The 47,699-nt window shown below is 63.6% G+C and carries 51 protein-coding genes; 31 read left to right on the top strand and 20 right to left on the bottom strand.

Going from position 1 to position 47,699, the window contains the following annotated elements:
* Nucleotides 1-250: hypothetical protein (locus AC1DVW_RS28190; RefSeq protein WP_477327502.1), on the bottom strand; the 250-nt coding region annotated here is incomplete at its 3' end.
* Nucleotides 251-389: 139 nt separating this feature from the next.
* A complete protein-coding gene (locus tag AC1DVW_RS28185; protein WP_477327510.1) occupies nt 390-596 on the bottom strand; it encodes a helix-turn-helix domain-containing protein in 207 nt (68 codons plus the stop codon).
* Here AC1DVW_RS28185 and AC1DVW_RS28180 point away from each other — a divergent pair.
* Both AC1DVW_RS28180 and AC1DVW_RS28175 read left to right on the top strand, forming a co-directional pair.
* Nucleotides 507-1,166: a hypothetical protein gene (locus tag AC1DVW_RS28180; protein WP_477327512.1), complete on the top strand. Its 660-nt coding sequence runs from the start codon at nt 507-509 to the stop codon at nt 1,164-1,166. The genes AC1DVW_RS28185 and AC1DVW_RS28180 overlap by 90 nt on opposite strands.
* Nucleotides 1,167-1,455: 289 nt before the next feature.
* Nucleotides 1,456-2,106, top strand: coding sequence for a glutathione S-transferase family protein (locus AC1DVW_RS28175; RefSeq protein WP_477327500.1), 651 nt, complete (start codon nt 1,456-1,458; stop codon nt 2,104-2,106).
* 13 nt (nt 2,107-2,119) lie between these two features.
* Here the strand turns inward: AC1DVW_RS28175 and AC1DVW_RS28170 are convergent, their stop codons facing one another.
* From AC1DVW_RS28170 to AC1DVW_RS28150, 5 genes are all read right to left on the bottom strand, one after another.
* Nucleotides 2,120-2,485, bottom strand: a complete 366-nt coding sequence (locus tag AC1DVW_RS28170) for a hypothetical protein (protein WP_477327498.1) — start codon at nt 2,483-2,485, stop codon at nt 2,120-2,122.
* Between the two features lie 260 nt (nt 2,486-2,745).
* Complete coding sequence (locus AC1DVW_RS28165) at nt 2,746-4,479, bottom strand: SulP family inorganic anion transporter (protein ID WP_477327496.1); 1,734 nt, start codon at nt 4,477-4,479, stop codon at nt 2,746-2,748.
* 96 nt (nt 4,480-4,575) lie between these two features.
* Entirely contained in the window at nt 4,576-4,833 is a 258-nt protein-coding gene (locus AC1DVW_RS28160) for a helix-turn-helix domain-containing protein (RefSeq protein WP_477240335.1), read from the bottom strand.
* Nucleotides 4,834-5,190: 357 nt separating this feature from the next.
* Nucleotides 5,191-5,892: a phosphatase PAP2 family protein gene (locus AC1DVW_RS28155; RefSeq protein ID WP_477327494.1), complete on the bottom strand. Its 702-nt coding sequence runs from the start codon at nt 5,890-5,892 to the stop codon at nt 5,191-5,193.
* Nucleotides 5,893-5,907: 15 nt separating this feature from the next.
* Nucleotides 5,908-6,249 carry a hypothetical protein gene (locus tag AC1DVW_RS28150; RefSeq protein ID WP_477240339.1) on the bottom strand — a complete coding sequence of 114 codons (342 nt, stop codon included), beginning with the start codon at nt 6,247-6,249 and terminating at the stop codon, nt 5,908-5,910.
* A 275-nt stretch (nt 6,250-6,524) separates the two neighbouring features.
* On the opposite strand from AC1DVW_RS28150, the gene AC1DVW_RS28145 reads away from it, so the two are divergent.
* Nucleotides 6,525-6,749, top strand: a complete 225-nt coding sequence (locus tag AC1DVW_RS28145) for a hypothetical protein (protein WP_477240341.1) — start codon at nt 6,525-6,527, stop codon at nt 6,747-6,749.
* Between the two features lie 21 nt (nt 6,750-6,770).
* Here the strand turns inward: AC1DVW_RS28145 and AC1DVW_RS28140 are convergent, their stop codons facing one another.
* From AC1DVW_RS28140 to AC1DVW_RS28130, 3 genes are all read right to left on the bottom strand, one after another.
* The gene (locus AC1DVW_RS28140; RefSeq protein ID WP_477327492.1) at nt 6,771-7,451 is read right to left on the bottom strand and encodes a GNAT family N-acetyltransferase; all 681 of its coding nucleotides are present in this window, start codon (nt 7,449-7,451) and stop codon (nt 6,771-6,773) included.
* On the bottom strand, nt 7,448-7,927 hold the full coding sequence (locus tag AC1DVW_RS28135; RefSeq protein ID WP_477240345.1) for a MarR family winged helix-turn-helix transcriptional regulator: 480 nt from the start codon (nt 7,925-7,927) through the stop codon (nt 7,448-7,450). The genes AC1DVW_RS28140 and AC1DVW_RS28135 overlap by 4 nt, the downstream gene beginning before the upstream one ends.
* 342 nt (nt 7,928-8,269) lie before the next feature.
* Nucleotides 8,270-9,418 (bottom strand): flavin-containing monooxygenase, encoded by a 1,149-nt coding sequence (locus AC1DVW_RS28130; protein ID WP_477327490.1) that lies wholly within the window; start codon nt 9,416-9,418, stop codon nt 8,270-8,272.
* A gap of 152 nt (nt 9,419-9,570) precedes the next feature.
* On the opposite strand from AC1DVW_RS28130, the gene AC1DVW_RS28125 reads away from it, so the two are divergent.
* A complete protein-coding gene (locus AC1DVW_RS28125) occupies nt 9,571-10,608 on the top strand; it encodes a phosphatidylglycerol lysyltransferase domain-containing protein (RefSeq protein WP_477327508.1) in 1,038 nt (345 codons plus the stop codon).
* 2 nt (nt 10,609-10,610) lie between these two features.
* Here the strand turns inward: AC1DVW_RS28125 and AC1DVW_RS28120 are convergent, their stop codons facing one another.
* Both AC1DVW_RS28120 and AC1DVW_RS28115 read right to left on the bottom strand, forming a co-directional pair.
* A complete protein-coding gene (locus AC1DVW_RS28120) occupies nt 10,611-11,372 on the bottom strand; it encodes an ABC transporter permease (protein ID WP_477240349.1) in 762 nt (253 codons plus the stop codon).
* Nucleotides 11,369-12,295: an ABC transporter ATP-binding protein gene (locus AC1DVW_RS28115; RefSeq protein WP_477274037.1), complete on the bottom strand. Its 927-nt coding sequence runs from the start codon at nt 12,293-12,295 to the stop codon at nt 11,369-11,371. The genes AC1DVW_RS28120 and AC1DVW_RS28115 overlap by 4 nt, the downstream gene beginning before the upstream one ends.
* Nucleotides 12,296-12,538: 243 nt before the next feature.
* Here AC1DVW_RS28115 and AC1DVW_RS28110 point away from each other — a divergent pair, with 243 nt between their 5' ends.
* Together AC1DVW_RS28110 and AC1DVW_RS28105 are read left to right on the top strand one after the other, a co-directional pair.
* Nucleotides 12,539-13,900, top strand: coding sequence for a cytochrome ubiquinol oxidase subunit I (locus AC1DVW_RS28110; RefSeq protein WP_477327488.1), 1,362 nt, complete (start codon nt 12,539-12,541; stop codon nt 13,898-13,900).
* Between the two features lie 11 nt (nt 13,901-13,911).
* Complete coding sequence (locus AC1DVW_RS28105; RefSeq protein ID WP_477327486.1) at nt 13,912-14,916, top strand: cytochrome d ubiquinol oxidase subunit II; 1,005 nt, start codon at nt 13,912-13,914, stop codon at nt 14,914-14,916.
* 153 nt (nt 14,917-15,069) lie between these two features.
* Here AC1DVW_RS28105 and AC1DVW_RS28100 read toward each other — a convergent pair whose 3' ends face one another.
* From AC1DVW_RS28100 to AC1DVW_RS28080, 5 genes are all read right to left on the bottom strand, one after another.
* Nucleotides 15,070-15,357 (bottom strand): GIY-YIG nuclease family protein, encoded by a 288-nt coding sequence (locus AC1DVW_RS28100; RefSeq protein WP_477327506.1) that lies wholly within the window; start codon nt 15,355-15,357, stop codon nt 15,070-15,072.
* Between the two features lie 183 nt (nt 15,358-15,540).
* Nucleotides 15,541-16,272 carry a peptide-methionine (S)-S-oxide reductase MsrA gene (gene msrA / locus AC1DVW_RS28095; RefSeq protein WP_477327484.1) on the bottom strand — a complete coding sequence of 244 codons (732 nt, stop codon included), beginning with the start codon at nt 16,270-16,272 and terminating at the stop codon, nt 15,541-15,543.
* A 160-nt stretch (nt 16,273-16,432) separates the two neighbouring features.
* Entirely contained in the window at nt 16,433-16,786 is a 354-nt protein-coding gene (locus AC1DVW_RS28090) for a hypothetical protein (protein ID WP_477327482.1), read from the bottom strand.
* Between the two features lie 81 nt (nt 16,787-16,867).
* Complete coding sequence (locus AC1DVW_RS28085; protein ID WP_477327480.1) at nt 16,868-17,563, bottom strand: DUF1223 domain-containing protein; 696 nt, start codon at nt 17,561-17,563, stop codon at nt 16,868-16,870.
* Nucleotides 17,564-17,818: 255 nt separating this feature from the next.
* Nucleotides 17,819-18,190, bottom strand: coding sequence for an endonuclease domain-containing protein (locus tag AC1DVW_RS28080; RefSeq protein WP_477327478.1), 372 nt, complete (start codon nt 18,188-18,190; stop codon nt 17,819-17,821).
* 158 nt (nt 18,191-18,348) lie between these two features.
* Between AC1DVW_RS28080 and lepA the strand changes: the two genes are divergently transcribed.
* From lepA to AC1DVW_RS28020, 12 genes are all read left to right on the top strand, one after another.
* Complete coding sequence (gene lepA, locus AC1DVW_RS28075; protein ID WP_477274050.1) at nt 18,349-20,154, top strand: translation elongation factor 4; 1,806 nt, start codon at nt 18,349-18,351, stop codon at nt 20,152-20,154.
* Nucleotides 20,155-20,414: 260 nt separating this feature from the next.
* Nucleotides 20,415-20,909 (top strand): hypothetical protein, encoded by a 495-nt coding sequence (locus AC1DVW_RS28070; RefSeq protein ID WP_477327476.1) that lies wholly within the window; start codon nt 20,415-20,417, stop codon nt 20,907-20,909.
* Nucleotides 20,906-21,679, top strand: a complete 774-nt coding sequence (locus AC1DVW_RS28065; RefSeq protein ID WP_477327474.1) for a DUF1828 domain-containing protein — start codon at nt 20,906-20,908, stop codon at nt 21,677-21,679. Before AC1DVW_RS28070 ends, AC1DVW_RS28065 begins: the two co-directional genes overlap by 4 nt.
* A 62-nt stretch (nt 21,680-21,741) precedes the next feature.
* Nucleotides 21,742-22,254, top strand: a complete 513-nt coding sequence (locus tag AC1DVW_RS28060) for a hypothetical protein (RefSeq protein ID WP_477327472.1) — start codon at nt 21,742-21,744, stop codon at nt 22,252-22,254.
* A gap of 10 nt (nt 22,255-22,264) precedes the next feature.
* Entirely contained in the window at nt 22,265-22,774 is a 510-nt protein-coding gene (locus AC1DVW_RS28055; RefSeq protein ID WP_477327471.1) for a hypothetical protein, read from the top strand.
* Nucleotides 22,775-22,980: 206 nt separating this feature from the next.
* Nucleotides 22,981-23,328, top strand: coding sequence for a hypothetical protein (locus tag AC1DVW_RS28050; RefSeq protein ID WP_477327469.1), 348 nt, complete (start codon nt 22,981-22,983; stop codon nt 23,326-23,328).
* Between the two features lie 363 nt (nt 23,329-23,691).
* Nucleotides 23,692-24,063, top strand: a complete 372-nt coding sequence (locus AC1DVW_RS28045) for a hypothetical protein (protein ID WP_477327467.1) — start codon at nt 23,692-23,694, stop codon at nt 24,061-24,063.
* 305 nt (nt 24,064-24,368) lie between these two features.
* Nucleotides 24,369-24,992 (top strand): CDGSH iron-sulfur domain-containing protein, encoded by a 624-nt coding sequence (locus AC1DVW_RS28040; protein WP_477327465.1) that lies wholly within the window; start codon nt 24,369-24,371, stop codon nt 24,990-24,992.
* A gap of 59 nt (nt 24,993-25,051) precedes the next feature.
* On the top strand, nt 25,052-25,354 hold the full coding sequence (locus tag AC1DVW_RS28035) for a cupredoxin domain-containing protein (protein ID WP_477240382.1): 303 nt from the start codon (nt 25,052-25,054) through the stop codon (nt 25,352-25,354).
* A 115-nt stretch (nt 25,355-25,469) separates the two neighbouring features.
* Nucleotides 25,470-25,835: an endonuclease domain-containing protein gene (locus AC1DVW_RS28030; protein WP_477327463.1), complete on the top strand. Its 366-nt coding sequence runs from the start codon at nt 25,470-25,472 to the stop codon at nt 25,833-25,835.
* 171 nt (nt 25,836-26,006) lie between these two features.
* The gene (locus AC1DVW_RS28025; RefSeq protein ID WP_477327461.1) at nt 26,007-28,034 is read left to right on the top strand and encodes a hydantoinase/oxoprolinase N-terminal domain-containing protein; all 2,028 of its coding nucleotides are present in this window, start codon (nt 26,007-26,009) and stop codon (nt 28,032-28,034) included.
* A gap of 277 nt (nt 28,035-28,311) precedes the next feature.
* Nucleotides 28,312-30,486 (top strand): malate synthase G, encoded by a 2,175-nt coding sequence (locus tag AC1DVW_RS28020; RefSeq protein ID WP_477327460.1) that lies wholly within the window; start codon nt 28,312-28,314, stop codon nt 30,484-30,486.
* A 51-nt stretch (nt 30,487-30,537) separates the two neighbouring features.
* Here the strand turns inward: AC1DVW_RS28020 and AC1DVW_RS28015 are convergent, their stop codons facing one another.
* Both AC1DVW_RS28015 and AC1DVW_RS28010 read right to left on the bottom strand, forming a co-directional pair.
* Nucleotides 30,538-31,053, bottom strand: a complete 516-nt coding sequence (locus tag AC1DVW_RS28015; protein ID WP_477327458.1) for a GNAT family N-acetyltransferase — start codon at nt 31,051-31,053, stop codon at nt 30,538-30,540.
* A 93-nt stretch (nt 31,054-31,146) separates the two neighbouring features.
* Entirely contained in the window at nt 31,147-32,679 is a 1,533-nt protein-coding gene (locus AC1DVW_RS28010) for a YifB family Mg chelatase-like AAA ATPase (protein WP_477327456.1), read from the bottom strand.
* A gap of 275 nt (nt 32,680-32,954) precedes the next feature.
* On the opposite strand from AC1DVW_RS28010, the gene AC1DVW_RS28005 reads away from it, so the two are divergent.
* Together AC1DVW_RS28005 and AC1DVW_RS28000 are read left to right on the top strand one after the other, a co-directional pair.
* Entirely contained in the window at nt 32,955-34,460 is a 1,506-nt protein-coding gene (locus AC1DVW_RS28005) for an Ig-like domain-containing protein (protein ID WP_477327454.1), read from the top strand.
* Nucleotides 34,461-34,787: 327 nt separating this feature from the next.
* Complete coding sequence (locus AC1DVW_RS28000; RefSeq protein WP_477327452.1) at nt 34,788-35,168, top strand: cupin domain-containing protein; 381 nt, start codon at nt 34,788-34,790, stop codon at nt 35,166-35,168.
* Nucleotides 35,169-35,179: 11 nt separating this feature from the next.
* Here the strand turns inward: AC1DVW_RS28000 and gshB are convergent, their stop codons facing one another.
* The gene (gene gshB, locus AC1DVW_RS27995; RefSeq protein WP_477327450.1) at nt 35,180-36,124 is read right to left on the bottom strand and encodes a glutathione synthase; all 945 of its coding nucleotides are present in this window, start codon (nt 36,122-36,124) and stop codon (nt 35,180-35,182) included.
* A gap of 226 nt (nt 36,125-36,350) precedes the next feature.
* On the opposite strand from gshB, the gene AC1DVW_RS27990 reads away from it, so the two are divergent.
* The 11 genes from AC1DVW_RS27990 to AC1DVW_RS27940 form a co-directional block, all read left to right on the top strand.
* On the top strand, nt 36,351-37,598 hold the full coding sequence (locus AC1DVW_RS27990) for a glycosyltransferase family 2 protein (protein ID WP_477327448.1): 1,248 nt from the start codon (nt 36,351-36,353) through the stop codon (nt 37,596-37,598).
* The gene (locus AC1DVW_RS27985; RefSeq protein ID WP_477327446.1) at nt 37,595-37,993 is read left to right on the top strand and encodes a GtrA family protein; all 399 of its coding nucleotides are present in this window, start codon (nt 37,595-37,597) and stop codon (nt 37,991-37,993) included. The genes AC1DVW_RS27990 and AC1DVW_RS27985 overlap by 4 nt, the downstream gene beginning before the upstream one ends.
* 129 nt (nt 37,994-38,122) lie before the next feature.
* A complete protein-coding gene (locus AC1DVW_RS27980; protein ID WP_477327444.1) occupies nt 38,123-39,940 on the top strand; it encodes a GtrA family protein in 1,818 nt (605 codons plus the stop codon).
* Between the two features lie 141 nt (nt 39,941-40,081).
* The gene (locus tag AC1DVW_RS27975) at nt 40,082-41,431 is read left to right on the top strand and encodes a putative bifunctional diguanylate cyclase/phosphodiesterase (protein WP_477240406.1); all 1,350 of its coding nucleotides are present in this window, start codon (nt 40,082-40,084) and stop codon (nt 41,429-41,431) included.
* A gap of 154 nt (nt 41,432-41,585) precedes the next feature.
* Entirely contained in the window at nt 41,586-42,353 is a 768-nt protein-coding gene (locus AC1DVW_RS27970; RefSeq protein WP_477327442.1) for an SDR family NAD(P)-dependent oxidoreductase, read from the top strand.
* On the top strand, nt 42,350-43,297 hold the full coding sequence (locus AC1DVW_RS27965) for a 2-dehydro-3-deoxygalactonokinase (RefSeq protein WP_477327440.1): 948 nt from the start codon (nt 42,350-42,352) through the stop codon (nt 43,295-43,297). The genes AC1DVW_RS27970 and AC1DVW_RS27965 overlap by 4 nt, the downstream gene beginning before the upstream one ends.
* A 40-nt stretch (nt 43,298-43,337) precedes the next feature.
* Complete coding sequence (locus AC1DVW_RS27960) at nt 43,338-43,979, top strand: 2-dehydro-3-deoxy-6-phosphogalactonate aldolase (protein ID WP_477327438.1); 642 nt, start codon at nt 43,338-43,340, stop codon at nt 43,977-43,979.
* A complete protein-coding gene (locus AC1DVW_RS27955) occupies nt 43,976-44,857 on the top strand; it encodes an SMP-30/gluconolactonase/LRE family protein (protein WP_477327436.1) in 882 nt (293 codons plus the stop codon). Before AC1DVW_RS27960 ends, AC1DVW_RS27955 begins: the two co-directional genes overlap by 4 nt.
* A gap of 124 nt (nt 44,858-44,981) precedes the next feature.
* Nucleotides 44,982-46,055, top strand: a complete 1,074-nt coding sequence (locus tag AC1DVW_RS27950; protein WP_477327434.1) for a D-alanine--D-alanine ligase family protein — start codon at nt 44,982-44,984, stop codon at nt 46,053-46,055.
* 115 nt (nt 46,056-46,170) lie between these two features.
* The gene (locus AC1DVW_RS27945) at nt 46,171-47,439 is read left to right on the top strand and encodes a low temperature requirement protein A (RefSeq protein WP_477327432.1); all 1,269 of its coding nucleotides are present in this window, start codon (nt 46,171-46,173) and stop codon (nt 47,437-47,439) included.
* Nucleotides 47,440-47,530: 91 nt separating this feature from the next.
* Nucleotides 47,531-47,699, top strand: a 169-nt coding sequence (locus AC1DVW_RS27940) for a helix-turn-helix domain-containing protein (RefSeq protein ID WP_477327504.1), incomplete at its 3' end; no start/stop codon positions are given.

The raw sequence follows: 47,699 nt of genomic DNA, 5'->3' as shown, positions 1-47,699 counted from the left end.
CGGCAATGAAGCGGGCAATGAGCAGCGCTAGCCACGCCGCGACCGACATCGGGAGCAGTGCGATCGATGCTCCGATCAAGAGGTCTTGCACGGTAAGCACGGAGATGAGGCTCCACTCAACCGGCGCAAAGAAACCGAGATTGTAGAGCGTCGCGCCGACCATCGCAGTGACCGACAGGCCGGTAGCGATCTCGGTCAGACTCCGCTGCTCGAGCGACAGATGCTGGCGAAGCGCCGCTATTTCAATCATCGCGCCTGCTCCACGCCGAATAGTCATTGGCGTTCAGCAGATGGCGTCGGGAGAGTTTGGCAAACATGGCGATGTTCCTCGAGTTGCGATTGCACGAACTCGATAGACCTGTCGCCKGAACTAGACTTGAATGAAGGGGCTAAGCCGTCATCGGACGGGATGCCGGAGGAAGTTGCTGGCGCAACGAACTTGGAGCGAGCCCATACATCCTACGGGTCGTTCGGCTCAGATGGGCAGAATCCGCGAAGTTCGTCGCATGAGCCGCATCGGTCCAGGATGTTCCCCCGAAGCCGAGTTCGAGCGCACAATTGAGCCTTGTCCAAAGAAGATAGGCTCGAAACGAGATGCCTGTTTGCTCGACGAAAAGGTGTCTGAAGCGCCCTGCGGAGAGCCCAACATGATGGGCCACCGCTTCGAGGGTGAGCTGCTCTCCCAATTTTGCGGCAATAAAGGCGGTGGCACGAATAATCCGCTGATCGACCAGGCTTGCTGGAACACCTCCGCAAAGAGCGTAAAGCGTCTCCAGCGCGATATCCTCGAGCTCTTCGTCGAGGTTACCATTGTCGAACGCAGAACGAAGAGCCTTGGCGTGTGGCGCTATGTCGGCTGGGGGGAGGCCCAAGATATGGTCGCCTCCAAAGCGGGCCAAAAGGGCACGGCCCAGCGCAGACTCGGGCTCGCAGAAGAGGTTGGCAGCCGTCTTGCCGGGTGCCTGGAACGAGTGCGCAAGGTCGGGCGGAATGAAAGCCGCGCCGTACGATACCCAGGCTGCCGTGTCACCCGTTCGGAACTGCACGCGATCGGACAGACCCACGCTGACCTGAATGGCATGGTGGGAGTGAAGCTCAACCGGGCCAACTGCCTGCCCAATCCAAAGGCTTCCGCCAGACCAGAAAATGATCCTGCCAATGCCTGAAATCTGCATGCGGCTTTTATGCCATAGATCTCGCAAAGATTGGAGACGGTTGACGTTCGGGCCCTTGTCGTCATGGCGTCAGTGACATTCAGCTAGTCGGCAATGGCTGGCCCGTGTCACCAACTAGAGGTCATAGATGTGAGTTCGCCCAGGTCAGGCGAACGGAAGGTTCGGACCGCGAAATCCCACGGCGAAGAAAACAAGGTAGGGTGTCGGGAGCGAAGCCGGTCGTTCGTCCTTTGGATGCCCATCAACACAACTGGACACCTGACCAAACCCCGGAGTTCCAATGACCCCAACCATCACAGCTTTTGAGCGCTCACCCGACCGCGGCAAGGGACTGTCACGTGACATGCGTGTTCGCTGGGCGCTCGAAGAGGTGGGCCAACCCTACCATGTTCGGCTTGTTTCGTTCAGCGGGATGAAGGAGCCCGCGCATCGTGCGCTGCACCCATTCGGCCAGATACCGACCTATGAGGAAGGCGATCTCGCTCTGTTCGAGTCCGGCGCCATCGTGTTCCATATCGCGCAGCGCCATGCGGGCCTGCTGCCGGACGATCCGAATGCCCGGGCGCGCGCGATCACCTGGATGTTTGCCGCGCTGAGCACGATCGAGCCGCCGATCCTGGAACGGACGATGCCCATGATCGTGGAGCGCGACAAGCCCTGGTACGCGGAGCGCATGCCCATGCTCGACGGCCGCGTCCGTCAGCGGCTGGACGACCTTTCCACCTGGCTCGGCGATGCCGACTGGCTCGAAGGCGCGTTCAGCGCCGGCGACCTGCTGATGGTGACGGTGCTGCTTAGATTGCGCACATCGGGCATATTGGAGGACTATCCGACCCTCTCCGCCTATATCGCCCGCGGCGAAGCGCGGCCGGCCTACAAGCGTGCCTTCGACGCTCAATTGGCGGTGTTCACCGCCGCATCGACGGGTTGAGGCAGCGTGCTGTCTATGGATATTTCGTCTGGTTTGCGATCGCGTCCTGGAGGCTTGTATCGCCCTGCAACTCCTTTGGCAGAGGCAGACTGGAACATTGCAAATGCACCTCGCGGGAAAACAGCTTTCGTTGCTTCTGCTCATGTTCCTTGATGGCTGCCACGAGCCCCAATGAGTACGGGCCAAGCACGACGCCGAAGCCCCACCCCGGATGCTCCTTTTCGCGCGCGTCGTAGTTCGAAGCCGCCATGCGCGCTTGCTGGCATTCCGGCGACAGCCATTTGGGGTCCTGCTGCGAAAGCGACGCTTCATAGTCGACTGGCGAGGTCACGCATCCAGCCAATGTCGCGGCCAACGCGACCAACACTGCAAGTCTCATCCCGAGCCTTTCCCAAAGCATTGCGGAGAGAGCACTCAGAACCGTCCACAAGCTGATGGCTGCGATGAGGCAGTCCAGGGCACGGTTATCGCTCTCAATTGGTTTTCACAACTCAGAACCAGACAATCCCGAATGACTGATCTTGACCCCAAACGGTGATTCGCGAACGCCTCTTTGAATGTCCGTTGTGGTCAAAAGTTGACGTTCAACCGGCGGACAATCTGTGCCGCCAAAGGGCCATCGGCCGGCATCTCTGGTTGCTACTGCGTCTCCAGCTTCCCATTCAGCTGCGCACGGGCATCCCCGATCGAAGCGGCATACGTCACCAGCGGGCGCTTGACGCCGTGGTTGATCAGCGTGCGCCGTATCTGCGGCGAGGCGCCTGAGATAATGAAGCGCACGCCGGCGCGCTTTGCCTTGTGGGCGGCCCCCTCAATGACATTGGCGGCCGTCGAATCGAAGAATGGCACGGCCGAGCAGTCGAGGATGAAGTTCTTGCGCTGGTCTGCGATGCGGTCGAGCACGGTGCCGACCGTGGAGGCAGCGCCGAAGAAGAAGGCGCCCGAGATGCGGTAGACCACGGTCTCGGCGTCGGTCGCCTCGCTGGAATCATAGACGCTGGCGCTGTCGGCGACATCGTCCTGCACCAGCGACTGGTCGGCTTCGACCGCGATCGACTTGGCCATACGGTCGATGAACAGGATCGAGCCCAGCGCGAAGCCGACGACAATGCCTTCGGTCAGGTCGCGGAAGACGACGATCAGGAAGGTCGCCAACAGCACCAGCGCGTCGCCGCGCGAGGCGCGCAGGAGCGTGGCAAAAGCCTGTTTTTCGAACATGTTCCAGCAGACCACCGCCAGCACCCCGGCAAGGGCGGCAAGCGGGATGTAGCTGGCCAGGGGTGCGGCCACCAGCATGAAGACGAGCAGGAACAGCGAATGCAGCATGCCCGAAACCGGTCCGTGCGCGCCGGCCCGCACATTGGTGGCAGTGCGGGCGATGGTGCCGGTAGTGCAGATGCCGCCGAACAAGGCGGAGGCGATGTTGGCAAAACCTTGCGCCACCAACTCGCAATTGGAGCGGTGCCGGCGTCCGGTCATGCCGTCGGCGACCACGGCCGACAGCAGCGATTCGATGGCGCCGAGCAGGGCAAAGGCCACCGCATCCGGCAGCACGGCGACCACCTTGTCGAGGCTGAACACCGGCAGCGCCGGAAACGGCAGGCTGCGCGGAATGCCGCCATAACGCGTGCCGATCGTTTCCGCAGGCAGTGCCAGCAGCGCCACCACCAGCGAGGCCAGGCCGACGGCAATCAGCATGCCTGGCCAGCCAGGCCGCCAGCGTTTCACGCCAACGATGGTGGCGATGGTCAGCACCGCGACGAGCGTCGCCGAGATGTTGACCGTGCTCGCAGCCTCGCCGATCGCCATCAGCTTCGGCACCAGCGGCCCGGGCTCCTTGCCCGCCAGTTTCAGCCCGAACAGTTCGACGATCTGGCCGGAAAAGATGATGATCGCGATGCCGGCGGTGAAGCCGACCGTCACCGGGTAAGGAATGAACTTGATGTAGGTGCCAAGCCGTAGATAGCCGATCCCGAGCAGGAAGACGCCGGACATCATCGTTGCCAGCAGCAGCCCGTCGACGCCTTCGCGCTGTACCGTCGCCGCCACCAGCACGATGAAGGCGCCGGCCGGGCCGCCGATCTGGAAGCGGCTGCCGCCGAGCGCCGAGATGATGAAGCCACCGACGATGGCGGTGAACAGGCCGCGCTCCGGCGTCACCCCCGAAGCGATCGCGATCGCCATCGACAGCGGCAGCGCGACGATGGCGACGGTCAGTCCGGCCATGAAGTCGGCCTTGAATTGCGGCAGGTGATAACCCTCGCGCCAGACCGTCACCAGCTTGGGCGTGAACAGTTCGGAAAATGTCGGCTTTGCCGACTTCGTGGCCGACTTCTGGGCCTGATGCTGGCTTGCCTGATGGGCCTGGTCCATGAACGTGCCTTCCGCTCCGTGAAGGCGGCGGGATCGTCGGCAGCAAATGTCGGCGGTCGCGTCGCGACTTATCTGTGCCGACCCGGTTGCGGGAGGTTACCGCGGCGCGGCCGGCTTGAGGCGCACGCCCCGGCCACCGCGCTCGCTGGCCTGGTTCTCGCCGATCAGTTCCACCCCGGCCTCGTCGAGGGCCTGGATGACCTTCATCAGCGTATCGACCACGCCCCTGACCACGCCATCGCTCGCTTCCATGCGCTGGATGGTCGGAAGCGAAACCCCGGCGCGCTCGGCGAGCGTCTTCTGATCGATGCCGGCCAGCGCCCTCGCGGCGCGCATCTGCGCGGCAGTAATCATCGGCCAAAACTCCCGTCTGAGTCTGCGGGATCAACGTATAATACAATCATGATGATGTTTCAACCATCAGTATGCATATATGAAACATGGGCTTTGCTCTTATCGGCGCGATGGTGGCGAGTATGACATCCATGCTAGCCTATCGCATTGTCGTCGTTTGCAGAAAATCGACGGCGATCCCGTTTCATCGACAAACATCGAGGGGATAAGCCGTTGAAAATCTTGAAGGCTTTGATGACATCAGCATGCTTGCTGTCGACGGTTTTCCTGCTGGCGGGCTGCGGCCACGTGATCCACAGGATGATCTGACGCAGCACTTGCGGGTACGATTTGGCTCAGACCCGGACTCGCGCGGCGTCAACTGACGTCGGGCTGTCCGCGCCATCGCTGCCACGCCCGCGCCGTCAGCCAGCACAGCATCGCCCAGGTGAAGCCGGCACACCAGCCGGCCAGCACGTCCGACGGCCAGTGGACACCGAGATAGATACGGCTGATGCCGACCAGCAGCGTCGTCAGAACCGCCAGGCCAAGCACATAGATCTTCGTCGTTCGTCCCGGCAGGAAGCGCGCCGCCAGCGCGCCGAGCGTCAGGTAGGTTACCGCCGACAGCATGGCGTGGCCGCTCGGAAAGGACAGCGACGTCTCGTCGACGAGATGCGAGACGAGCTCGGGACGCGGCCGGTCGATGCCGGCTTTCAGCAGGCTGGATAGCGCTTGGCCACCCGCCACCGCCACGAAGATCAGCAGCGCTGTCGCCGGCCGGCGGATCAGCAGCAAATAGACGATCACCGCCGTTACGATCAGCACCAGCACGCTGGAGCTGCCGAGGCTGGTGATGTCGCGCATCGCGCCCTCCAGCCAGGGCGGACCGATAGGGAGTCCCGGTTGACCCGGCTGACGGAAAGCGAGCAGGATTTCGGTGTCGAAAGCGTGCGGCGTGGTGGCGCGCGCCACCTCCATCAGCTCCTCGAACCCCCACAGCCCGCCGGCGATGACCAGCCCGGCCAGCAGCACCGGGAATTCGATCCAGTTGAGCAGAGCATTCGCGGCGGTTTTCATCGGCAATTCGCCCCGTTACATCCGCCCCTGCAGATAGGGCCCGAGCGTGATCAGCGCCACGGCGGCGATCGCCAGCACGATGCCAACCGCCTGCAGCGCGTTGACGCGCTCGCCGAAGAACACCAGCGCCACCACATTGACCGACACCAGCTGGATCACCGCCGACAGGCTGAACGACACCGACATGCCGAATTCGCGGATCAGCCGCAGCATGATCAGATTGCCGAGCGAATAGAGCGCCAGCGTCAGCACGATCTTGCCCAGGCTTGGCGCCAGCCCCCATTGCTTCGCCGCCGTCGCGGCCAGCAGAAAAATCACCGTCGAAAAGCCGAGCTGCAGCAATCCCGAAAAACTCAATTTCTGCTCCTTGACCATGGCCTTTGTCGCGGGTGTCGCAATCCTTGTTCCCGAACCGCTGGTCGCGGTCAAGCGGGAGCGATCAAGGACAGGAAATCGGGTCGGATTGGCCGGCTGTCGTTGCCCATGACAAAGCAGGGCGGAGGCAGGATCGCGGCCCGGGACGATCGGTCGGCAAGAATCCGCAATCCTCCCTTTCGCGTTGAAACCATTCAAGCCTCGGGAAAGATTGGCAATTTAAACGTGGCGCCCTAGGTCAGTATCAGGAGACCGCCATGACAAAATCCGTTTATGACCGTGGCCTGCTCAAACCTGCCGACATCGCCCGGCTGCAGCGCGTGTTCGATGAAGCCTGCAAGCGGCGCGAAGCGCATCCCGATTCGGCCGACGCGCGGGAACTCGCGCTCACCTTGCTTGCCCTGCACAATGCCGGCATGGTCGAAGAGGAGATGCTGATGGAAGCCGTCGGTTTCCGGCGGCTCGAACCGAAATCGGCCTGAGACCGGCGCGACGGATTGCGCCTATCCGGCGCGCTGAACGACGGCCACATGCATCGGACTGCGCAATTTGAAGCCGATGGACTCGTACAGGCTTATGGCAGCGGCGTTTGTGGCATAGGCGTGGAGGTAGGGAACCTCACCGCGCGCCACGATCTGATTGGCCACAAACACGGACAGCAGCCGGCCGAGGCCGCCGCCGCGAAACTCCGGGTGCGAGCACACGCCGCTGAGTTCCGTATAGCCGGGCTGCTTCATGCGCTCGCCGGCCATCGCCGCCAGCCTGCCGTCGACCTTTATGCCCCAGAAGTCACCGAGGCTGAGAGCCCTGAGCGTGAACGGGCCGGGCTTGGTCAGCGAGGCCAAAGCGAGCATCTCGGCCGCGTCGTCCTGAGTCAGCTGCTGCACCCGCTCGTCCGACACGGCCTGCAAGGGCACCTCGAGAACCATCTGGACGCCGGAGGCGGTCGAGATCGCGGCCAGTTCAGCGGGAAGCGCAATGGCGTCCGCCTGCAGCAGGATGACACTCTCGCCAGCGGCAACAAGCGCCTGAAGCGCTTGCAGGCTTTCGGCGTCGTTAGCGGCGCTGGCTGCGAAGGGAACGATCGACGAGGGATAGCGCCGGGCGAGGGCGTCACCTTGCGCGAAGGCCTGATGGCGTGTCTCCAGCGCGCTCCAGACAGGGCGATCGAGCACGTGCCTCATAGCGCTTTTCCCACACGGCGATCGAGCGGAGCCGCAGCCAAGCCATCCTCGATGGCGGCCAGCTGATCGAGAAGCGGCCCTGAAAGATCCCTGCACAAATCGGCGACGGCGTTCTCGATGCGCGGCCACACATCGCGCTTGCCAGTATCGACCAGGCGCTGCCCCTTCTTCGTCAGCGAGACGATCCTGCGCCGCTGGTCACCGTCCGACTGAATCACTTCGACCAGCTCCAGCTCAGACAGCAGTGACACGCTCCGCGTCACGCCCGGCTGCGTGATCCCGAGCGACTGCGCCAGTTCGCCGACGGGCAGCGGCCCCAGCCTGTCGAGCGCGGCCAGCAGTGGGTACTGGCTCGACTGCACCGGAACCTCCAGGCGATCGAGCAGACGCTGCGTATCCGCCTGCAATTGCTCGCCGATGCGCTTCAGCCGGCTGCCCAGGGCGAGGTAGCCAAGAGATCGAATGATGTCTTCCATTGTCAGCTCGCTCATAATAATCAATAACATGTTATATAACAAAGCAAGGAAGAGAATCAAGACCTCCCCGTTAGGAGGCCGGCGTCTCTCAGCTTCGTCATCCCAGGGCGGAGCAGCCGCGTAGCGGCGTCGCGAAGACCTGGGATCCATGCCACGACCTTGGCCCACGGGCGCAGCGGAGCAGAATTCTGCACCGCCTTGTAGCTTAGAAGTCGCGGCATGGATCCTCGGGTCTGCGCCGCGTCGCTGCGCTCCTTGCTCCGCCCGTGGATGACGAAGCTGAGAGGCTCCAGCCAATCGCCAGGGCTAAGTGCGCTGCGGTTTTCCCCCAGAAGGGAGGGTCTACGACCCCCTGGCAATCTGCCTCGCAATCTCGCGGGCCTGCAGGCCGGCGCTGTGGAAGTAGCTGGTCAGGCTCGGCCGCATGCCGATGAACCACAGGCCGGGCTGGCCGCTCGGCGTGCCGCCATTGGCTTTCGGCACGCCTTTTTGGTCGAGCACACCGAGATCGCCGACCATGGTTTCGAGCCCGGTGCGGTAGCCGGTCGCCGCGATCACCACGTCCGGCTCGATGATCGCGCCGTCACTCAGCCGGACAGCCGCGCCATCGAAGCTCGCCACCGGCGCCGCCACTGTGATACGGCCGGCCTTGAGCGCGGCGACGGCGCCGTCATCGACGGCAATGGCGATCTGCTCGGCGCCGAGCCGGCTGGCGCCGCCCTTTGGCGCCGGCGGCAGGCCGAAGCGCGAGAGATCGCCGAAGACCAGCCGCTGCGTCGCCGAGATCATCCTGTCGACGATGGGCGTCGGCAGCTGCGCCATGAAGCCGGCGAAGCGGTGCACGGCGACGCTGCCGATCCGCTTCGGCAGCAGCGACGGGCCGTGCCTCGCCGACAGCCAGACATGTTTGGTGTCGACGCCTGAGAGATGGTTGAGCACGTCGAAGCCGGAATTTCCGGCCCCGATCACCAGCACGCTTTTGCCCGAATGGTCTTCCGCCGTGCCGAAATCGGCGGCGTGGATGAGTTTGCCCCGGAAAGCTGCAGCCCCCGGCCAGTCCGGCATCCAAGGCAGGCGGTCGCGGCCGGTGGCGACGATCACATGCTCAGTGCTGCGCGGACCCGCGCTGGTGTGCACCAGCCAGCCTTGGCCATCGCCGGCGATCCGTTCGACCGCCACGCCGAATTCGATCGCAAGGCCGCGCTCGCGGGCAAAGTCCTCGAGATGGTCAACGATGACATCCTTGTGCGGGAAGGCGCCGGTGCGCGGCGGATAGGAAAGCCCCGGCAGCGCCGACAGCGCCCGGTGCGTGTTCAGATGCAGTCGCTCGTGCCGCCGCCGCCACGGTTCGGCGAGCCGCATCTCTTTCTCCAGCACGATTGCAGGCACGCCGAGCCTGCCCAGCGCGTCGGCCGCAGCCAGCCCGGCCGCACCGGCGCCGATGACGATCACCGGTCCATCGGGCACCGCTTCGCTTGTCGTTGCCGCCATTCCGCCGAGATTCCCTTCCAGGTGCGCCGTGGGGCGCAGAGTGCGTCCTATATGGCACTTGCGCGATATGATCGATAATCAGGTCGCGTCAATACGACTGATTCGAGGCCGTGGGCTGGCCTCCATACCCCAAGGCACGCGAAAGCTCGACCATGCCCTCGTTGCGCATCTATTTCGACAGACTGCTTGAAGGCGCCGCGCCCAGGGTTCCGCGCCAGGAGCTGAGCCATGTCGAGCGCCTGGCACTGGTTCGCCGGCACGGCGATTTTTCGCTCGCCTATTCCACCGCCGTACAACAAAAACTGTCCTATTTCGGCGATGCCGACGGCTACATCGCCTTCGGCACCAAGATGAAGCACCACTTCGCTCTCGGCGATCCGGTGGCGCATCCGGCCGACCGACCCGACTACATCAAGCGCTTTGTCGAAGCCGCCGGTGGCCCCTGGTTCGTGCAGATCGGCGCGGAAACCGCCCGCGTGCTCGCAGGGCTCGGCTATCAGGTCAATCGCTTCGGCATCGACTCCAGGCTCGTCCTGCCCGATCACGATTTTTCCGGAAAGCGCAACGAAACCGTCCGCTACTCCGAACGCTGGCTCTCGAAAAAGGGCTTTTCCTTTGCCGAGGACAAGCGGACCATTTTCCTCGATGAGATCGCGCGGCTTTCCGAGAATTGGCGCGGCGACCGCATCGTCAAGCGCTGGGAGATGGGCTTTCTCAACCGCCCCTTCGCCGATCATCTTGGCGTCGACATGCGCCGCTTCATCCTGCACGGTCCGCAGGGCGAGCTTGTCGCTTTGCTCGACTTCGATCCGCTATTTCGCGACGGCAAGGTCATCGGCTACACCACCGCCTTCAAGCGCAAGCATATCGATGCCTCGCCGCATGCCGAAATCGGCCTGACCAAATTCGCCGTCGACCGTTTTCGCGAAGAGGGCATCTCGGTCGTCACGCTTGGCCTGTCGCCGATGGTCGACATCGAGCCGAGCGGATTTGTCGAAAGCGATTTCTGGCGCAATGCCTTCCGGCGCGCCTATGATTCGCCCTGGGTCAACCGCCGCAGGTTCAACCTGCAGGGACAGGCCGCCTTCAAGCGCCGCTACCACGGCGTCGAGGAGCCGGTCTACATCGCCTTCCGCAAGGGGACCTATGTCGAGATGCTGGGGCTGCTGCGGCTGGTAAAGGCCATCTGAGGTCAGTTCCTCAGCCGATAACCGGTCCTGAAGATCCAGGCGACGATCGTGATGCAGACCAGCAGGAAGACGACGGTCATGCCGAGGCTGATGCCGACAGAGACGTCGGACTTGCCGTAGAAGCTCCAGCGGAACCCGCTGATCAGATAGACGACCGGGTTGAACAGCGTCACCGTGCGCCAGATGCCGGGCAGCATGTTGATCGAATAAAAACTGCCGCCAAGGAAGGTCAGCGGCGTGATGATCAACAGCGGCACCAGCTGCAATTGCTCGAAGCTTTTCGCCCAGATGCCGATGATGAAGCCGAACAGACTGAAGGTCACCGCCGTCAAGACAAGGAAGGCGAGCATCCAGAACGGATGCAGGATGGTGAGCGGCACGAACAGCGACGCCGTCGCCAGGATGATCAGCCCAAGCACGATCGACTTGGTCGCCGCACCGCCGACATAGGCGATGACGATCTCGAGGTAGGAGACAGGCGCCGACAGCAGCTCGTAGATCGAGCCGACGAATTTCGGGAAATAGATGGCGAAGGAGGCGTTGGAGATCGACTGCGTCAGCAGCGACAGCATGATCAGCCCCGGCACGATGAAGGCGCCGTAGCTGATGCCGTCGATCTCGGTGATGCGCGACCCGATGGCCGAGCCGAAGACGACGAAATAGAGCGATGTCGAAATGACCGGCGAAATGACGCTCTGCAGCAGGGTACGCCCCGTGCGCGCCATTTCCGTCCGATAGATTGCCCATACCGCACGCAGGTTCATGGCTCTTGCCTCAAGAGATTGACGAAGATCTCCTCCAGCGAGCTGTTTTGCGTGTCGAGATCGCGAAACTGGATACCTGATGCCTCGAGGTCGCGGATCAGCGAGGCGACGCCCGGCCGCTCTGCCTGGTCGTCATAAGTGTAGGTCAGTTTTCCGCCGTCGGGCGACAGCTCCAGCGCATAGCGCGACAAGGCCTCCGGGACGGTGGCGAGCGGGCGGCGCAGTTCCAGCATCAGCTGCTTGCGGCCGAGCTTGCGCATCAATTCGGCCTTGTCCTCGACCAGGATGATCTCGCCGCGATTGATGACGCCGACGCGGTCGGCCATCGCCTCGGCCTCCTCGATATAGTGCGTGGTCAGGATGATGGTGACGCCGTCCTCGCGCAGCCGCCGCACCATCTCCCACATGTCCTGGCGCAATTCGACATCGACGCCGGCCGTCGGCTCGTCGAGGAACAGCACGCGCGGCTCGTGCGACAGCGCCTTGGCGATCATCAGCCGCCGCTTCATGCCGCCCGACAGCGTGATCGCCTTGGCGTCCTTCTTGTCCCACAGCGACAGGTCGCGCAGCACCTTCTCGACGAAGGCATGGTTAGCCGGCTTGCCGAACAGGCCGCGGCTGTAATTGACCGTTGCCCACACGCTCTCGAAAGCATCGATGGTCAGTTCCTGCGGCACCAGCCCGATCAGGCTGCGCGCGGCACGATAGTCCTTGCCGATGTCATGGTTGTCGACCGTCACCGTGCCCGACGAGCGGTTGACGATGCCGCAGACGATCGAGATCAGCGTCGTCTTGCCGGCGCCGTTCGGCCCGAGCAGCGCAAAGATCTCACCGCGCTCGATATCGAGGTTGATCTCCTTCAGCGCCTTGAAGCCGGTGGCATAGGTCTTGGTGACCCCGGAAATGGAAATGATCGATGGCATGGCTGAAATACGGCTGCTTCAAAGGTGTGGGGATTATTATTGCGCTGAATGTCGGTGCGCGCGGCGGGAAGTCAATGCCGCTCCTGACAAATGGAGACAAACGTTGCGCCCATGCCGCTTGTCCGGGTGCTGACGCTTTCGGCCAAAGTGCTGCGACAACGCGCCCCGCGTGACGCCACGCCGCTTTGACCGGACCGCGCTTCGCGCCTATTCTCAAGGGATAAGCAGCAGCCGGAGCCCGCCATGGACCCGCTCATCCTGTCGCGCATCCAGTTCGGCGCGAACATCTCGTTCCACATCCTGTTTCCGACGATCACCATTGCGCTTGGCTGGGTGCTCTTGTTCTTCAAGCTGCGCTATAACGCGACAGGCGATTCCGCCTGGATGCGCGCCTATTTCACCTGGGTAAAAGTGTTCGCGCTGTCCTTTGCCATGGGTGTCGTCACCGGCGTCACCATGAGCTTCCAGTTCGGCACCAACTGGCCGGGCTACATGCAGACCGTCGGCAACATCGCCGGGCCGCTGCTCGCCTACGAGATACTCACCGCCTTCTTCCTCGAAGCGGCCTTCCTCGGCATCATGCTGTTCGGCTTCCGCCGCGTCTCCAACCGTGTCCACACGCTGGCCACCGTGCTGGTCGCCGGCGGCACCACAGTCTCCGCCTTCTGGATCATCGCACTGAACTCTTGGATGCAGACGCCGGCCGGCTTCGAGATGCGTGACGGCGTCGCACATGCCGTCGACTGGTGGGCGATCGTCTTCAACCCGTCCATGCCCTACCGCCTCGTCCATATGCTGCTCGCCTCCGGCCTGACGGTGTCCTTCCTGATCGCCGGCCTGTCAGCGCTGCGCTATCTCACTGGCGACCGTTCGGAATCGATGTGGAAGGCGCTGCGCACTGGCGTCTTCACCGCCGCCATCCTGATCCCAATCCAGATCTTCGCCGGTGACCAGCATGGGCTCAACACGCTGGAGCATCAGCCGCAGAAGATCGCCGCCATGGAGGCCAACTGGAACACCGGCCCCAACGTGCCGCTTGTGCTGTTCGCGCTTCCCGATGAGGCGACGAAAGAGAACAAATTCGAGATCGCCATCCCCGACGGCGCCAGCCTTGTGCTCAGGCACTCGACCAGCGGCGTCGTGCCGGGGCTGAACGACTATCCCGGTCTCCATCCGCCGGTCTTCCCGGTGTTCTGGGGCTTTCGCATCATGGTCGGCACCGGCATCCTGATGCTCATCGTCTCCTGGTCGRCCGCCTTCTTCCTCAAGCGCCGCCACAGCCTGCCCAAGCCGCTGGCCATGCTGATGGTGCCGATGGCGCTGTCCGGCTGGCTGGCGACGCTGGCCGGCTGGTACACCACCGAGATCGGCCGCCAGCCCTGGCTGGTCACCGGCGTCTTGAAGACCGCCGACGCCGTCGGCCCGGTCGCCGGCAGCCATGTCGCCTTCACGCTTGCCGTCTATCTCATCCTCTACGTGCTGCTGTTGATCGCCTATCTCGGCGTGCTGGTGCACCTGGCGCTGAAGGCGGCCAAGGAGGGCGACAACTCGCCACTGCCGGGTGTCAGAAGCGCAGCCTTGTCGCAGCCAGCGGCTGGTGAGTGAGGAGAAAAAAGATGACAATTGACTGGCCAACCGCGCTCCCCCTCATCTTCGCCGGGCTCATGGGCCTCGCCATCCTGATCTACGTCATCCTCGACGGTTTTGACCTCGGCATAGGCATTCTCTTTGCCGCCGCCGAGGACGCCGAGCAGGATACGATGATCGCCGCCATCGGCCCGTTCTGGGACGCCAACGAGACCTGGTTGGTGCTGGCTGTCGGCCTGCTGCTGGTCGCCTTTCCGATGGCGCATGGCACCATCCTCACCGCGCTCTACATTCCGGTCTTCGTACTTCTGGTCGGCCTCATCCTGCGCGGCGTCGCCTTCGATTTCCGCGCCAAGGTGCCGGCCGGCATGAAGCAGCGCTGGAATCGCATCTTCTTCCTCGGTTCCATCATCGCCTCGCTGGCGCAGGGCTATATGCTCGGCGTCTATGTGCTTGGCCTCGATGTCGGCCTTGGCGGCATGGCCTTTGGCGCGCTGGTGGCGTTCTGCCTCGCCGCCGCCTATTGCGCGATGGGCGCCGCCTGGCTGATCTACAAGACCGAGGGCGAGTTGCAGAAGAAGGCAGTGCTGTGGCTGCGCACGGCGCTGGTGCTGGCCGCACTCGGCATGGCCGCAGTGTCGCTGGCGACGCCCTTCGCCAGCCCGCGCATCTTCGCCAAATGGTTCGTCTGGCCAGAGATGCTCTATCTGTCGCCGCTGCCGATCTTCTCGGCCCTGCTGTTCGCCTGGCTTTGGCGCCAGACCTTTCATCTGCCCAAGCCCGACGACCGCCATGCGCTGACGCCGTTCCTGACGCTGGCCGCCATTTTTACGCTCGGCTTTGCCGGGCTGGCGTGGTCGTTCTACCCGTTCGTGGTGCCGGACAAACTGACCATCTGGCAGGCCGCCTCAGCCCCCGAAAGCCTCGCCATCATCCTCGCCGGCACGGTCGTCGTGCTGCCGGTCATCATCTTCTATTCGTTCTACGCCTACCGCGTCTTTGGCGGCAAGGCGACGGATTTGACGTATGATTGAGAGGAGCAGGGAATGGGCGTTGGCGAAGAGGGTGGCGTATCCCATCGCTTCGTCATCCTAGGGCGAAGCAAGGAGCGAAGCGACGCGGCGCAGACCCTAGGATCCATGCCGTGACAGTGGTGCCGTGCTCCAGCGGTGCAAGGAACCGAGCGACTACGACCCCGTCCCGCGAAAGAGCTCGAACCACTCGGGATTGGCCGTCTCGATCAGATCGATCTTCCATTGGCGTGGCCAGCGCTTCAGCGATTTTTCGCGCTGGATGGCGTCGGTAATGTCGAAGAATTCCTCGTACCAGACCAGCCGCTGCACGCCGTAGCGGCTGGTGAAGCCTGCGCCTTGGCCTGATTTGTGCTCCGGCATGCGGCGGCCAAGATCGTTGGTGACGCCGATGTAGATCGTGCCGCGCTTCTGGCTCGCGGTCATGTAGACGTAGCCGGTCATAGCGTGAGGATAGCTGGCGATCTGCCGCGCAGCTATCCTGGACCGCTGCATCCTACGATCACCTTCACGGCATGGATCCTAGGGTCTGCGCTGCGTCGCTACGCTCCTTGCTCCGCCCTAGGATGACGAAGGGAAGGGAGGGAGGGCGTCGCTGCTCCGTATCTTCCCAAACACCTACCAAACTCAACTCTTGCTCGCCGCCAGCACCAGCACCGGCTTGTCGCTGTACAGCGCCGGGAACAGCGCCTTCAAATTCGCCACCTTGGGCAGGTCGTTGTAGACGATGTAGGGATAGGTCGGGTTCAGCGTCAGAAAATCCTGGTGATAGTCCTCGGCCGGATAGAAGGTCTTGCCGGTCTCCAGCGTGGTGACGATCGGCTTGGCAAACACCTTGGCCTGGTCGAGCTGGGCGATGTAGCTCTGCGCGATCTTCTTTTGCGCGTCGCTTTCGGCAAAGATCGTCGAGCGGTACTGGGTGCCGCTGTCGGGGCCCTGATAGTTCAATTGCGTCGGGTTGTGCGCCACCGAAAAATACACCTGCAGCAGCTGACCGTAGGTGACCTTGGACGGCTCGTAGGTGATCTCGACGGATTCGGCGTGGCCGGTGCGGCCGCTGCCGACGGTCTCGTAGACGGCGGTGTCCTTGTCGCCGCCAGTATAGCCCGACACCGCCTTGGTCACGCCCTTGACGTGCTGGAACACGCCTTGCACGCCCCAGAAACAGCCGCCGGCGAAGATTGCCTTTTCGGTGCCGCTGGCCGCCTTCTCGTCCACCGCCGGCGGCGGGATCACCACCGCGTCCTCGGCCGAGTTGGCCGGGCTCTGCCAGAAGGCAGCACCCGCCGCCGCCAGGATGAGCGCGGCGAGCGCGCCCTTGGCGAAGCTCGGCGTTCTCGTCTTTGCAATACCGGTCATGTCTGATCTCCCAAGTTGGAGTTTGATTGTACGATATATAGGTACGTCGCCGTTTCACATTGCTGTGCGCATCTGGCGCAGCGCATCGCCGACAGAAGGGACCGTCCCTGACCTGGACAGGGAACGGCCATGGCCAGGGGCGGCCGGAAGCGAACCGAGCCTATTTGGCCGGAGCCATGGCGTCGGTCGCTCCCGTAGCGGGTTTCATCGCATCCGTTGCCGGCTTCATCGCATCGGTGGCCATCGGGTCGGCCGGCTTCATCGCATTGGTCGCCATCGGATCGACAGGCTTCATCGCATCGGTCGCCATCGGATCGACAGGCTTCATCGCATCCGTGGCCGGTTTCATGGCATCGGTCGCCGGCTTCATGGCGTCCGTTGCCGGCTTCATGGCGTCGGTGGCCATGGCTGGCTTCATGGCATCTTCAGCGCGGGCGATGCCGCCGGCAAACAGCACCGTCGAGCACAGCGCCAGGGCCAGGGCCGGCAGCGTCAGGCGAGAAAGATTGGTCATGGAAGTCTCCTTGGGTTGGTGGCGCGCGGATGCGGCCGGCAGTGCGGCGCCGCTCATGCGGCGTTGCGCAAATCTTGGAAATTAATTGGTGGCGGCGGCCAGGATCGGTCCGCCGCCCGGCGTCTGCACCAGCACCGCGGTGCTGAGCCCACCAGACGCCGCCGGCAGCGGCAGCGACGTGGCATCGCCGCTCCAGCTGCCGATTCTTTGCAGCGCATGCACGACATTGGCGTGCGGCAGCGTGCGCCCGGTGTTTTCGCCGCGCGCCACCGGCACCTCGACGACGCCGTCCTTGTAGCGAACCAGCCAGACATCCGCCTTGCCGCCGGGCACTGAGCCGGCGCCGATGCTTATTTTCTCGCTATCAAGCGACAGCGAGGGTCCCTTGGCGCCCCCGCTCGAGGAAATCAGTCGCTCGATTTCGCCGGGCGCCGCACCCACCGCATCGGCATCGCCATTGACCACCACTTGCGGCGTGAACGGACCGGAGCGGCCGAGCGCCGGCTCGTAGCTCACCTGGCGCTGGGTGAATTCCTGTTTGCCAAACGTGTCCTTCCAGCCGAGATAGTCCCAGTAGGTGACGTTGAACGACAGTGCCAGCACGTTCGGCTGGTCCTTGACCTTGATCAGGTTGGCATTGGCCGGCGGGCAGGACGAGCAGCCCTGGCTGGTGAACAATTCAACCACGGTGAGCGGCTGGGCAGCAGCCGCACCCGTAGCAGTAAGCGCCATCAGGGCAGCCAGCAGCGCGCTGCGTTTGCTTTTCGATCCGGACATGGGGAAGTCTCCTGCGGCGGGGTTCATCTCCCACTTCGCCGCCGCCGGAGGGTTCGTTACATCGTTCACTGGTTTGTGATTGCGGCGCCGACGCTTCTTCCCTTCTCCCCTTGTGGGAGAAGGTGGATCGGCGCGTAGCGCCGAGACGGATGAGGGGTGTTGGACGGATCGCCGTCGCTATCAAGCTGGAGCACCCCTCATCCGTCGCCTTCGGCGACACCTTCTCCCACAAGTGGAGAAGGGAAAGAGGAGCCATTACCGCCAAGGCTGCAAGTTCACATCGCGTACATAGGCGATGATCGTATCGCAAACGGCATTCAAGTCTTTCAGCACATCGTCGTTCCAGAAGCGCAACACGCGAAACCCTCTCGCCTTTAACTCAACTCCGCGCACCCGATCTGAATCAGACTCCGCATGCTGGCTGCCGTCGATTTCGACGATCAGGCCGGCTTCGAGGCAGGCGAAATCGGCGACGTATTTTCCGACAGGCACCTGGCGTCGGAATTTTATCTGGTCGAGCCTGCGGTCGCGCAGTTCACTCCATAGCTTGCCTTCTGCCTCCGTCATCTCGCGCCTGAGTGCACGGGCAAAGCTGCGTTTGGCGGGAGGGACGGGTTGATGCGGCATGGTGTGTTAGACTAACCAGCCGCCTCATTCCTTCCAACACCCCTCATCCGTCTCGGCGCTGCGCGCCGATCCACCTTCTCCCACAAGGGGAGAAGGCAAGAGGCGTCGGCACCCCGCACCGCTTGCCCCTCAACCCTGCCCCTGCTAAAGCGCGCGCCATGAGCACGCCCCTCGACCACATCCGCAATTTCTCCATCGTCGCCCATATCGACCATGGCAAATCCACGCTTGCCGACCGGCTGATCCAGTCCACCGGCGGGCTGGAGCTGCGCGACATGAAGGAGCAGGTGCTGGACTCGATGGACATCGAGCGCGAGCGCGGCATCACCATCAAGGCGCAGACGGTGCGGCTGAAATACCGCGCCAACAATGGCGAGGACTATATCCTCAATCTCATCGACACGCCCGGCCATGTCGACTTCGCCTATGAAGTGTCGCGTTCTCTCGCCGCCTGCGAGGGCTCGCTGCTGGTCGTCGATGCTTCGCAGGGCGTCGAGGCGCAGACGCTGGCCAATGTCTACCAGGCCATCGACAACAACCACGAGATCGTCGTGGTGCTGAACAAGGTCGACCTGCCGGCCGCCGAGCCCGAGCGCATCCGCGAGCAGGTCGAGGAGGTGATCGGCATCGACGCCTCCAACGCCGTGCTGATCTCGGCCAAGACCGGCCTCGGCATCCCCGATGTGCTCGAAGCCATCGTCAACCAATTGCCGCCGCCACGCGAAGGCGATGCCTCAGCACCCTTGAAAGCCATGCTGGTCGACAGCTGGTACGACGCCTATCTCGGCGTCATCGTGCTGGTCCGCGTCATCGACGGCGTTTTGAAGAAGGGCCAGACCATCCGCATGATGGGCACCGGCGCCAAGCACCTGGTCGAGCGCACCGGCGTCTTCACGCCCGCCCGCATCAATGTCGACGAGCTTGGCCCCGGCGAGTTCGGCTTCTTCACCGGCTCGATCAAGGAAGTGGCCGACACCCGCGTCGGCGACACCATCACCGAGGACAAGCGCCAGACGGCAAAGGCGCTGCCCGGTTTCAAGCCGGCGCAGCCGGTGGTGTTCTGCGGCCTGTTCCCGGTCGACGCCGCCGATTTCGAGGATCTGCGCGCCGCCGTCGGCAAGCTGCGCCTCAACGACGCCAGCTTCTCCTATGAAATGGAAACCAGTGCTGCCCTCGGCTTCGGCTATCGCTGCGGCTTCCTCGGCCTGCTGCATCTGGAAATCATCCAGGAGCGGCTGGAGCGCGAGTTCAACCTCGACCTCATCGCCACCGCCCCCAGCGTCGTCTACCGGCTGCTGCTCACCGACGGCTCGATGAAGGAACTGCACAACCCCGCCGACATGCCCGACGTGGTCAAGATATCGGCCATCGAGGAGCCGTGGATCCGCGCCACCATCCTGACGCCGGACGATTATCTCGGCGGCATCCTGAAGCTTTGCCAGGACCGGCGCGGCGTCCAGGCCGATCTGTCCTATGTCGGCAAGCGCGCCATGCTCACCTACGATCTGCCGCTCAACGAAGTCGTCTTCGATTTCTACGACCGGCTGAAGTCGATCTCCAAGGGCTACGCCTCCTTCGATTATCACCTGACCGACTACAAAGAAGGCGACCTGGTGAAGATGTCGATCCTGGTCAATGAGGAGCCGGTCGACGCGCTGTCGATGCTGGTCCACCGCACGGCGGCGGAAAAGCGCGGCCGCCAGATGTGCGAGAAGCTGAAGGAGCTGATCCCGAACCATCTGTTCAAGATCCCGATCCAGGCCGCCATCGGCGGCAAGGTCATCGCCCGCGAGACCATCTCGGCGCTGCGCAAGGACGTCACCGCCAAGTGCTACGGCGGCGACGTCTCGCGCAAGCGCAAGCTGCTCGACAAGCAGAAAGAGGGCAAGAAGCGGATGCGCCAGTTCGGCAAGGTGGATATCCCGCAGGAGGCGTTTATCCAGGCCTTGAAGATGGGGGATTAAGCGGTCCGGCCTTTGGCGCCATCATCATAGAAGCCATCGAGAACGCTGCCCCCGCTTTCTATCTCTAATCTGACTGCCGGAGACGAGGCCTTCACTAGTCCACTATCCGTTTTGTTTGGCCGAATCATTATTCGAATTCTTGTGATGGCATGAACCGGAACTTCTCGTTGCTCCGTTCGAAAAGATCGGAGTAATGTCCCAATTAATACCTGACAAAGCTCTGGTTATTTCATTAGCGATTTTACGCTATGAGGATCATCATGAATCTGAGGGCGATAGTAGGGGCGGAGAAGTCTCTGGTGAAAAGCGGGGAATGGAAGCAGGGAGAGATCCCCCGCGCCCAATGGCCATCCCGTAAGGCGCGAGCAAAAGCATACAAATACGGTCCCCTGTATAGATGGCGTATCATCAGTTTCTATGCTTTGGGGTGCGATTGCCGCGTCCGAATCCTCATGAATGAAAGTAAACAAATCTTCCGTGCAACGCTTGGCGTCGTGACGCTGGGCGAGACGGTAGTTATTTGCGACTACGAGTACCACGCTTCTGAACCTGGGTGGCATTGCCACGCCCGTTGCAACGACATAGACGGCCTCGACGCCGGCACGAACCGTTTTGGCTCTCTGCGCCTTCCAAAATCTGGGAACCATCACCGCCGTCTCGACTTTAAGTTTGGCAAAACGGCTATCTCGCCACCTTCTGCCTTCAATTGCGCTGTAAAATTCTTCGGAATCGACAAGATCGGGGGCGAGCTATGAAGAACGAGCTTTGCCGAGCATTTTGCAACGATATCACCGTAACCGAGGTGCCTATCGGACTCGCTGTTAGCACTGCGTTTAAGCGTGATGACGGAGACAGGGTCGCATTTTACGTCATCAAGATGGAGAACGGCGAGTATCATCTTGAAGATGATGGAGCGACGATCCCTTTGCTTGAGGGGGCCGGCGTCGACTTTGAAACGGATACCCGTCGCAGAGCACTGGATAATTTGCTCGCCAAGGTTGACGGATATTTCGATCAAGACGACGCGACAATCAGGACACGCTCTTTTCCGGCAAAGGAGCTGCCAGCGCGCGCTATCGACTTCGTAGGCGTGATGCTCAGGATGAACGATTTTCTCCTACTCACGCAGGAGAAGGTCGCGTCGACTTTTAGGGAAGACGCTGCTGAGCGCATCAAGAGCGCAATCGGTGATCGTGCGGCAATCAGAGAGAATGAAGCGGTTACTTCGCGTCTCTCTGAGGTTAGGCCGGACATGATTGTTCAGGCCCCATCACGCCCGCCGGTTGCAATATTCTTTGGAAGTTCGCCAAACAGAGTTCATGACGCAATCTTCTTACATCAAACTGCATTCTACGAAGTGAAACAGCCTTTGTCAGTTGTGGCTCTTTTGGAGCAGGACAACTCGATCCCCAACGATCTTCGCCGTCGCGCCAGTAACCGACTGGCAACAGTGCCTGTATTCAGTCAAGATGAGGATGCGGCCGTAGCACGCATTGTTCGCGAAGCTCTCGGGCAGGTGGCATGAGGGAGCCCTTTGAGAACGCCCAGCCCTGAAGTATCCTTGCTTCGGCTCGGGAAGGATCTCAAATGCGCTCCAATCTGGATACTGTCGCCGCGATCGGCCTCGCCATCGGCGGCGCTTTTGGCCTTGCCGGCACTTTTGTGGCGAGTCCGGAACTGCGCGAAACACTCTGGGCGATCGACGGCGTGGCCCTCGTGGTGGCAACCGCCCTGTTGACCATGAAGTATCAGCGGCTGGGCAATGACTGCGTGGCCGCCGGGTTCCTGACCTTCGTCGCCGGCGAGAGCCTGCTTTTGGCCGGCAATGCGGCAGGCCTCGAGGCCAGCGTTCCCTCCTATGTCGGCGGCATTTCGCTGTGGGCGGCAGCCCTGGTCCTGATCAGCGCGCCAAAGACCTTCGCTTTGTGGATGCGTCTCACCGGCCTCATTGCCGCCCTTCTGTTTGCCGTGTCGGTGGGCAAAATCCTCTGGGGCGCTCCCTTGCTGCCGACCTCCTCGCCCTTGCCCGCCGCCGGCTATCCGTTCCTGGTGCTGACCTTCATCGGCTGGATCTGGACCCTATTGAAGGCCGAACGGTGAACGCGCTCCCATGTCCGCTCCCGTCGAACTCCGCAACAGTCCCACCGGCAAGATGTCTTCCGCCTTCGGGGCGCTCCTGTTCGCGGCGATCTTCGGCTTCTACACGCTGAAGGGGCTGGTCACCGGTGCCGATGGCGGGCGGGTGCTGCTGGTGGCGTTGCTGGCGCTTGGCTTCCTCGGGTTCGGCTATTTCCTCGCACGCGGCGCCTTCGACACTTCGGTCAAGGTCGTGCTCGACGACAAGGGCTTTCGCGACCGTCGCCTCGGCGATGTGCTTGTGCCCTGGGACAAGGTGCAGAGCGTGCGCCTCACCTCCGGCAAGGGGTCGGGGATGGTCAATTTCGAACTGACCGAGGCGCCGCCCGACGAGATCAAATACGCGCTGGCCAATGCGCTCAACCTGATGCTGCCGTTCGGCCAGAACACCGTGCACATGGAAGTCTCCTCGCTCGACATGAGCGGCACCGACATCATCGCGGCGATCCAGCGACTGGCGCCGCATGTGGCGGTGAATGGCTAGGTCTTCCCTTCCCCCCTTGTGGGGGAAGGTGGCCTCGCGAAGCGAGGTCGGATGAGGGGTGTTCCAGAAGACACCAGCGTCTCATTCCTTCCAGCACCCCTCATCCGTCTCGGCGCTGCGCGCCGATCCACCTTCTCCCACAAGGGGAGAAGGAAGAGCCGCGCCGCATGTGGCGGTTGTCAGCCGCTCGTGCGAATCTCCCCACCATGATTCGCCTCGCCCTCGCCGCCCTTCTCCTCACCACCTCCGCCCACGCCGCCGACATGGCCTTCTTCGTGAAGAACCTGCGGCAGCAATCGGTGGCGGTCGAGCTGTTCAGCCATGACCGCAAGCTGTCCTGGCCGGGCGACGACCAGGTGTTCATGATCGAGCCGAATTCGCAGAAATCGGTGCCGATCTCCTGCAATCCGGGCGAAAACATCTGTTACGGCGCCTGGGTCAACGGCGACGACAGCGTCTCCGCCGGCGTCGGCCCGGACAACGACCAGCCCTGCGACAATTGCTGCTTCATCTGCGTGGAGAAGACGACGGAGACGATCGATCTGGTTGAGTAGGCGCGGCGCAGACGCTGCCGATCTCCCCCCGTGTAGGGGAGATGCCCGGCAGGGCAGAGGGGCGCGAAGGATCGCCAACCTCGCGCGCCCTGCGACCGAGCAAAAACAGTGTGAAGGCACAGTTGTATTCGATTGAGACGCTGGAGGGACAGCGCCCCCCTCTGTCCTGCCGGACATCTCCCCCACACGGGGGGAGATTGGCCGTCACCTTGGCCTTCGCTAGATCGCAAACGTTGCAAGCGCACCCATCGCCTCACTCACAAATCAGGACCGCATCATCCCGATCCTCCCTTCCGCCCCTCCGCACATCATGCAATGATTCCCCCAGCGGCCGGGGGGCCGATTCTCATCCCAGGGGGTTTCATGTCTTTCACATCCAAGCGCCGCATCGTTGTCGCACTCTCGCTTGCCGCGCTGTTTGCGCCGGCCGCACACGCCGCCGACATCACCTTCGCCGTCAAGAACAGCCACCCCAACGCCATGCGCCTTGAGCTCTACAGCCAGGACCGCGACTATGTCTGGCCAGGCGACGGCAAGGATTTCTATCTCGACGACGGCGAGACCAAGCAGATCCCGCTGTCCTGCGACGAGGGCGAGTCGATCTGCTACGGCGCCTGGGTCGATGGCGACGAGGAAACCTATTGGGGCGTCGGCCCCGGCAACAAGGAAAAATGCGACGACTGCTGCTACACCTGCAATGGCGGCGAGACCGAGGAAATCGAACTGACGCCTTGAGCTGCCGATCTCCCCCCATGTGGGGGAGATGGCCGGCAGGCCAGAGGGGGGCACTGTCCCGCCGACGTTCTCAACGTTTGGAAGCCCTGCCGTCGATAATTTTGCCTGTTTAGAAGACACCAGGGGCCACGATCCTTCGCGCCCCCCTCTGTCCTGCCGGACATCTCCCCCACGAGGGGGGAGATTGGCCGTCATCGCGGCCTTCGCCAATCTCAAAGGGCGTCGTAGGCGCCCCAGCCTCTCGGTCAGCTTGACGCCACTCGGGCGACAGCCATAGCCTGCCGGAGAAAAACAGGAGCGCGGCGATGGCAGTGGTTGAAAGCGACAAGATCGACGTCGGCTTTTCCGGCAAACGCTGCATCCATTCGCGCAATTGCGTGCTGGGCAACCCGCATGTGTTCGTGCCCAACGCGCCGGGCGAGTGGATCCACCCCGATGCGGCCAGTGTCGAAAAAGTGGTGGCCATCGCCGAAAGCTGCCCGTCGGGCGCCATCACCTATGTCCGCAAGGATGGCGGGCCGCAGGAAAAGCCGCCGGTGGTCAACACCGTGCGGCTGCGGGAAAACGGCCCGCTCGCCGTGCATGCCGAGATCGTGCTCAACGGCGAGACCTTCTACCGCGCCACGCTCTGCCGCTGCGGCGCCTCTGAAAATAAGCCATTCTGTGACAACAGCCATATCAAGGCCGGCTTCGCCGCCACCGGCGAGCCGCCGCTGAAGGACACGCCGGCGCTGGAGGCGAGGGACGGCCCGCTCACCATCACGCCGACGACCAATGGCTCGCTCAAGCTCGAAGGCAATGTCGAAATCGTCACCGGCACCGGCCACACCATCGACCGCACGCGCCGGGTTTTCCTCTGCCGCTGCGGCCATTCGGCCAACAAGCCGTTTTGTGACAACACGCATAAAAAGATCGGCTTCGTGGCATGAAAGGCCGTGCGCCAGCGTTAGTGTAGGATGAGGGTCTAGCGCTCGGGAGGAAATCCATCATGCGCACCATGCTCGTTCTTGCACTGCTTGCCTTTGCCATGCCCGCCTACGCCGCCAATCATGCGGTCCAGATCAAGGGCATGAAATTCAGCCCGTCGAAAATCTCGGCCGCCGTCGGCGACACGATCACCTTCACCAATGCCGACTCCATGACGCACACCGCCACCGCGCTCGACGGCTCCTTCGACACCGGCCATCTCGCCACCGGCAAGAGCGCCAAGGTCAAGATAGCAGCCGCCGGCGCACACCCCTTCCATTGCGCGATCCACAGCTCGATGAAGGGCACGGTCACGGCGAAATAAGGTGGTCTCTTCCGCTGAGGCCGAAGCTGCCAATCTCCCCCCTCGTGGGGGAGATGTCCGGCCGGACAGAGGGGGGCGCCTAGAGCGCCAACCTCCCCAACCACCGAGCATCGAAATGCCCCACACGCCATTGCCACCAAAACATCGCGCAAACGCCAGATCGATGCGCAAGGTCATGACCGATGCCGAACTGAAGCTCTGGAACGAGCTTCGCGCGCATCGGCTGATGGGGCTTGGCTTCCGGCGGCAATTTCCGATCGCCGGCTATATTGTCGACTTCGCGTGCCCGGAAAAGAAACTCGTCGTTGAGGTCGACGGCTCCCAGCATGCGGAAGCCGTCGCCGGCGATGAAGCAAGGACAGGGCGTCAGGAACAGGATGGCTGGACCGTTCTGCGCTTCTGGAACGACGACGTCCTCCGCGACATCGACAATGTCTGCCAGCATATTGTGATTGTGGCCGGGCTCGGAGGTGCGCCTTAGGTCGTGGCAAAGTGGGCGATCCTTCGCGCCCCCCTCTGGCCTGCCGGCCATCTCCCCCACGAGGGGGGAGATTGCGAACTCCTCCCTTGGCCCAGCGCTCGCTGCTTTATCCTTCGGGCGGTATCGGCTAAGGGCTTCGCAGCAACCCTTCTTTCCCGGACCGCCACCTTTATGACCGCCAAGCCAAAACCCCTTCCCCTGTTCCTCGGCATCGACACCGGCGGCACCTACACCGATGCGGTGCTGTGGTCGGAAGCCGAGGGGCCGCACGGCAAGGTGCTGGCCAAGGCCAAGGCGCTGACCACGCGGCATGATCTCGCCGTCGGCATCTCCGGCGCGGTCGATGCGGTCCTGCACAAGGCCGGCACCGACCCGGCCGCGATCAAACTGGTGTCGATGTCGACGACGCTCGCCACCAACGCGCTGGTCGAGGGCCAGGGTGGGCGCGTCGCGCTGGTGATGATCGGTTTTGCCGAGGGCGACCTTGCCCGCGACGGGCTGAAGGCGGCGCTCGGCACCGACCCGGTGATTTTTTGCCCAGGCGGCCATGATGTGCACGGCAATGCGGCCAAGCTCGATCTGTCCGGGCTGGAAGCGGCCTTGCCGGAACTCGGCGCCTCGGTGTCGGGCTTCGCCGTCTGCGCCTATTTTGCCACCCGCAATCCGGCGCATGAACTCGCTGCCCGCGACCTGATCCGCGAAAAGACCGGACTGCCGGTCACCGCCAGCCATGAGCTGTCGGCCAAGCTCGGCGGTCCGCGCCGGGCGCTGACGACGCTGCTCAACGCCAGGCTGATCTCGATGATCGACCGGCTGGTGGCGGCGACCGAAGGATTTTTGGACGCCCGCAAGATCGTCGCGCCCCTGATGGTGGTGCGCGGCGATGGCGCGCTGGTTTCGGCGGCGTTTGCCCGCCAGCGGCCGATCGAGACCATTCTGTCGGGTCCGGCCGCCAGCCTCGTTGGCGCCCGCCACATGACCGGGCTGGACAATGCCGTGGTCTCCGACATTGGCGGCACCACCACCGACGTTGCCGTGCTCGATGGCGGTCGCCCGCGGCTCGATCCGGAAGGCGCCACCGTCGGTGGCTTCCGCACCATGGTCGAGGCGGTGGCCATGCGCACCTTTGGCCTCGGCGGCGATTCCGAAGTGGCGCTGGAGGATGGCGCGCTCAACCCAAAAATCCTGCTCGGTCCGCGCCGCCTGGTGCCGCTGGCGCTGGCCGGCATGGTGCATGGCGCGGCGGTGACGTCGGAGCTCGAACGCCAGCTGCGCGCGCCGAATCCCGGCCGCATGGATGGCCGCCTGGCGGTGCGCACCGGCGTGCCTGACCGGCTGGCGGCAGGCCTCACCGGCGCCGAGGCAAAACTATACGAGCTGATCGGCGCCGTGCCGCTCGCCGTCGACAAATTGCTGATCTCCAACGCCCAGAACGCCACCTTGAACCGGCTGGTGTCGCGTGGGCTGGTGCATGTCGCCGGCTTTACCCCATCGGACGCCGCCCATGTACTGGGCAAGCAGGCCAACTGGGACCCGGTCACGGCCCGTCTCGGCGCTGAACTCTTCGCCCGCAAGCGCGACGGCCGCGGGCAATCCATTGCCGCCTCGCCGGAGGCCATCTCCGAACGGGTACTGACCACGCTGACGCGCCTGTCGGCCGAAGTCATCCTCGAAACCGCCTTTGCCGAGGATGGGCTGGATGGCGCGGCCACCGTCGCGCATGCGCTGGTGCAGCGCGCCGTCGACTCGCATCCTGGCATTGCTCGGCTGACCGTCGCGCTCGACCGCCCGGTCATCGGCCTCGGCGCCTCGGCGCCGCTGCACTATGCCGGCTTGGCCGAACTGGTCGGCAATGACTGCGTGGTGCCCGAAGACACCGATGTCGCCAACGCGCTCGGCGCCGTCGTCGGCCAGGTCAGGGTTTCGGCGGAGGCGCGGGTCAGCCAGCCCCAGGAAGGCCTGTTTCGCCTCGCCTCGGGCGAAACCGTGCGCGATTTCACCGACGAAGGGAAAGCGATCGCGGCGGCCGAAGCCGACGTCCGCGCCATCGTCGCCCTGCGCGCGAAAGATGCCGGCACTGACAGCGCCGAGATCGAAGTCGCCACCGAATTCCGCGTCTCCACCGTCGAAGCCCAGCGCATGTTCATCGAAGCGCATGTGGTGGCGGTCGCATCGGGCCGGCCAAGGATTGCGGTTTGAGCGCCTCTTCCTTCTCCCCGTTTCACGGGGAGAAGGTGCCCGAAGGGCGGATGAGGGGCAGCGCCAGCCAATGCGGTTTCGCGGTACCGCGCATCCAACAAACGCCGCGCCGCCCCTCATCTGGCTGCCGCCATCTTCTCCCCGTAAACGGGGCGAAGGACGCTGTCGCCACCGCCTTCGCCAACCGCCCAAAATCCCCGCCTTCACCCTAAGCTGAATTGACCCTTCATCCCTGACATGCCAAAGGCCGCAAAGCCTTTCATCTGGAGAAGCCCTGATGACCGATCGCATCGAGATCGCCGGATTGCAGATTGCCCGCGCGCTTCATGACTTTGTCGTCAACGAAGCGCTGCCCGGCACCGGCATTGCGGCCGACGCTTTCTGGAGCGGTTTCTCGTCCATCGTCCATGATCTCGCCCCGAAGAACCGGGCGCTGCTCGCCAAACGCGATGCCATCCAGGAACAGATCGACCGCTGGTACCGCGACAATGGCGCGCCAGTCGACATGGAGGCCTACAAGGCCTTCCTGAAGGAGATCGGTTATCTCGTCCCCGAAGGGCCAGCCTTCTCCGTCGCGACCGACAATGTCGACCCGGAAATCGCCGTCGTCGCCGGGCCGCAGCTGGTGGTGCCGGTGATGAATGCGCGCTATGCGCTGAATGCCGCCAATGCGCGCTGGGGTTCGCTCTATGATGCGCTCTACGGCACCGATGCCATTCCCGAGACCGGCGGCGCCGAGAAGGGCAAGAGCTTCAACCCGGCGCGCGGCGCCAAGGTTGTCGCCTGGGCCAAGAATTTCCTCGACGAGTCGGCGCCGCTCACTCTGGGCAAATGGGCCGGCGTCAACGGTTTGACCGTCTCGGGCGCCACCTTGCGGCTCGGCGCCGGCGCCGGCGGCACCACGCTGGCCGACCCCAAACAGTTTGCCGGCTATCGCGGCGACGCCGAAAACCCTGAAACCATCCTGCTGGTCAAGAACGGCCTGCACATCGAAATCCTGATCGACCGCGCCAACCAGATCGGCCGCACCGATCCGGCCGGCATCGCCGATGTCGTGCTGGAATCGGCACTGACCACCATCCAGGACTGCGAGGATTCGGTTGCCGCGGTGGATGCTGACGACAAGGTCGTGGTCTACCGCAACTGGCTCGGCCTGATGAAGGGCGATCTGGCCGAAGAGATCACCAAAGGGGCCAAGACCTTTACTCGAAAGCTCAATCCCGACCGGTCCTACACCGCGCCCAATGGCGGCCTGCTGACCTTGCCCGGCCGCTCGCTGATGCTGGTGCGCAATGTCGGTCACCTCATGACCAATCCGGCGATCACAGACCGCGACGGCAACGAGGTGCCGGAAGGCATCATGGATGCGGCGATGACGGCGCTGATCGCGCTGCACGATGTCGGCCCGAATGGCCGCCGCAAGAACTCCCGCGCCGGCTCGATGTATGTGGTGAAGCCCAAGATGCATGGCCCCGAGGAAGTCGCCTTCGCCGTCGAGATCTTCGACCGTGTCGAGGCTTTGCTCGGCATGCCGAAAAACACCATCAAGATGGGCATCATGGACGAGGAGCGGCGCACCACCGTCAACCTCAAGGAGGCAATCCGCGCGGCACAAGACCGGGTCGTCTTCATCAACACCGGTTTTCTCGACCGCACCGGCGACGAGATCCACACCTCGATGGAAGCCGGCCCGATGCTGCGCAAGGGCGACATGAAGCAGGCCGCCTGGATCTCCGCCTACGAGGCCTGGAATGTCGACACCGGGCTGGAATGCGGGCTGGCCGGCCACGCCCAGATCGGCAAGGGCATGTGGGCGATGCCCGATCTGATGGCGGCGATGCTGGAACAGAAGATCGCGCATCCCAAGGCCGGTGCCAACACCGCCTGGGTGCCGTCGCCGACGGCTGCAACGCTGCACGCCACCCACTATCACAAGGTAGATGTCTATGCGGTGCAAGCGGCGCTGAAGAGCCGGCCCAAGGCCAAGCTCGACGACATCTTGTCGGTGCCGGTGGTGGTGCGTCCGAACTGGACGCCGGACGAAATCCAGCGCGAACTCGACAACAATTCGCAAGGCATTCTGGGCTATGTCGTGCGCTGGATCGAGGAAGGCGTCGGCTGTTCGAAAGTGCCTGATATCAACGATGTCGGCCTGATGGAGGATCGCGCCACGTTGCGCATCTCCTCGCAGCACATCGCCAACTGGCTGCGCCACGCCGTCTGCTCGCGCATCCAGGTGATGGATTCCCTGCAGCGCATGGCGGCCATCGTCGACCGCCAGAATGTCGGCGATCCCCACTACCGCCCAATGGCGCCCGACTTCGACAACTCCGTCGCCTTCCAGGCCGCCTGCGACCTGGTGTTCAAGGGCAGTGTCCAGCCGAATGGCTATACGGAGCCGGTGTTGCACGCGCGGCGGCTGGAGCTGAAGGCGCAGCAGGGTGCCGCATAGACGGCCTCCCGAGGCAATCTCCGATGGCGGAATCCCCCATGGCTTCTCGCCTCATGCAGGCGAGATCGAGCGCGACATGAAGATGTCGGTATGCCTGACATGCTCCGGGGTTTCGCGAAAGGGCGGGCAAGACCTGAAGCCGAACGACTCGTACACGGCGATGGCATTTGTCATGTAGAAGGTGGTGTGGATCAGCACGGTCCGGCTGCGCCCCTTCTCGATCTCCGCCAACACAGTTCCCATCAGGGCTCGGCCGATCCCCTTTCCGCGGAACGCTTCATCGACAAAGAACCGATGAAGCTCCACCCTCTTGTCGTCGAACGGGTCGAAGGCGAGGCAGCCCGCCGGCAGGCCCTCCGATCGCGCAATGAAGGCCACGGCATCCGGCGCGTCGAACGTCGCCGCCAGCAGATGGCCGCTTGTTTCCGGATGAAAGAGCGCTCTCACATCCTCCGCCGAGACACCATGGGGCGCCGAAGCGTCGACATCCCATTGCGCAAGCTTGCGGCAGAGCCCTGCCAAGGTCTCGAAGTCTTCAGCGCTACGCGCCGGCGAAACCGAAATCATCCCCCAAGCCCTCGGTTGATTACATCGCTGCGACGACCGTCAGGCGCGAAACCCCAACGTCTTGCAATCGTACGTCCAGCGGCCGGCAGGAGTCTACGCCGCCTGCGCCACGCGCTCCGACATCATGCGATAGGAAATCGCCTCGGCCAGATGAATGCGGCCGACCGTTTCGCTGGCTTCGAGGTCGGCCAGCGTGCGCGCCACCTTCAGCACACGGTGGTAGGCCCGCGCGGAAAAGCCGAGTTTTTCGCTGGCATCCCTGAGCAGTGACAGGCCGGCTGCATCCGGCATCGCGATCTCCTCGATGACGGAAGGCGAGCAGTGTGCATTGGTGGTGGCGAGGGTAGCGCCCAGGCGCTCAAAGCGTTCGCGCTGGATGGTGCGGGCGCGGGCGACGCGCAGCGCCACGGCAGCACTCTTCTCCGCCCGGTCCGGCCGGATCAGATCGCTGGCCGAGACCGCCGGCACCTCGATGCGGAGATCGATGCGGTCGAGCAGCGGGCCGGAAATGCGCGCCTGGTAGTCGGTGCGGCAGCGCTCGCCGCGCAGGCAGCGATAGCCGGGCTCGCCGGCCATGCCGCAGCGGCACGGGTTCATCGCCGCCACCAGCTGGATGCGCGCCGGATAGGTGACGCGGTGGTTGGCGCGCGCGATCATGCAGTCGCCGGTCTCCAGCGGCTGGCGCAGCGCATCCAGCGTCTGCGGCGTGAATTCGGGAAACTCGTCGAGGAACAGCACGCCGTGATGGGCAAGCGACACTTCGCCCGGCCGCGCCCTCAAGCCGCCGCCGACCATCGCCGCCATCGAGGCCGAATGATGCGGGGCGCGGAACGGCCGCCGGTCGGTCAGCTTGCCCTCGCCGAGTTCTCCCGCCACCGAGGCGATCATCGAGACTTCGAGCAATTCCTTCGGCGCCAGTGGCGGCAGGATCGACGGCAGCCGCTGCGCCAACATCGATTTGCCTGAGCCTGGAGGGCCAACCATCAGCAGATTGTGGCCACCGGCCGCCGCCACTTCCAGCGCCCGCTTGGAGCTCTCCTGGCCCTTGATGTCGGAGAGGTCGGGCAGGTCGCGCGCCGAGGCGTGGATGCCGGCCTCCGGCCGCGACAGCACCTGCGTGCCGCGAAAATGGTTGGCAATCGCAATCAGGCTGCGCGGCGCCAATATGTCGAAATCCTTGCCGGCCCAGGCCGCCTCCGGGCCGCAGCCGAACGGGCAGATCAGGCCTTTCCCCTCGGCATTGGCGCCGATCGCCGCCGGCAGCGCGCCGGCAACAGCTGCGATGGTGCCGTCGAGCGACAATTCGCCAAGCACGACATAGCCGGCCAGCATGTCGCCCGGAATGGCGCCTAGCGCCGCCATCAGGCCGAGCGCGATCGGCAGATCGTAGTGGCTGCCTTCCTTGGGCAGATCGGCCGGCGCCAGATTGACAGTGACCTTCTTCGACGGCATCGACAGGCCGGACGCATGCAGTGCGGCCTGCACCCGCTCGCGGCTTTCGGCCACCGCCTTGTCGGCCAGGCCGACGATATGCATGTTGACCTTGCCCGGCGCGATCATCACCTGGACATCGACCGGCACGGCCTCGATGCCCTGGAAAGCGACCGTGCGAACCCGCGCCACCATCTTTGCTCTGCCCCCGGATCTGACTCGCTCTAAGCCAGTGCAATCAGGCCGTGAGCGACGTCAGACAAGACAAGCACAGATTTCTGAATTGATCAAGAACATTACAGGAACATAGGCAGTGCGCAGAACTCCATAGAACTGTCTCCGTCCAAGCCAGAATTAACCACATGGAGAAAGGCGAAGGGGTTTGTCACCGATCCGGCGCGCATACCATGTTATGTTGGAATCGGGGGACATCCGTAGCGCGTCCAGGCGCAAAGGCGAGGAAGACAAGGATGCCGACCTTAAGCAATGGCAGTGAACTCACCGTATGGAAAGAACCCGACAATCCCAATCCAAGCCCTGACGCGGTCCTTTTCAGCATTGCGGAAACCGACGGCGATGTCATCGGACCGATAGGGGCAAAGCCGGATTTCCCGTTCGGTGGGATCGATCTGGCTTCGGTCGATGTCTTCGAAGGCTTCTTTACCATCACCAGCTTCACCCATGAGGGCAGGACCGAGACCTGGACGACGGTGGAAACGCAGGTCTTCGACAATGAAGGCAATTTCATCCGCACCGTGTCCGACCAGGCGGCCTTCCTGTCGGCCCGGATCGTCTCGGTCAACGCCGCCAGCCCAGACACCCTCACGGTGACATGGATCGGGGCGAACGACTATTTCGGCGGCGAAAACACGCAGTACGGCCTGCATCAGATCATCCTGGAAGACGGTACGCTTCAGCCCGACACCTTCGTCAATCATGCGCCCACGGCCGCCAATCTGAATGTGTCGGTTTCGCAGGGGCAATTTCTCGACGACGTCAAATTCAGCGTGGCCGATGCCGACTACGATCTCTTGAGCTTTGTCGTCCTGGACGGACCGGATCACGGCAGTTTTGAGCAGAGCACGCGTTTCGACGGCAACTACTACCCGTTTCACCAAGGCCACGTCGGCACCAGCCTGCATTATCACACAGACTTTCTGAGCGGAAATTTGTTCGACTACACGCCCGAGGCCGGCTTCGTCGGCACCGACAGCTTTACGGTCTACGCCACGGACGGCCAGGGCAACAGCAATGTGGCGACGATCACGATCACGGTCACACCACCGGCCGAATCCATCACGCTGACCGACGCCACGAACATCGTGAGCTATGGAAACTACGATCGTGCGGTGATCCTCGACGGGCTGGGTGGTGGCGACCGCATCACCGGCACCTCGTTCAACGATACACTCGACGGTGGTGCCGGCCACGACCAGCTGTTCGGCGGTGCCGGCGCCGACACGATCATCGGCGGCGCGGGGACCGACTGGCTGAAGGGCGACGCCGGCAATGACGAGATCAGCGGCGGTGCGGGCACCGACGGCATTCGCGGTGACGCGGGCGACGATTTCCTCGATGGCGGCGCCGGCTCCGACGACCTGCGGGGCGGCGCTGGCGACGACATCCTCAATGGCGGTGTCGGCCGCGACCGGCTGGCCGGCGACGCCGGCAGGGATGTCTTCGTGTTCGACGCGCTTGGACCGGCGAATTACGACAGCATCGCCGACTTCAATGCGCAAGATGATGTGTTCCGGCTGGACAGCTCCGTATTCGTCGGGCTGTCGGCCGGCCCGCTTTTCGGCGCGGTCTTCGCGATCGGCAAGACGGCCATCGATGACAGCGACCACATCATTTACGACGACGCGACAGGCGATCTGCTGTTCGACGTGGACGGGGCGGGCGGCGCGGCGGCCGTCAAGTTCGCCGCCGTAAGTCCGGGCACATGGCTTACCGCGGACGATTTCTTCGTGATCTAGACGCTGTGGGGCGGCAATGCAGCGCCCTGCGCCGGCTATTCTCCGGCAGCTTAAGCGCCGCCTAATGTATGGAAACGCGCGGCGTCCGTTTGAAGAACCAACCGTGATTTCACAAAAGGCGGCTACGCCTTTTGGTGGCCGATCTACCACAATCGCCTAGCGCCCTCGCGCCTCGAAGGCTGCGCGCCGAACTGAGGTGTCAGACGCAAGGGGTAGGCGTCATTATTGTAGCAGTCGCTGATGTATTGGCTCCGAACGTGATATGAATCCGGCCGCGGTTCCGACAATCGCAGCGTCAGGCTCCGCGTCAAGCGTAGGGAGGATGACATGGCCGAAGGTGCAATGAACGTCACGAAATTGGCATCCAAGTCTCACAACAACCCGGATGAAGTTCGCTCGCCCAACAAGACACGCGTCGAAGTGGTGCGGCTTCCCGGTTTTACGCTCGGGCGGCTCAATATGGAGCCAGGATGGAAATGGTCCGAATGTGTAAAGCCGGTCGTCAAGACGGACAGCTGTCAGGTCTCGCATGTCGGCTACGTCGTGTCCGGAACCATCACCGTCAAAATGAATGACGGCACCCAGAAAACGTTCGAGCAGGGCACGTCCTATACAATTCCGCCCGGTCACGATGCCTGGGTGGAAGGCAACGAGCGGTTCGTGTGCATCGAAGTCATGAGCGCCGAGCAGTATGCCAAACCGGCGTAGGGTACGGGCTGCTAATTTCTCCGCTTGTCCTCGACCGCGTCCCAGAACAGGCTGGCAATATCGGCGCCGCCAAAGCGCTTGACCTCGCGCACGCCGGTCGGCGAGGTCACGTTGATCTCGGTCATGTAGTCACCAATGACGTCGATGCCGACCAGGATAAAACCGCGTTCTTTAAGCGACGGCCCGATGCGGGCGCAGATCTCGCGCTCGCGCGCCGTCAGCTCGGTCTTTTCGGCGCGGCCGCCGACATGCATGTTGGATCGCGAATCATGCTCGGCCGGCACCCGGTTGATAGCGCCCACCGGCTCGCCGTCGATCAGGATGATGCGCTTGTCGCCCTTGCGCACGTCCTTGAGATAACGCTGCACGATATAGGGCTCGCGGAACATCTGGCCGAACATTTCGAGCAGCGAGGCAAGGTTGCGGTCAGCCTCGTGCAGATGGAAGATACCGGCGCCGCCATTGCCGTAGAGCGGCTTGACGATGATGTCGCCGAATTCCTTGCGGAAGGCGGCGACTTCAGCCGGGTCCTTGGTGATCAGCGTGTCCGGCATCAGGTCGGAAAACTCGGTGACGAAAATCTTTTCCGGGCTGTTGCGCACCCAGGCCGGGTCGTTGACCACCAATGTCTTGGGATGAATGCGCTCGAGAATATGCGTCGTGGTGATGTAGTTCATGTCGAAGGGCGGATCCTGGCGCAGCAGGATGACGTCCATTTCGGCGAGATCCGTGCGCGCCTTGTCGCCCAGCGTGTAGTGACTACCCTTCTCGTCGCGCACCTGCATCTCCTCGATGCGGGCGAACACCTTGCCGTCGCGCAGCGACAGCCGGTCGGGCGTGTAATGGAACAATTGGTGGCCGCGCCGCTGCGCCTCCAGCGACAGCGCGAAAGACGTATCGCCGGCGATCGAGACGGTCGAGATATGGTCCATCTGGACGGCGATTTTCAACTTCATGGCAGGTCTCCGGCAGCGCGATGGGCGACTGTCTTGCCTGTACAGCCTCGCCGTGCGTCTGCCAATCGCCACATTTTGAAGATTGGCATCAGCGCGCCGCAACCGGCCAGTTGAAGACAAGGCGAGGCTGCGCGTCATCGTTTTCTTAAGCCTTGCCGTGCAAGGGTAAGCGCCGAATTGCCCGCCGGAGATGCGTCTGCGCAGGGCCCTCGATGGAACAACGACCATGAACGCCGTCACCGCCATCCGCGCCGCCTCGGCCAGGGAACTCGAACTCACCATCCTCATGCCGTGCCTCAACGAGGCCGAGACGCTCGCCGTCTGCATCGGCAAGGCGAAGGCCTTTCTGGACAAATCAGGGATCTCCGGCGAGGTGCTGATCGCCGACAATGGCAGCAGCGACGGCTCGCAGGACATCGCCGCCGCGATCGGCGCCCGTGTCGTGCCCGTGCCCCAGAAGGGCTATGGCGCGGCCCTGCTCGGCGGCATCGCCGCCGCCAAGGGCCGCTTCATCATCATGGGCGATGCCGACGACAGCTATGATTTCGGCGCGCTGGAGGCCTTCGTGGCGCGGTTGCGCGACGGCGCCGACCTGGTCATGGGCAACCGTTTCCAGGGTGGCATCGAGCCCGGCGCCATGCCGCCGCTGCACCGCTATCTCGGCAATCCGGTGCTGAGCTTTGTCGGCCGTCTGTTCTTCCGCATCAAGACCGGCGATTTCCATTGCGGCCTGCGCGGCTTCAACGCCGAGAGCATTCGCAAGCTCGACCTGCAGACGACAGGCATGGAATTCGCCTCGGAGATGGTGGTGCGCGGCGCGCTGGCCGGCCTGCGCATCGAGGAGGTGCCGACCACGCTGAAGCCGGACGGCCGCAGCCGGCCGCCGCATCTCAGGACCTGGCGTGACGGCTGGCGGCATCTGAAGTTCCTGCTGGTCTACAATCCGCGCTGGATGTTCTTCATCCCGGGCGCGGTGCTCGGTGGCCTTGGCCTCCTGTTTGCGGCACTGCTGGTGTTCGGACCGCTGCGGGTGATCGACAATCTGTCGCTCGACCTCAACACCTTCGTCGCCGCCTGTTTCATGGTCGTCACCGGCGTCCAGCTCATCACTTTCGGCGCCATTTCGCGCTATTATGCCGAGATCACCGGCATTCTGCCGCCAAGCCACCGTTCCGGCTGGCTGGCCAGAACCATCAGCACCGACCGTCTGGCCGCCAATGCCGGTATCTGCTTTGCCGGCGGCGCACTGTTCTTCTTCTATGCCGTGGCGCGCTGGGCGCATCTCGGCTTCGGCCCGCTCAACGATTCGGAAATCCCGCGCATCGTCGTGCTCAGCCTCAGCCTGATCGTCATCTCATTCCAGGCCTTCTTCTCGGCGTTCCTGCTTGGCGTCCTGGAAATACCGGTCAAGCGGCTGAAAGCCGGCCAGTCTGGTGAATTGCCAGCCGATGGTCAGCCGGCGCGCGAAGCATGAACGAAGCGCTGCCAGCCTTTGTGCAGACGCGCCTGTTCCGGTTTGTGACCGTCGGCGTCGCGGCCGCATTGCTGCTGTTCACTCTGTCGTGGCTGCTGGTTTCGCTGGGCCTTTCGCCTTTCGTCGGCAGTCTCATCGCCTATGCGATCGCCTTCGTTGTAGCCTATGGCGCACAGCGCGGCTGGACCTTCGGCGGCCAGCACGATCACGCCCGCGCCATGCCGCGCTATCTTGCGCTGCAGGTCGGATGCGCGCAGTTTTCGGGCCTGGTGTCGCATGTCGCGGTCGCGCGTTTCGGCATGTCGCCGCTTGCCATGTCGGCGCTGACGACAGTCGCGGCCAGCACGGTGAGCTACGTTCTGTCGTCGCTCTGGGTGTTTCCGGTGCGCGATTAGAGCCTGATCCCGAAGCCGGTTTTCGGAAAGATCATGCTCAAACACGGTGATTTTTGCGACCGGCTTTACACTTTGTGAAGCGACCACCGCTAGCCTGCGCCGATCAACACAGGCCGAAAGCCCATCCCCATGACCATTGCCCGCACCGCGATGCTTTCCAAAGGGGATGCGCGCGCCTGGCGAACCGACCTCATGCTGGCGCTGCTCGCCACGCTGGTGGCATTGGCCATCAACGCCTTTGCCGGCTTCCCCGAACTGAGCAATGCCGGCGGCGATAATGACAGCCTGCTGCGCATGGTCGAGGTGCGCGACATGCTGGCCGGCCAGGGCTGGTTCGATCTGCATCAATACAGGATGGGGCTTGAAGGCGGCTTCGTCATGCACTGGTCGCGGCTGGTCGATGCGCCGATCGCCACCATCATCCTTGCCGTGTCGGCTCTGACCGGCAGCATGGCAGTCGCCGAAAACGTCGTGCAAGTGTTGTGGCCGGCGCTGCTCTTCTGTGTGGCGGTGTTTTACACCGCCCGCGCCGCCCGCAGCTTCGCCGGTAAAGGTGCCATGCTGCCTGCTATCGTCATCGGCGCCGCGGCGCTGCATTTCATCGGCGTCTTTTCGCCGGGCGCGCTCGATCATCACAATGTCCAGCTGACGCTGACCATGGCCAGCCTGAGCTTGCTGCTCGAGGCACCCGCACGGCGGTGGGCGGCACTGTTTTCGGGCCTGTGCGCGGCGCTGACGCTGGCCGTCGGCATGGAGACCGCTCCCTATGTCGCCACCATCGGCGCCTGCATGGCGATATTGTTTTTCGTCGACCTAGGCGGCGAATGGCGGATCGCCCGGGATTTCGGCATCGGCCTTGCCGGCGTCTCGGCGCTGGTGTTCGTCACCACCATTGCGCCATCGGCCTGGGGCCAGGCGCAATGCGATGCCTTCTCGACCGTGCAGTTCGTCGTCGCGGCATTCGCCGGAACCGGCCTTGCGACCATCGTTTCGGTCGAGGCGGCCAGCCGCACGCATCGTCGTCGGCTGATCTCGCTCGGCCTGCTTGCCGTAGTGTTGGCCGCTGTCGTGGCGGCACTGTTCCCGCAATGCCTGGCAGCTCCCTATGCGAACCTCGATCCGCGCCTCAAGGAATTGTGGCTCGACCACATCGACGAGGCGCAGTCGCTGTACAAACTCGTCGTCTATGATCCGGCTCGGGTGGTGGCGCGCTATGTCACGCCGCTGCTGGCGATCGCCCTGATGGCGCTTCGGCTCCGGCGCGGACCCTGGCGGCGGCAGGACAGCCTCGTCGGCACGCTGCTTGTTGTGGCGTTCATCGTTAGCGCCTGGCAGGTGCGCGGTTCGAGCTTCTCCCTCGCCTTTGCCGTCATCCCGCTGTCGGCATGGGTCGCCACATGGCGCGAACGCGCCAGAACCAGCCCCTCGCGAAGCGTTTCGCTGCGCATGGCCGCTGTCTGGCTGGCGTCGGTGAATGTTGTCTGGGTCGGCGCGGCGGCGGCGACGTCGGTAGCCTTCGAGGGCAGCACGGTGGCGGCCAAGGACGGCACCACCGATACCGCCTGCGAGAGCAAGGCATCCTTTGCACCACTTGCCAGGCAACCCGACACCACCGTGCTCGCCGTTTCCAACCTTGGCTCGCCGATCCTGGCCTATTCCGGCCATCGCGTCTTCGCCGGACCCTATCATCGCAACATCGCCGGCGACCTGCTTGCGCTCGATGCCTTCCTGGGATCGGCCGCTGACGCGAGGACAATCGTGGCGGCGCACCATGTCGGCCTGGTGGCGCTGTGCCGCGGCAGCCCGGAAAGCGAGCTTCTCGCCGCCAGGGCGCCGCAAGGTTTTCTCGCCGGGCTGATGCACGACAATGTGCCGGAATGGCTCGAGCCGGTAATGGAGACCAAGGGAGCCCCCGTCGAACTCTATCGTGTCCGGCAAGGTGCCTGAGGCATCCGTCCCTGAAAAGGGGCGGACATTTCATGCCATAGGCGGCCCTTTTCGACGAAAAAAATCGATTTCGCGATACGTTTCCTAAAGGGTTTGCTGCCAGTCTGGATATAAATTCCGAAATTCAAAACAGGGACACCGATGCAAACGACGTTTGGCACCGGGCAGGCAAGCAGGGAAAGCTCGGATCAGGCCTTCACGGATCCGTTGACCGGACTTGGCAATCACCGCCGCTTCTTCGACAAGGTCGACCGGCTGATCAGCGATCGGTCCGAGGACCCGGCGCCGTTCACCGTCGGCATTCTCGATCTTGATGGCTTCAAGCCGATCAACGACCTGTTCGGACACAAAGCCGGCGACGATATCCTGATCCAGGTGGCGATGCGGCTGCGCGCCTCGATGGACAGCTATTCCACCGTCTGTCGCATCGGCGCCGACGAATTCGCCTTCCTTTATCCGATGGTGTTCTCAGAAGACGCCGCGGCTGAAAAGTCGCGCATGCTGATCGAGATCCTTTCGGCGCCCTATGATGTCGGCGAACGCACCGCCAGGCTTTCGGCCTCGGTTGGCTGCTCGCTGTTCTATTCGGGCGACGAAACCACGGAAATTCTGGTCAACAAGGCCGAAACGGCTCTCTATCATGCCAAGCGTTCGGGCCGCGGCCGGGTTGTCGTCTACACCCGCGAGATGGAGGAAGCCGCCAAGCGCGTCACCCGCATCGAGCAGGCGCTGCGCCGCGCCGTCTCCGCCGGCGAGGTCGAGCCGCATTTTCAGCCCATCGTCGATTTGAACACCCGCCGCACCATCGGCTTCGAGACGCTGGCGCGCTGGACCGATCGCGACCTCGGCTCGGTGCCGCCGACGGTCTTCATCCCCATCGCCGAGGAGCGCGGCATCATCGGCCCGCTGTCGCAGCTGGTGCTGCGCAAGGCGACCGAAGCCGCGCGCAGCTGGCCGAAGGACCTGTTCCTGTCCTTCAACCTGTCGCCCTCGCAGCTCGTCGACCAGAACACCGGCCTGCACATATTGGCCATCCTCGACCGCAGCGGTTTCGACCCCCGCCGGCTGGAGATCGAGATCACCGAGACCGGCCTGATGAACGACCCGGCCTCGGCCGAGAAGATCGTCGAGGATCTGCGCCGCGTCGGCATCCGCGTCTCGCTCGATGATTTCGGCACCGGCCAGTCCTCGCTCGGACGGTTGCGCGAGTTCCATTTCGACAAGCTCAAGATCGACCGCGCCTTCGTCTCCTCCATCCTCGACGACCGGCCGTCGGAACACATCATCCGCGCCATCCTCGCCATGTGCGAGGGGCTCGGCATGGACGTGGTCGCCGAAGGCATCGAACAGGAAGCGCAGGCCGACCGCCTCGTCCAGTTCGGCTGCGCCGGTGGCCAGGGCTATCTGTTCGGCAGGCCGGCCGATGCCGACGCCACGCTCGGCTACCTCCGCGATTCCTATCGCGGCGCCTCGCACGCCAAGGCAGTCTGACCGGCGAGCTCGACGCCGTCAGCATTCGCACCGCACGCCCGGTGCGGCGCATTGTCGTTTTGTCTGACATATGCCCGCAAATCCGACGTTTCGCCCTTGCCCACACGACGTGTCTGGCTAGGATGCGCGCCGATCAGGCTGGGAGAGAACAGATATGATGCCATCGGCGGATTTTGCCGACCTTAGGGGAGCCTCGGTGCTGATCACCGGTGGCGGCTCCGGCATTGGCGCGGCGTTGACCGAAGGCTTCGTTCGCCAGGGCGCGAAAGTCGCCTTCATCGACATCGCCGACGGGTCAAGCACGGCACTTGCCGATCGCGTCGAAAAGGAGACCGGCTTTCGGCCGCTCTACTTCAAGACCGATTTGCGCGACGTCGAAGCGCTGCGCGCTTCAGCCGCCAGCGCTGCTGCGGCGCATGGCGATGTTACCGTGCTCGTCAACAATGCCGCGTGGGACGAACGCCATGCCGTCGAAGACGTGACGGTCGAGTTCTGGGACAACAACCAAGCCATCAATCTACGGCCGCATTTCTTCACCGCGCAAGCGGTGGCGCCTGGGATGAGGCGGGCCGGCGGCGGGTCGATCATCAACTTCACCTCGACATCCTACCTGATCAACCACCCCGACATGCCGGCCTACACCGCCGCCAAGGCCGGCATCCTCGGCCTCACCAAGGGCCTCGCCGGCAAGCTTGGCGTGGATGGCATTCGCGTCAACGCCATCGCACCCGGCTGGGTCATCACTGAGCGGCAGAAGGAGCTCTGGGTGACCGAACAGGCGCTCGCCGCCCATGTTGCCAAGCAGTGTATCAAGCAGGTCATGCTGCCGGAAGACATTGTGGGAACGGTGCTGTTCCTGGCGTCGGATGCCTCGCGCATGCTGACCGCGCAAATGCTGATCGTAGACGGAGGCTTCCTGTGAGCCAGGTTCCGGCAAGCAAGGTGCCTGCTGTCGCCGCCGTCGACTGGGGCACCACCCGCATGCGGGTCTGGCTCGTCGACGAGGCCGGAAAGGTTCTGGCCGAGCGCCGCGGCGATGACGGGCTGATCACCGCGCAACAGAAGGGCTTTTCGACAATTCTCGAAGGCCATCTGGTGGCCCTGGGTGCGCCCGAAGCGCTGCCTGTCATCATCTGCGGCATGGCCGGCTCCCGCCAAGGCTGGCTCGAAGCGCCCTATGTCACCGTGCCGTCGCCGCTCAATGCCATCCTTGCCGGCGCTGCCAAAGTTCCCGGTCAGCATCGCGACATCCGTATCGTGCCGGGGCTCGCCCAGCGCCAGATCGACGCGCCGGATGTCATGCGCGGCGAGGAAACCCAGCTTGCCGGCGCTGGTTTGCCGGCAAAGGGCCGCCAGCTCGTCTGCATGCCGGGCACGCATTCGAAATGGGTGCTGGTCGAGGACGGCACGGTCGCCGGTTTCGGCACCTGGCCGACCGGCGAACTGTTTTCGGTGCTGGCCGCGCATTCGATCCTGCGTCATTCACTGGGCGAGCAGCCGAAGCCGGTCACATCGGACAATCCGTTTTTCCAGGACTGGTGCCGCAAGGCGCTGGCCGAGGGTGGCGATGTCACCTCAAGACTGTTTTCCATCCGCGCCGCCGGCCTGCTGCAGGATCTGAAGCCCGACGATGCCGCCGCCTGTCTCTCCGGCCTGCTCATCGGCGGCGAGATCGCCTCGGCAAATCGCCGCTATGGCGCAAATACCGCGCCGGTCGTGCTGGTTGCCTCCGGCGCGCTGGGCACGCTCTATGCTGAGGCGCTCGGTCTGGCCGGACTTGCCATAAGGGCCGTCGACGCGGACGAGGCGGTGCGTGCCGGCCTGATCGAAGCCGCGCGTGAAAATGGCATGATCGGCCGAACTTGACTGATCGACAAGGCATGACCGCCAGCAACGGAGTTATCGCATGAACCGGACCGCACCTTTCCCAAAGCTCAGGCGTGGTCTGGTCGCCATCCTGCGCGGCCTCAAGCCGGAGGAGGCGGTGGCTGTTGGCCGGGCGCTGTTCGAAGCCGGCATCGAAGCCATCGAAGTGCCGCTCAATTCGCCGCAGCCGTTCGCGTCGATCGCCAGCATCGTCGCAGCGCTTCCCCAGACGGCGCTGGTCGGCGCGGGGACCGTGCTGACGCCGGACGATGTCGACGGCTTGCACGCGGCCGGCGGCAGGCTGCTGGTCAGCCCCAACATAGATGCCGAAGTCATGGGCCGTGCCATGCAGCATGGCATGGTGACGATGCCCGGCGTGTTCACGCCGACGGAGGCCTTCCAGGCGATCCGGCTCGGCGCCTCGGCGCTGAAATTCTTTCCAGCAAGCGTGCTCGGCGCGGCGGGCATTTCGGCGATGCGCGCGGTGCTCCCGGCGCAGACCCTGGTCGGCGCCGTCGGCGGCGTTTCGGAAAAAGACTTTGCCGGCTACAAGGCGGCCGGCGTCAGCGTGTTCGGTCTCGGCTCCAGCCTGTTCAAGCCAGGCTTGAGTGTTGACGATGTAGCGACGCGGGCGCACGCCGCCGTGGCCGCCTGGGATGCAGCTTTCGGAGCGGGCTCATGAACGAAACCATCGTTTCCGTTTTCTCCGACCATGTCTGCCATCTTGGCGAGGGGCCAAGCTACGACCCCGCCACCGATACGCTCTTCTGGTTCGACATCGTCAACAGTCAGCTTCTGGAAAAGCCCTTTTCCGGTGGTGCGCTGAAGGTCCATGAACTTGGCCAGATGGCCAGCGCCATCGCCATCATCGACGACCAGCGCCAGCTGATCGCCACCGAGACCGGCCTGCACGTGCGCGACGTGGCGACCGGCAAGCTGACGCTGCACACCGCCATCGAGGCCGACAATCCGCTCACCCGCTCCAATGATTCCCGCGTCCACCCTTGCGGGGCATTCTGGGTCGGCACGATGGGCAAGGGCGAGGAGAAAGGTGCGGGCTCGATCTACTGGTTCTTCAAGGGCGAAGTGCGCAAGCTGTTTGGCGACATCACCGTGTCGAACTCGATCTGCTTTACCGGGGATGGCGCCATCGCCTATTACACAGACACCTCGACCGGGCTGCTGATGCGCGTCGCCTGCAATCCGGCGACAGGCCTGCCGGCCGACGAGCCGAAAGTGTTCGTCGACCATCGCGCTTCCAAGGGGTATATCGACGGCTCGGTGCTCGACCGCGACGGCGTGCTGTGGAACGCCGTCTGGGGCGGCAAGGTCATCGAAGCCTATGGCCCCGACGGCAAGCTGCTGCGCTCGGTCGCCATGCCGGTGACGCAGCCGTCCTGCCCCGCCTTCGTCGGCGCCAAGGCCAACCGGCTGGCGGTGACCTCGGCCTGGAAGGGCAAGGACGACAAGCAACGCAAGCTAGACCCGCAGGGCGGCATGACCTTCCTGCTCGATATCGAGGTCAATGGCCGCTTCGAGCCGCGTGTGCTGATCGCCTGACGCCGGCGACCGGCGCTCCTCGTCCATGCGGATGCTGTCACGCAACCGCCCGGCACGGTCGGTTTCGCGAAAGCCGATTGTATCAACCGTGCGATGGTAGCCATATACATCGCCGGGAGAGTCCATGCCGCGCCACAAGCCGAAGCTGATCCTTGTCTACGAGCCGGAAAAAGCCTGCTTCAGCAGGCTGGTCGCCGACAGCCATGCGCCGGAGCGCGCCATGGAGATCGCCTCCTATCTGGCGCAGGCGACCGATCTGGCGCCTGAGTTCGACGCGCTTGCCGCGGCCTGCCAGAAGCGCGGCCTGTCCTTCGCGCCGGTGGCCCTCGACGATGCCGCGAAGGCACTCGCCGACGGGGACCCGAAGACCACGCTGGTCTGGACGTTGACCGACGGCATCGCCTATTTCCGCGGTGGCGCAGCACCTGCTTTGGCAAGGCTGAACGGGTTGAAAACCATCGGCGCCGACGATGCGCTGTTTGCGCTCTGCCAGGATAAGTTCCGTTCCGGCGCCGTGCTTGGCGCGCTTGGCCTGCCGGCGCCGCCGGCCGGCCTTGCCCGCGACGGTCACTGGCTGTCCGAGCCGCCGACCGCTCCCGCCGGCTGGTTCGTCAAGCCGAACCGGCTGGGCGCCAAGATCGGCATCTGGCCGGATTCGCGATGCCACAATCTCGGCCACGCGCTGGAACTTAGCCGGCGTGTGTTCGCCGCCTATCGCGACGACGTCGTCGTGCAGCCCTATGTCGCCGGCCGCAATGTACGCGCGAGTTTCCTCGGCCTGAAACCGGACACCGGTGCCGAGGGGCTCGGCATCGTTTTTGTCGATTCAGGCGCCGATTTCCAGACCATGGCGGACAGCCTGGCGCTCTATGGCGACACAGGCGAGGCGGCCAGAGCGGCGGGACACTACACTGAGCCTGTGCTGCTGCCGGTCGCCGACACTCAGCCGGCCGCCGCCGCAACAATCCGCCGCATTGCCGAGAGGCTGATCAGCGGGCTTGGCCTGCGCGATGTGTTTTCCATCGATCTCAGGGTCGAGGCAGACGATCGTGTCCATCTCATCGAATTCGAGGTCTGTCCCGGCCTGCCTTGCTTCGATTTTCGCGCCTATTGCCGCTCGCAATGGGGGATGAGCCTCGCGGACGCGATGGCCGAGACCGCCGCGAGCCGGCTGGTTGGCCAGGAAAGTCGCGTATAAAAGGCACAGCCGAAACCGTTAGGCTTTTTGGCGACCTGCAGCTCTGGCGGCGCGCCTTGACGCTCACTGCCTCGCCTCTAGTGTCGGCTGACGACCTCAAGCCGAAGGCCGCGCGATGAACACCACGCCCATCAGCCCCGAAACCCTCCACCATCATGTCAGGCGCATGGCTGGGCGCGATCCGCATGAGGGGCATCGTGTCGCGACCCCGCTCGAACTTCTGTTCGACCTGACCTTCGTGACTGCTTTCAGCCTCGCATCTTCCCAACTCGCCCATGCGCTGGCCGAAGGCCACTACGCCGCCGCTTTGCTCGGCTTTGCTTTTGCCAGCTTCGCCATCTGCTGGGCCTGGATCAATTTCTCCTGGTTCTCCTCGGCCTATGACACCGACGACTGGATTTTCCGTCTCGTCACCATGGTGCAGATGATCGGCGTGCTGGTGCTGGCGATCGGGCTGCCGCGCATGTTCGCTTCGATCGAGCATGGCGGCCATCTCGACAATTCCATCATGGTGCTCGGCTACGTCATCATGCGCGTCGCCATGATATTCCAGTGGCTGCGCGCCGCGAGACAGGATCCCGCCCGGCGTCGCGCTTGCCTGACCTATGCCACGGCCATAGCGGTGGCGCAGGTCGGCTGGGTGATGCAGATCCTGGCCGATTTCTCCGTGCTGGCGAGCTTGCTGTTCGGTGCGGCCCTGCTTGCTATCGAACTCGCCGGGCCAGTGATTGCGGAGCGTAAGGATGGCGGCACGCCCTGGCACGCTCACCACATGGCCGAGCGCTACAGCCTGTTCGCCATCATTGCGCTCGGCGAAGGCGTCGTCGGCACGCTGGCGACCTTGTCGGCCGTGGTCGAGGAGCAAGGCTGGAACCTCGATGCGGCCCTTGTCGGCATCGCCGGCATGGGGCTCACCTTCGGCATGTGGTGGGTCTATTACATGCTGCCCTCGGCGCCGGTGCTCCATGCGCACCGCAACCGCGCCTTCGTCTGGGGCTATGGCCAGATGCTGATCGTCGCGGCCATCGTCGCGACCGGCGCCGGCCTGCATGTCGCGGCCTACTTCATCGAGCACAAGGCCCAGATCGGCCCGGTGGCGACCCTGCTCTCGGCCGCAATTCCGCTAGGCATCTATCTCGCCGTGATCTATGCGCTCTACTACTATCTCGTCCAGCGCTTCGATCCCTTCCACATCTGGCTGCTGGCGGGAACGGCTGCGGTTGTAGCACTTGCGATCATCGCCGCGCTTGTCGGTGTCGACATGGCGGTTTGCCTCATCATCCTGACACTGGCGCCTGCCGTCACCGTCGTCGGCTATGAGACGCTCGGACACCGCCATCAAGCGGAGGTGCTGGCCAAAGATGAGCAATCGGCGCGGCACTAGAGCGGGATGAATTGAGGCTGAATCGGCGAGGATTCCCTTAGGCGTGCAAATCTGATTCAACCTTCTTGCTGAGACAAGGAGGTCAGCATGGATGGGCAAGCCTTACTCGATGGATCTTCGCGAACGGGTTGTTGCGTCGGTTGAGCGGGAGGGGCTGTCGCGACGGCAGGCCTCGGCACGCTATGGGGTTGGTATCAGCACCGTCATCAGGTGGGTGCAGCGGTTGCGCGACATGAGTAGCCTTGACATGAGTAGCCTTG

It is taken from the genome of Mesorhizobium sp. P3_B5 (assembly GCF_056402815.1).
This window is presented reverse-complemented; position numbering and strand designations above follow the sequence as displayed.

Coding starts and splice junctions, on each gene's coding strand:
- AC1DVW_RS28180 (WP_477327512.1), top strand. CDS start 507: ATGAGCCGCATCGGTCCAGGATGTTCCCCCGAAGCCGAGTTCGAGCGC.
- AC1DVW_RS28175 (WP_477327500.1), top strand. CDS start 1,456: ATGACCCCAACCATCACAGCTTTTGAGCGCTCACCCGACCGCGGCAAG.
- AC1DVW_RS28170 (WP_477327498.1), bottom strand. CDS start 2,485: ATGAGACTTGCAGTGTTGGTCGCGTTGGCCGCGACATTGGCTGGATGC.
- AC1DVW_RS28165 (WP_477327496.1), bottom strand. CDS start 4,479: ATGGACCAGGCCCATCAGGCAAGCCAGCATCAGGCCCAGAAGTCGGCC.
- AC1DVW_RS28160 (WP_477240335.1), bottom strand. CDS start 4,833: ATGATTACTGCCGCGCAGATGCGCGCCGCGAGGGCGCTGGCCGGCATC.
- AC1DVW_RS28155 (WP_477327494.1), bottom strand. CDS start 5,892: ATGAAAACCGCCGCGAATGCTCTGCTCAACTGGATCGAATTCCCGGTG.
- AC1DVW_RS28145 (WP_477240341.1), top strand. CDS start 6,525: ATGACAAAATCCGTTTATGACCGTGGCCTGCTCAAACCTGCCGACATC.
- AC1DVW_RS28140 (WP_477327492.1), bottom strand. CDS start 7,451: ATGAGGCACGTGCTCGATCGCCCTGTCTGGAGCGCGCTGGAGACACGC.
- AC1DVW_RS28135 (WP_477240345.1), bottom strand. CDS start 7,927: ATGGAAGACATCATTCGATCTCTTGGCTACCTCGCCCTGGGCAGCCGG.
- AC1DVW_RS28130 (WP_477327490.1), bottom strand. CDS start 9,418: ATGGCGGCAACGACAAGCGAAGCGGTGCCCGATGGACCGGTGATCGTC.
- AC1DVW_RS28125 (WP_477327508.1), top strand. CDS start 9,571: ATGCCCTCGTTGCGCATCTATTTCGACAGACTGCTTGAAGGCGCCGCG.
- AC1DVW_RS28120 (WP_477240349.1), bottom strand. CDS start 11,372: ATGAACCTGCGTGCGGTATGGGCAATCTATCGGACGGAAATGGCGCGC.
- AC1DVW_RS28115 (WP_477274037.1), bottom strand. CDS start 12,295: ATGCCATCGATCATTTCCATTTCCGGGGTCACCAAGACCTATGCCACC.
- AC1DVW_RS28105 (WP_477327486.1), top strand. CDS start 13,912: ATGACAATTGACTGGCCAACCGCGCTCCCCCTCATCTTCGCCGGGCTC.
- AC1DVW_RS28100 (WP_477327506.1), bottom strand. CDS start 15,357: ATGACCGGCTACGTCTACATGACCGCGAGCCAGAAGCGCGGCACGATC.
- msrA (WP_477327484.1), bottom strand. CDS start 16,272: ATGACCGGTATTGCAAAGACGAGAACGCCGAGCTTCGCCAAGGGCGCG.
- AC1DVW_RS28090 (WP_477327482.1), bottom strand. CDS start 16,786: ATGACCAATCTTTCTCGCCTGACGCTGCCGGCCCTGGCCCTGGCGCTG.
- AC1DVW_RS28085 (WP_477327480.1), bottom strand. CDS start 17,563: ATGTCCGGATCGAAAAGCAAACGCAGCGCGCTGCTGGCTGCCCTGATG.
- AC1DVW_RS28080 (WP_477327478.1), bottom strand. CDS start 18,190: ATGCCGCATCAACCCGTCCCTCCCGCCAAACGCAGCTTTGCCCGTGCA.
- lepA (WP_477274050.1), top strand. CDS start 18,349: ATGAGCACGCCCCTCGACCACATCCGCAATTTCTCCATCGTCGCCCAT.
- AC1DVW_RS28070 (WP_477327476.1), top strand. CDS start 20,415: ATGAATCTGAGGGCGATAGTAGGGGCGGAGAAGTCTCTGGTGAAAAGC.
- AC1DVW_RS28065 (WP_477327474.1), top strand. CDS start 20,906: ATGAAGAACGAGCTTTGCCGAGCATTTTGCAACGATATCACCGTAACC.
- AC1DVW_RS28060 (WP_477327472.1), top strand. CDS start 21,742: ATGCGCTCCAATCTGGATACTGTCGCCGCGATCGGCCTCGCCATCGGC.
- AC1DVW_RS28055 (WP_477327471.1), top strand. CDS start 22,265: ATGTCCGCTCCCGTCGAACTCCGCAACAGTCCCACCGGCAAGATGTCT.
- AC1DVW_RS28050 (WP_477327469.1), top strand. CDS start 22,981: ATGATTCGCCTCGCCCTCGCCGCCCTTCTCCTCACCACCTCCGCCCAC.
- AC1DVW_RS28045 (WP_477327467.1), top strand. CDS start 23,692: ATGTCTTTCACATCCAAGCGCCGCATCGTTGTCGCACTCTCGCTTGCC.
- AC1DVW_RS28040 (WP_477327465.1), top strand. CDS start 24,369: ATGGCAGTGGTTGAAAGCGACAAGATCGACGTCGGCTTTTCCGGCAAA.
- AC1DVW_RS28035 (WP_477240382.1), top strand. CDS start 25,052: ATGCGCACCATGCTCGTTCTTGCACTGCTTGCCTTTGCCATGCCCGCC.
- AC1DVW_RS28030 (WP_477327463.1), top strand. CDS start 25,470: ATGCCCCACACGCCATTGCCACCAAAACATCGCGCAAACGCCAGATCG.
- AC1DVW_RS28025 (WP_477327461.1), top strand. CDS start 26,007: ATGACCGCCAAGCCAAAACCCCTTCCCCTGTTCCTCGGCATCGACACC.
- AC1DVW_RS28020 (WP_477327460.1), top strand. CDS start 28,312: ATGACCGATCGCATCGAGATCGCCGGATTGCAGATTGCCCGCGCGCTT.
- AC1DVW_RS28015 (WP_477327458.1), bottom strand. CDS start 31,053: ATGATTTCGGTTTCGCCGGCGCGTAGCGCTGAAGACTTCGAGACCTTG.
- AC1DVW_RS28010 (WP_477327456.1), bottom strand. CDS start 32,679: ATGGTGGCGCGGGTTCGCACGGTCGCTTTCCAGGGCATCGAGGCCGTG.
- AC1DVW_RS28005 (WP_477327454.1), top strand. CDS start 32,955: ATGCCGACCTTAAGCAATGGCAGTGAACTCACCGTATGGAAAGAACCC.
- AC1DVW_RS28000 (WP_477327452.1), top strand. CDS start 34,788: ATGGCCGAAGGTGCAATGAACGTCACGAAATTGGCATCCAAGTCTCAC.
- gshB (WP_477327450.1), bottom strand. CDS start 36,124: ATGAAGTTGAAAATCGCCGTCCAGATGGACCATATCTCGACCGTCTCG.
- AC1DVW_RS27990 (WP_477327448.1), top strand. CDS start 36,351: ATGAACGCCGTCACCGCCATCCGCGCCGCCTCGGCCAGGGAACTCGAA.
- AC1DVW_RS27985 (WP_477327446.1), top strand. CDS start 37,595: ATGAACGAAGCGCTGCCAGCCTTTGTGCAGACGCGCCTGTTCCGGTTT.
- AC1DVW_RS27980 (WP_477327444.1), top strand. CDS start 38,123: ATGACCATTGCCCGCACCGCGATGCTTTCCAAAGGGGATGCGCGCGCC.
- AC1DVW_RS27975 (WP_477240406.1), top strand. CDS start 40,082: ATGCAAACGACGTTTGGCACCGGGCAGGCAAGCAGGGAAAGCTCGGAT.
- AC1DVW_RS27970 (WP_477327442.1), top strand. CDS start 41,586: ATGATGCCATCGGCGGATTTTGCCGACCTTAGGGGAGCCTCGGTGCTG.
- AC1DVW_RS27960 (WP_477327438.1), top strand. CDS start 43,338: ATGAACCGGACCGCACCTTTCCCAAAGCTCAGGCGTGGTCTGGTCGCC.
- AC1DVW_RS27955 (WP_477327436.1), top strand. CDS start 43,976: ATGAACGAAACCATCGTTTCCGTTTTCTCCGACCATGTCTGCCATCTT.
- AC1DVW_RS27950 (WP_477327434.1), top strand. CDS start 44,982: ATGCCGCGCCACAAGCCGAAGCTGATCCTTGTCTACGAGCCGGAAAAA.
- AC1DVW_RS27945 (WP_477327432.1), top strand. CDS start 46,171: ATGAACACCACGCCCATCAGCCCCGAAACCCTCCACCATCATGTCAGG.